The organism is Trinickia fusca (genome assembly GCF_003628145.1).
GTDB classification, from domain to species: Bacteria; Pseudomonadota; Gammaproteobacteria; order Burkholderiales; family Burkholderiaceae; genus Trinickia; species Trinickia fusca.
The window spans coordinates 777558-835228 of sequence record NZ_RBZV01000001.1 but is presented as its reverse complement, the minus strand read 5'-3'; the positions used below and the strand labels follow the sequence as shown (position 1 = coordinate 835228).

40 protein-coding genes and 1 pseudogene (1 of these 41 only partly in view) are annotated in these 57671 nt (G+C 61.6%); 19 read left to right on the top strand and 22 right to left on the bottom strand.

Features of this window, described 5'->3' with window-relative positions:
• The 10 genes from D7S89_RS03430 to D7S89_RS03380 all read left to right on the top strand — a co-directional run.
• Positions 1-300 carry the end of a sugar ABC transporter substrate-binding protein gene (locus D7S89_RS03430; protein ID WP_121275580.1) on the top strand. 663 nt of this gene lie to the left of the window's left edge, so the window shows 300 of its 963 coding nt (coding positions 664-963); its start codon lies off the left edge, out of view; the stop codon is at positions 298-300.
• Between the two features lie 267 nt (positions 301-567).
• Positions 568-2166: a sugar ABC transporter ATP-binding protein gene (locus tag D7S89_RS03425; RefSeq protein WP_121275578.1), complete on the top strand. Its 1599-nt coding sequence runs from the start codon at positions 568-570 to the stop codon at positions 2164-2166.
• The gene (locus D7S89_RS03420) at positions 2163-3173 is read left to right on the top strand and encodes an ABC transporter permease (protein ID WP_121275576.1); all 1011 of its coding nucleotides are present in this window, start codon (positions 2163-2165) and stop codon (positions 3171-3173) included. Before D7S89_RS03425 ends, D7S89_RS03420 begins: the two co-directional genes overlap by 4 nt.
• Before the next feature lie 132 nt (positions 3174-3305).
• On the top strand, positions 3306-4397 hold the full coding sequence (locus D7S89_RS03415; RefSeq protein ID WP_121275575.1) for a LacI family DNA-binding transcriptional regulator: 1092 nt from the start codon (positions 3306-3308) through the stop codon (positions 4395-4397).
• Positions 4369-5328, top strand: coding sequence for a ribokinase (gene rbsK, locus D7S89_RS03410; protein WP_121275573.1), 960 nt, complete (start codon positions 4369-4371; stop codon positions 5326-5328). The genes D7S89_RS03415 and rbsK overlap by 29 nt, the downstream gene beginning before the upstream one ends.
• A gap of 181 nt (positions 5329-5509) precedes the next feature.
• Positions 5510-7333 carry a methyl-accepting chemotaxis protein gene (locus D7S89_RS03405; RefSeq protein WP_121275571.1) on the top strand — a complete coding sequence of 608 codons (1824 nt, stop codon included), beginning with the start codon at positions 5510-5512 and terminating at the stop codon, positions 7331-7333.
• 512 nt (positions 7334-7845) lie between these two features.
• Positions 7846-9768, top strand: a complete 1923-nt coding sequence (locus tag D7S89_RS03395; RefSeq protein WP_121275568.1) for a PrkA family serine protein kinase — start codon at positions 7846-7848, stop codon at positions 9766-9768.
• Between the two features lie 127 nt (positions 9769-9895).
• Positions 9896-11164 (top strand): YeaH/YhbH family protein, encoded by a 1269-nt coding sequence (locus D7S89_RS03390; RefSeq protein WP_121276060.1) that lies wholly within the window; start codon positions 9896-9898, stop codon positions 11162-11164.
• Positions 11161-12849, top strand: a complete 1689-nt coding sequence (locus tag D7S89_RS03385) for a SpoVR family protein (protein WP_121275566.1) — start codon at positions 11161-11163, stop codon at positions 12847-12849. The genes D7S89_RS03390 and D7S89_RS03385 overlap by 4 nt, the downstream gene beginning before the upstream one ends.
• A gap of 231 nt (positions 12850-13080) precedes the next feature.
• Entirely contained in the window at positions 13081-14355 is a 1275-nt protein-coding gene (locus D7S89_RS03380) for a glycosyl hydrolase (RefSeq protein ID WP_121275565.1), read from the top strand.
• Between the two features lie 41 nt (positions 14356-14396).
• On the opposite strand, the gene D7S89_RS03375 is transcribed toward D7S89_RS03380, so the two are convergent.
• From D7S89_RS03375 to D7S89_RS03365, 3 genes are all read right to left on the bottom strand, one after another.
• Positions 14397-15068, bottom strand: a complete 672-nt coding sequence (locus tag D7S89_RS03375) for a phosphoribosyltransferase (RefSeq protein WP_121275564.1) — start codon at positions 15066-15068, stop codon at positions 14397-14399.
• A 47-nt stretch (positions 15069-15115) separates the two neighbouring features.
• The gene (locus D7S89_RS03370) at positions 15116-15841 is read right to left on the bottom strand and encodes a 2OG-Fe(II) oxygenase (RefSeq protein ID WP_121276059.1); all 726 of its coding nucleotides are present in this window, start codon (positions 15839-15841) and stop codon (positions 15116-15118) included.
• 165 nt (positions 15842-16006) lie between these two features.
• The gene (locus D7S89_RS03365) at positions 16007-16495 is read right to left on the bottom strand and encodes an adenosine-specific kinase (RefSeq protein ID WP_121275562.1); all 489 of its coding nucleotides are present in this window, start codon (positions 16493-16495) and stop codon (positions 16007-16009) included.
• Between the two features lie 1376 nt (positions 16496-17871).
• On the opposite strand from D7S89_RS03365, the gene speD reads away from it, so the two are divergent.
• The 6 genes from speD (at position 17872) to D7S89_RS03335 (ending at position 23067) form a co-directional block, all read left to right on the top strand.
• The gene (gene speD / locus D7S89_RS03360; protein ID WP_121275560.1) at positions 17872-18261 is read left to right on the top strand and encodes an adenosylmethionine decarboxylase; all 390 of its coding nucleotides are present in this window, start codon (positions 17872-17874) and stop codon (positions 18259-18261) included.
• Positions 18262-18439: 178 nt separating this feature from the next.
• Positions 18440-19138 (top strand): hypothetical protein, encoded by a 699-nt coding sequence (locus D7S89_RS03355; protein ID WP_245982642.1) that lies wholly within the window; start codon positions 18440-18442, stop codon positions 19136-19138.
• Positions 19139-19150: 12 nt separating this feature from the next.
• Positions 19151-19882 (top strand): iron-containing redox enzyme family protein, encoded by a 732-nt coding sequence (locus tag D7S89_RS03350; protein WP_121275557.1) that lies wholly within the window; start codon positions 19151-19153, stop codon positions 19880-19882.
• 8 nt (positions 19883-19890) lie between these two features.
• Positions 19891-20967 (top strand): DUF3419 family protein, encoded by a 1077-nt coding sequence (locus D7S89_RS03345; RefSeq protein ID WP_121275556.1) that lies wholly within the window; start codon positions 19891-19893, stop codon positions 20965-20967.
• A gap of 19 nt (positions 20968-20986) precedes the next feature.
• Positions 20987-21682, top strand: a complete 696-nt coding sequence (locus D7S89_RS03340; protein WP_121275554.1) for a pyridoxamine 5'-phosphate oxidase family protein — start codon at positions 20987-20989, stop codon at positions 21680-21682.
• A 206-nt stretch (positions 21683-21888) separates the two neighbouring features.
• The gene (locus D7S89_RS03335) at positions 21889-23067 is read left to right on the top strand and encodes a serine hydrolase domain-containing protein (protein WP_121275552.1); all 1179 of its coding nucleotides are present in this window, start codon (positions 21889-21891) and stop codon (positions 23065-23067) included.
• 147 nt (positions 23068-23214) lie between these two features.
• On the opposite strand, the gene D7S89_RS27345 is transcribed toward D7S89_RS03335, so the two are convergent.
• The 3 genes from D7S89_RS27345 to D7S89_RS03325 all read right to left on the bottom strand — a co-directional run bounded on the left by D7S89_RS27345 (position 23215) and on the right by D7S89_RS03325 (position 25907).
• The gene (locus D7S89_RS27345; protein WP_183085085.1) at positions 23215-23376 is read right to left on the bottom strand and encodes a hypothetical protein; all 162 of its coding nucleotides are present in this window, start codon (positions 23374-23376) and stop codon (positions 23215-23217) included.
• Positions 23377-23457: 81 nt separating this feature from the next.
• Complete coding sequence (locus tag D7S89_RS03330) at positions 23458-24663, bottom strand: aKG-HExxH-type peptide beta-hydroxylase (RefSeq protein WP_183085084.1); 1206 nt, start codon at positions 24661-24663, stop codon at positions 23458-23460.
• Complete coding sequence (locus D7S89_RS03325; RefSeq protein ID WP_121275550.1) at positions 24660-25907, bottom strand: radical SAM protein; 1248 nt, start codon at positions 25905-25907, stop codon at positions 24660-24662. The genes D7S89_RS03330 and D7S89_RS03325 overlap by 4 nt, the downstream gene beginning before the upstream one ends.
• Positions 25908-26433: 526 nt before the next feature.
• On the opposite strand from D7S89_RS03325, the gene D7S89_RS27095 reads away from it, so the two are divergent.
• Both D7S89_RS27095 and D7S89_RS03315 read left to right on the top strand, forming a co-directional pair.
• Complete coding sequence (locus D7S89_RS27095; RefSeq protein ID WP_147426586.1) at positions 26434-27534, top strand: hypothetical protein; 1101 nt, start codon at positions 26434-26436, stop codon at positions 27532-27534.
• 392 nt (positions 27535-27926) lie between these two features.
• Positions 27927-28136: pseudogene (locus D7S89_RS03315) on the top strand (helix-turn-helix domain-containing protein); the annotation flags it as partial.
• A 569-nt stretch (positions 28137-28705) separates the two neighbouring features.
• On the opposite strand, the gene D7S89_RS03310 reads toward D7S89_RS03315, so the two are convergent.
• The 10 genes from D7S89_RS03310 to D7S89_RS03265 form a co-directional block, all read right to left on the bottom strand.
• Positions 28706-29968, bottom strand: coding sequence for an ATP-grasp domain-containing protein (locus D7S89_RS03310; RefSeq protein ID WP_121275546.1), 1263 nt, complete (start codon positions 29966-29968; stop codon positions 28706-28708).
• Entirely contained in the window at positions 29961-30908 is a 948-nt protein-coding gene (locus D7S89_RS03305) for a PhzF family phenazine biosynthesis protein (protein ID WP_121275544.1), read from the bottom strand. Before D7S89_RS03305 ends, D7S89_RS03310 begins: the two co-directional genes overlap by 8 nt.
• Positions 30905-32095: an MFS transporter gene (locus D7S89_RS03300; RefSeq protein ID WP_183085083.1), complete on the bottom strand. Its 1191-nt coding sequence runs from the start codon at positions 32093-32095 to the stop codon at positions 30905-30907. The genes D7S89_RS03305 and D7S89_RS03300 overlap by 4 nt, the downstream gene beginning before the upstream one ends.
• A gap of 110 nt (positions 32096-32205) precedes the next feature.
• Positions 32206-33684, bottom strand: coding sequence for an argininosuccinate lyase (locus tag D7S89_RS03295; protein ID WP_121275540.1), 1479 nt, complete (start codon positions 33682-33684; stop codon positions 32206-32208).
• Positions 33677-34900, bottom strand: coding sequence for an ATP-grasp domain-containing protein (locus D7S89_RS03290; RefSeq protein WP_121275538.1), 1224 nt, complete (start codon positions 34898-34900; stop codon positions 33677-33679). The genes D7S89_RS03295 and D7S89_RS03290 overlap by 8 nt, the downstream gene beginning before the upstream one ends.
• Positions 34897-35955 carry a cysteine synthase family protein gene (locus D7S89_RS03285; protein ID WP_121275536.1) on the bottom strand — a complete coding sequence of 353 codons (1059 nt, stop codon included), beginning with the start codon at positions 35953-35955 and terminating at the stop codon, positions 34897-34899. The genes D7S89_RS03290 and D7S89_RS03285 overlap by 4 nt, the downstream gene beginning before the upstream one ends.
• Positions 35952-36953 (bottom strand): GHMP family kinase ATP-binding protein, encoded by a 1002-nt coding sequence (locus tag D7S89_RS03280; RefSeq protein ID WP_121275535.1) that lies wholly within the window; start codon positions 36951-36953, stop codon positions 35952-35954. The genes D7S89_RS03285 and D7S89_RS03280 overlap by 4 nt, the downstream gene beginning before the upstream one ends.
• A 3-nt stretch (positions 36954-36956) precedes the next feature.
• Positions 36957-38066: an iron-containing redox enzyme family protein gene (locus tag D7S89_RS03275; RefSeq protein WP_183085082.1), complete on the bottom strand. Its 1110-nt coding sequence runs from the start codon at positions 38064-38066 to the stop codon at positions 36957-36959.
• A gap of 537 nt (positions 38067-38603) precedes the next feature.
• Positions 38604-39380 (bottom strand): EamA family transporter, encoded by a 777-nt coding sequence (locus D7S89_RS03270; RefSeq protein WP_121275531.1) that lies wholly within the window; start codon positions 39378-39380, stop codon positions 38604-38606.
• Positions 39381-39465: 85 nt separating this feature from the next.
• Entirely contained in the window at positions 39466-40695 is a 1230-nt protein-coding gene (locus D7S89_RS03265; RefSeq protein WP_121275529.1) for a hypothetical protein, read from the bottom strand.
• Between the two features lie 205 nt (positions 40696-40900).
• On the opposite strand from D7S89_RS03265, the gene D7S89_RS03260 reads away from it, so the two are divergent.
• Positions 40901-41410 carry a GNAT family N-acetyltransferase gene (locus tag D7S89_RS03260; RefSeq protein WP_121275527.1) on the top strand — a complete coding sequence of 170 codons (510 nt, stop codon included), beginning with the start codon at positions 40901-40903 and terminating at the stop codon, positions 41408-41410.
• A gap of 424 nt (positions 41411-41834) precedes the next feature.
• Here the strand turns inward: D7S89_RS03260 and D7S89_RS03255 are convergent, their stop codons facing one another.
• The 6 genes from D7S89_RS03255 to D7S89_RS03230 form a co-directional block, all read right to left on the bottom strand.
• Positions 41835-42755, bottom strand: coding sequence for a TylF/MycF/NovP-related O-methyltransferase (locus D7S89_RS03255; RefSeq protein ID WP_220702116.1), 921 nt, complete (start codon positions 42753-42755; stop codon positions 41835-41837).
• 162 nt (positions 42756-42917) lie between these two features.
• Entirely contained in the window at positions 42918-43553 is a 636-nt protein-coding gene (locus tag D7S89_RS03250; RefSeq protein WP_121275525.1) for a 2OG-Fe(II) oxygenase family protein, read from the bottom strand.
• Positions 43554-43559: 6 nt separating this feature from the next.
• On the bottom strand, positions 43560-44033 hold the full coding sequence (locus D7S89_RS03245; protein WP_121275523.1) for a YbhB/YbcL family Raf kinase inhibitor-like protein: 474 nt from the start codon (positions 44031-44033) through the stop codon (positions 43560-43562).
• A gap of 160 nt (positions 44034-44193) precedes the next feature.
• Positions 44194-45453: a diaminobutyrate--2-oxoglutarate transaminase gene (gene ectB / locus D7S89_RS03240; protein ID WP_121275521.1), complete on the bottom strand. Its 1260-nt coding sequence runs from the start codon at positions 45451-45453 to the stop codon at positions 44194-44196.
• Positions 45454-45461: 8 nt separating this feature from the next.
• Positions 45462-45833 carry a hypothetical protein gene (locus D7S89_RS03235; protein ID WP_121275519.1) on the bottom strand — a complete coding sequence of 124 codons (372 nt, stop codon included), beginning with the start codon at positions 45831-45833 and terminating at the stop codon, positions 45462-45464.
• The gene (locus tag D7S89_RS03230) at positions 45833-57646 is read right to left on the bottom strand and encodes a LysM peptidoglycan-binding domain-containing protein (protein WP_121275517.1); all 11814 of its coding nucleotides are present in this window, start codon (positions 57644-57646) and stop codon (positions 45833-45835) included. Before D7S89_RS03230 ends, D7S89_RS03235 begins: the two co-directional genes overlap by 1 nt.
• Between the last annotated feature and the right edge of the window lie 25 nt (positions 57647-57671).

Below are 57671 nucleotides of genomic sequence, written 5' to 3'. Positions count from 1 at the left end.
CTCAACGAGTATCCGAACCTGAAGGCGCTGCTCGCGGGCAACGACAACATGGCGATCGGCGCCGTGTCGGCCGTGCGCGCGGCCGGCAAGCAGGGCAAGGTCTCCGTCGTCGGCTATGACGACATCACCGCGATCAAGCCGATGCTGAAGGATGGCCGCGTGCTCGCGACGGCAGACCAGTACGCGGCCAAGCAGGCCGTGTTCGGCATCGACGTCTCGCTCAAGGCGCTGGCCGATCACAAGAAGCAGTCCGAGCTGTCGGGTGTCGTCGAGACGCCGGTCGACCTCGTGACCAAGTAAGCGGCTGCGCTTGCTACGGCTGCTGCTACGCGGCCGGCATGCGGTCGGTGCGCCTCGCTGGCGCATCACGTACGCCGGCCGCGTAGTCGCGTCTTGGCTTTTTGTGCTCAAGAAACGCCCGGCGCTGCCGTTATATCCCGGATAGGCGTCCAAGCGACCTGCCGACATGAGGTGAGAGGCCGTGCTGAATCACTAACTCCCACCGACAGCTTTGCATGGGATCAGAGTAAGGGCTAAAGCGCTAACTCTGATCGACAAAGGATCTCGATGGACTTGACTGACCACGACGAAACCCACTCACTGCTGAGCGTACACGGCATCGGCAAGACCTATGCCGAGCCCGTGCTGGCCGACGTCACGCTCGCGCTGAACGCCGGGGAAGTGCTTGCGCTGACCGGCGAGAACGGCGCCGGCAAGAGCACGCTGTCGAAAATCATCGGCGGCCTGGTCACGCCGAGCGCCGGCACGATGCGCCTGAACGGTCAGCCGTATGCGCCCGCCAGCCGGCGCGAAGCCGAGGCGCTCGGCGTGCGCATGGTGATGCAGGAGCTGAACCTGCTGCCGACCCTGTCGGTCGCCGAGAACCTTTTTTTCGAGCGTCTGCCGCGACGGGGTCCGCGCGCGCTCGGCTGGATCGATCGCAAACAGCTGCGCGAAGACGCGCGCGCCGCCATGGCGCAAGTCGGGCTCGACGCCATTGACCCCGATACGCCCGTCGGCACACTCGGCATCGGTCACCAGCAGATGGTCGAAATCGCCCGCAATCTGATCGGCGACACGCGCGTGCTGATCTTCGACGAGCCGACGGCCATGCTGACCGCACGCGAAGTCGAACTGCTGTTCGAGCAGATTGCGCGCTTGAAGGCGAGCGGTGTCGCAATCGTCTATATTTCGCACCGGCTCGAGGAGCTTGCACGCATCGCCGAGCGTGTGGCGGTGCTGCGCGACGGCCGGCTCGTCCACGTCGACCGCATGGCCAATGTCACGAGCGATCGGCTCGTGACGCTGATGGTGGGCCGCGAGATCGGCGAGCGCATCGAGTTCGGCGAGCGCACGCTGGGGGCGCCGCTGCTCAGAATCGAGGGGCTCTCGCGCGGCAACGCCGTGCGCGACGTGTCGTTCGAAGTGCGAACCGGCGAGATCTTCGGGGTGAGCGGCCTGATCGGCGCGGGACGCACGGAGCTCATGCGGCTGATCTATGGCGCCGATCGGCTCGATCGCGGCACCGTGTCGGTCGGTCGGCCGCTTCAGCCGGTGTCCATCGCTTCGCCGGCCGATGCGGTGCGCCACGGCATCGCCTTGATCACCGAGGACCGCAAAGGCGAGGGGCTGCTTCTGCCGCACTCGATCGCCGCGAACGTGTCGCTCGGCAATCTGGCCAGCGTGGCGCGTTGGGGCATCGTCGACGGGCAACGCGAAAGCGCGCTCGCGCGTCAGCAGATCGACGCGCTGCGCGTGCGGACGCGCGGCCCCGAGCAGCCGGTCGGCGAGCTCTCGGGCGGCAACCAGCAAAAGGTCGTGATCGGCCGCTGGCTGGCGCGCGACGCCGACGTGCTGCTCTTTGACGAGCCCACGCGCGGCATCGACGTCGGCGCCAAATTCGATATTTACACCCTGATGGGGTCGCTGGCCCGCGAAGGGCGCGCGCTGGTCGTCGTATCCAGCGACCTGCGCGAGCTCATGCTGATCTGCGACCGGATCGGCGTGATGTCGGCGGGCCGCCTCACAGGTATTTTCAACCGGGACGAATGGACGCAGGATGCGCTGCTTGCCGCTGCGTTCGCGGGGCACCTGGGCGACGCGCGCGACGCGTCCGGTGCCACGCCCTCGTCCTCCCACACGCACGACGCACGGAGTCTGCCATGACCGATCAATCCGCGCGCCCCGATGGGCCGCAAGCCATCGTCGCCGATAAGCCGAGCGCCAAGCCCACCGGCACGCGCCTCGGCATTTCGAACTACCTGGGGCTCGCCGGCGCGCTAGCCGCGATGATCGCGTTGTTTTCGCTGCTGAGCTCGCATTTTCTGACCTACGACACGTTCAGCACGATCGCGAACCAGATTCCCGATCTCGTCGTGATGTCGGTCGGCATGACGTTCGTGCTGATCGTCGCGGGGATCGACCTGTCGGTCGGGTCCGTGCTGGCGCTGGCCGCATCGGTCGTCAGCGTGGCGGCGCTCAAGTGGGGATGGGGGCCGCTGCCGTCGGCGCTGCTCGGCATGGGAGCGGCTGCCCTGACGGGCGCGTTCACGGGCAGCGTGACCGTCGGCTGGCGCATTCCGTCGTTCATCGTGTCGCTGGGCGTGCTCGAGGCGGCGCGCGGCCTGGCCTATCAGATGACCAATTCGCGCACCGCTTACATCGGCGACGCGTTCGACTTTCTGTCGAACCCGATCGCGGCCGGTATCTCGCCGGCGTTTCTCCTCGCGCTCGTCGTCATGATCGCCGCGCAGCTCGTGCTCACGCGCACCGTGTTCGGCAGGCATCTGGTCGGCATCGGCACGAATGAAGAGGCCGTGCGGCTCGTGGGCGTCGATCCGCGGCCCTACAAGATCGCCGTGTTCGCGCTGATGGGCGCGCTGTCGGGCCTTGCTGCGTTGTTCCAGATTTCGCGTCTCGAAGCGGCCGATCCGAACGCCGGCGTCGGGGTCGAGCTGCAAGTGATCGCCGCTGTGGTGATCGGCGGCACGAGCCTCATGGGCGGACGCGGGTCGGTCATCAGCACGTTCTTTGGCGTGCTGATCATTTCCGTGCTGGCGGCGGGGCTCGCGCAGATCGGCGCGAACGAGCCGACCAAACGGATCATCACTGGAGCAGTCATCGTCGTCGCAGTCGTGCTCGATACCTACCGGAGCCGGCGCAAGCGCGGCTGAGAACGGGACCGGCTGCAGGTTGCGCGGGGAACGCGCCTGCGGCCGGGGGGTAACGAGTGCGGGCGATGACCAGACGGACGGGCCGGGCGTCATGTCCTGGCCAAGAAAAACAAGCGAGAGAGAAATCGGGTTATGGCGACGATCAAGGATGTAGCGGCCATGGCAGGCGTGTCGTTCACCACGGTGTCACACGTGGTCAACAACACGCGGCCGGTGTCGGCCGACGTACGTGCGAAAGTCGAGCGCGCGATCAGCCAGCTCCACTATGTGCCGTCGGCGGTGGCGCGTTCGCTGAAGGCGCGCGCGACGGCGACGATCGGCCTCGTGCTGCCGAACAGCACGGATCCGTACTTTGCCGAGCTCGCGCGCGGGATCGAGGACGGATGCGCGCGTGGGGGCTACTGCGTATTTTTGTGCAATTCCGACGATGATCCAGCCAAGCAGCGCAACTATCTGCGGGTCCTGCAGGAAAAGCGCATCGACGGGCTGATCGTCGCGTCGGCTGGCGAAGATGCGGTGCTTGCCAATAGCCTGGCTGATGCGCGCGAGCCGCTCGTCATCGTCGACCGCAATATCGAAGGGCTGTCGGCCGATCTGGTGCAGATCGACCACGAGCGCGGTGCCTATCTCGCCACGCGGCACCTGCTCGAGCTCGGACACTTCCGTATCGGTTGCATTACAGGGCCGGTATCGACGGCGGTCAGCGCGATGCGCGTGCACGGTTTCATTCGGGCGATGGCCGAGCGCGGGATCGAAATCGAGCCGCAAGCGATCGTCGAAGGCGATTTTTCAGGGCTCGGCGGACAGCGGGCGGCTGCGCAACTGTTCGATACGGTGCGCCCGAGCGCGATCTTCGCATGCAACGACATGATGGGCATCGGCGCCTTGCGCGTCGCGGCCGAACGCGGCATTCGCGTGCCGCAAGACTGCTCGATCATCGGCTTTGACGACATCGAGCTCACCAACTATACGTACCCGGCGCTGTCGACGGTCGGCCAATCCGTGCGCGCACTGGGCGAAGCCGCCGCGCAGACGCTGATCGAGCGTATCAGCGGCGCGGCGACGGAACCGTCGCGGCGCCGTGTGGTGTCGCCGCGCCTCGTGTTGCGCGAATCAACGGCCGTCTACGCCGAGCCGCCTCATGTGCGGGCGTGCACGTCGCGCATCGCCTGTGCAAACACGGAGAACACGCACTATGACGCAATGCAGCACGCAACACCCTGACACGGCAACCGGCGCGCAAGGGCGCGTCGTCGTGGTGGGGAGCCTGAACATGGACCTCGTCGCGCGCGTGCCGCGCCTGCCTGTCGCCGGCGAAACACTGGCCGGCTACACGTTCACGCAAGTGGCGGGCGGCAAGGGCGGCAACCAGGCGGTCGCCGCGGCGCGCCTGGGCGCAGGCGTGGCGATGATCGGCTGCATCGGCCGCGATGCCAACGGGGCCAGCCTGCGCGCGGGGCTGCTCGCCGAAGGCATCGATTGCGCAGCGCTCGGCGAAAGCGCATCGGCTGCCACAGGCGTCGCGCTGATCGTCGTCGACGAAGCGGGGCGCAATTCGATCGTCATCGTCGCCGGCAGCAACGGCGCGCTCACCCCTGAAGACATCGCGCGCCATGAAGCGCTGCTGGGCTCGGCCGACGTCGTCGTGTGCCAGCTCGAGACCCCGCCCGAGACGGTTGCCGCCGCGCTCGCCGCGGGCCGGCGCCTGAACAAGACCGTCATCCTGAACCCGGCGCCGGCCACCGGCCCTGTGCCACGCGAATGGCTGGCGCTCGTCGATTATCTGATTCCGAACGAAGTCGAGGCGGCCGCGCTGACAGGCTTGCCGATCGGCTCGCCGCAAGAGGCCGCCGCTGCCGCGGCCGCACTGCGCGAACAGGGCGCGCGCAACGTGCTGATCACGCTCGGCGCTGCCGGCATCCTCGCGGCAACCGAGGACGGCACCATGCACCTGCCGGCGCCGAAGGTCACCGCGGTCGACACGACGGCGGCCGGCGACACGTTCATCGGCGCTTTTGCGGCCGAGCTCGCGCGACGCTCGAGCTTCGACACGGCCGTGCGCTTCGCGCAGCATGCGGCGGCCATCTCGGTCACGCGTGCCGGCGCGCAACCCTCCATTCCGACCCGCCACGAAGTCCAGGCCTTCGCCGTCTAAGCTAAGGGCCTTCGCGCCCCCTGGCGTCTTTGTTCTGACACTAAGGACTTCTCAAGTCCTCTACGCTGCGGCCGTAAACGACATGTAGAGCGAGCGCATTCGCCGGCGCCAATAGGGGTGCCGGCGTGGCTCGAGTACTTCGTACCCCGAATATTTCGGCCGCAGTGTGAGAGGAAGAGGAATGTTGAACAAAGGTCTGACGATCAAAGCGCGCGTTGGCGTGGCGATGGCGTTTTTGTCGGCGTTGCTGCTGGCGATCGGCACGCTCGGACTTTCCGGCATGGGCAGTGCGAACCGCGCGACGGGCGATATCTTCACGAACCACATGCCGAGCGCGATGGCGATCGAAAACGCGGAGATCTACGCGGCCCGCGAGCGGCTGGCCCTCGATCGGGCGGCATTCCAAGCCGGCCTGCCCGGGGCGCAAGCCGGGCTCGACCGCTCGCGCGAAATGCGCAAGATGTCGGACATGTGGTGGAAGAAATACCTCGACCTGCCGCGTGAAGCCGACGAAGACCGGCTTGCACAGGACGTCTCCGCCAAACGTGACCATCTGCACCAGGTGCTGGAATCGTTCGCTGCCGTGATCGGTACTACCGACCACGACAAGATCGTCAGTAGCGCCAATGATTTGCAGGTGGCGTTCGCAGATCTGGCCAAGAGCGACGAAGCGCTCAGCACCTTCCAGCTGCAGCAGGCACAAGCGGCTTTCAACGACACTCAATCGAGCTACGCCACATTTCGCAACCTGATGTATGCGGCGCTCGTCGTGGGTCTTACGGCTGCGCTGCTGTCGTTCCTGAGCCTGCGCCGCGCGATTGCGCGGCCGCTCGGCGAAGCGCTGGCGCATTTCGATGCGATCGCGACGGGCGACCTGCGCCGGCCGATCGTCGTGCGGACGCGCGATGAAATGGGCCTGTTGCTCGAAGGTCTTGCGAAGATGCAGCGTAGCCTCGTCGACACGGTTCGCAGTGTGCGTTCGGGCGGCGAATCGATCGCCTCGGCGGCCAAGCAGATTGCAGCGGGCAACCTGGATCTGTCCTCGCGCACCGAAGAGCAGGCGAGTTCGCTCGAGGAGACGGCCGCGAGCATGGAAGAGCTCACGGGGACGGTCAAGCAGAACGCGGACAACGCGCGTCAGGCGAGCTCGCTGGCCGCCAACGCCTCGGAGATCGCCCACAAGGGCAGCACGGTGGTGGGGCAAGTCGTCGGCACGATGGGCGACATCAACGAGAGTTCTGCCAAGATCGGCGACATTATCACGATCATCGAAGGCATTGCGTTCCAGACCAACATCCTCGCATTGAACGCGGCCGTCGAAGCGGCGCGTGCGGGCGAGCAGGGCCGCGGCTTCGCCGTGGTGGCGGGCGAAGTGCGCGGGCTCGCGCAGCGCTCGTCGGCGGCGGCCAAGGAGATCAAGGAGCTGATCGACACGTCCGTCGAGCGCGTGCGCTCGGGCTCGGCACTCGTCGACGAAGCCGGCCGCACGATGGCGGAAATCATGAGCGCGGTGCAACGCGTGACCGACATCATGGGCGAGATCGCGGCTGCGTCGGAAGAGCAGAGCAAGGGTATCGACCAGGTTGCGCGTGCCGTCACGCAAATGGATGAAGTAACTCAGCAAAACGCGGCGCTCGTCGAAGAGGCCTCTGCCGCGGCGCAATCGCTCGAGGACCAAGCCGGCAAGTTGCGCACGACCGTGGGGGTGTTCCAGCTCAGCGACGAGCCGATGCGACCTCAGGCCGCTGTCACGCGCGCGTTGCCGGCGGTAAAACCGTCCGCACCGGTGGCGACGCCTGCCGCCAAGGCGCCGGCTGTCGCGCCGAAGCCAGCAGTGGCAGCCGCCCCGCTCAAGACGCCCCGCGTGACTGCCACACCGGCACGCACACCGGCACGCACGGCGCAGGCCGCACCGGTGCGTAGCACAGCGGCCGCAGCAGCGCCCAAACCGATGGCGGCAGCGCCGAGCGCAACAGCTTCAGATGACGATTGGGAAACGTTCTAACGTAGGGTGCTGAACGCGCAGCGTGCAATGCGCTGCGCGTGCCGTTGAATTAGGGCGGCAACGCGCACCGCACGTAGGGCGCGCAAAAAAGTTGTAACCGACGCGTACAGGCGTCGTCAAAAACCGTCTGTCGCGCGTATACCGGATAAGCGCAGAAGGTCTTGCTTGCGATCAGTCAGCCATGACGCCTGCCGCGTTCACCGCATGCGGTGCAGAAGATGAGCGGGGGCGAGGCAATAGCGGGCAAGCGCACGGCGCGCAACAGAAAGCGCAACCGAATACGTTGCCGGAATGGTGCACGGTGGGCTACGCGAAGCGTAGCAGGGGCGCATCTTCGCGGACGGCGGGAAACTATTCTAGGTGAGCGTGGGCGCATCTCCAAGCTAGGAGTCACGTGCACAACGTAGTCCGTGAAAAAAAATTTAAAAGGGTTTAGGATGAATTCGAGCGAGGTCGTTCCGGTATAACCTTCCGTAGACGACATCGAACGCAGACTTCGGCGAGGAGGTAGCATGGATATCTACAGCAGCTTCGCGAACCGCTTCGAAAAGACGCGAGAAGAAGAGCTCTCGCTGGAAGAATACCTCGCGCTCTGCAAAGACAATCCTGCCGCGTACGCTACGGCCAGTGAGCGCATGTTGACAGCCATCGGCGAACCCGAGCAGATCGACACGCGCAACGACCCTCGTTTATCGAGGATCTTCGCGAACAAGGTCATCAAGGTTTACCCCGCGTTCCGCGAGTTCTACGGAATGGAAGACGTGATCGAGCAAGTGGTCGCGTATTTCCGGCATGCGGCACAAGGGCTCGAAGAGAAAAAGCAAATTCTCTATTTGCTGGGCCCTGTCGGCGGCGGCAAGTCGTCGATCGCCGAACGCTTGAAGCAATTGATGGAGCGCGTGCCGTTCTATGCGATCAAGGGCTCGCCCGTCAACGAATCGCCGCTCGGGCTCTTCGATTACGATGAGGATGGCCCGATCCTCGAAGAGCAGTACGGCATACCACGGCGCTACCTGAAGAACATCCTGAGCCCGTGGGCCGTCAAGCGGCTGCACGAGTACAACGGCGACATCCGCAAATTCCGCGTCGTGCGCCGCTATCCGTCGATCCTGCGGCAGATCGGTATCGCGAAGACCGAGCCTGGCGACGAGAACAACCAGGACATCTCCTCGCTCGTCGGCAAGGTCGACATCCGCAAGCTCGAGCAATACGCGCAAGACGATGCCGATGCCTACAGCTATTCGGGCGGCCTGTGCCTGGCCAACCAGGGCCTGCTCGAGTTCGTGGAAATGTTCAAGGCCCCGATCAAAGTGCTGCACCCGCTGCTGACGGCCACGCAGGAAGGCAACTTCAAGGGCACCGAGGGCTTCGGCGCCATACCGTTCGACGGCATCATCCTCGCGCACTCGAACGAGTCGGAATGGAAGGCCTTCAAGAACAACCGCAACAACGAAGCGCTGCTCGACCGGATCTTCGTCGTGAAGGTGCCGTACTGCCTGCGCGTGTCCGAAGAAATCAAGATCTACGAGAAGCTGATCCGCAACTCGTCGCTTGCCCAGGCCGTTTGCGCGCCGGGCACGCTGAAGATGATGGCGCAGTTCTCGTCACTCACGCGCTTGCAGGAGCCCGAGAATTCGAATCTGTTCTCGAAGATGCAGGTCTATGACGGCGAGAACCTCAAGGACACCGATCCGAAAGCGAAGTCGTATCAGGAGTATCGCGACTTCGCCGGCGTCGATGAGGGCATGACCGGCGTCTCGACGCGCTTTGCGTTCAAGATCCTGTCGCGCGTGTTCAACTTCGACACGACCGAAGTGGCCGCGAACCCGGTGCACCTGATGTACGTGCTCGAGCAGCAAATCGAACGCGAACAGTTCCCGCCGGAAACCGAACAGAAGTACCTGTCGTTCGTGAAGGATCTGCTTGCCTCGCGCTACGCCGAGTTCATCGGCAAGGAGATCCAGACCGCATATCTCGAGTCGTACTCGGAGTATGGTCAAAACATTTTCGATCGGTACGTGACCTACGCCGACTTCTGGATCCAGGATCAGGAGTTCCGCGACCACGACACGGGCGAGAGCTTCGACCGTGCCGCGCTGAACGCCGAACTGGAGAAGATCGAGAAGCCTGCCGGAATCAGCAATCCGAAGGATTTCCGCAACGAGATCGTCAATTTCGTGTTGCGGGCTCGGGCGGCCAACGGTGGCAAGAATCCTGCGTGGATCAGCTACGAGAAGCTGCGCGTCGTGATCGAGAAGAAGATGTTCTCGAACACCGAAGAACTGCTGCCGGTCATTTCGTTCAACGCAAAGGGGTCGGCGGAAGAGCAGCGCAAGCACGAGGACTTCGTGAACAGGATGGTGTCTAAGGGGTACACGCCAAAACAAGTGCGCCTGTTGTGCGACTGGTACTTGCGCGTGCGCAAGTCGTCGTAAAGGAGGGGGCGCGCGCTCGCGCGGCAGCTTGCGTGCGGGCGCTTCGCGACGCGCGGTGTGCGCAGGCATCCCTCCTGCGCGAAGGCGCATCGTGTCGCTTTCGGGAATGACAAGCGGGAGAATGGATGTGCTTCACCAAATCATCGACCGCAGGCTGGCAGGTAAGAACAAGAGCATTGCGAATCGCGAGCGCTTCTTGCGCCGCGTAAAGGGCTACATTCGTCGTGCCGTTTCGGAAGCGGTGCGTGATCGCAGCATCAAGGATATTCAAAGCACGCAGAGCATCACGATTCCGCGCAAGGATATCTTCGAGCCGCAATTTCACCATGGCCCGGGTGGACGGCGTGAGATCGTCCATCCGGGCAATGAAGACTATGTCCGTGGCGACAAGATCCCGCGCCCGACGGGCGGAGGCGGCGGTGGAGGCAGCCAGGCCAGCAACGAGGGCGAGGGGCAGGACGATTTCGTCTTCGAACTGAGCCGCGAAGAGTTCATGCAGTACTTCTTCGACGACCTCGAATTGCCGCGGCTCGTCAAAACGCATCTGCTGGCCGTGCCGACGTGGAAGAGTGTCCGCGCGGGCTGGGCCGCTGAAGGCACCCCGAACAACATCGATGTCGTGCGCTCGCTGCGCAGCGCGCTCGGGCGGCGCATTGCGCTCGGCGCGCCGCTCGTGAACGAGTTGCACGAGCTCGAGATCCAGCTCGAAGCGCTCAAGCGCGACCCGGAAGACCGCTGCGAAGACATCAAGCATCTCGAGGAAGACATTCACCATTTGCGCGGGCGCATCTGGCGCATTCCGTTCATCGATCCGTTCGATCTGCGCTATATCAACCGCATCAAGCAGCCGCAGCCGTCGAGTCAGGCCGTCATGTTCTGCCTGATGGACGTGTCGGGTTCGATGGATGAGCAGCGCAAGGATCTGTCCAAGCGCTTTTTCATCCTGCTGTACCTGTTTCTGAAGCGCAACTACGAGAAGATCGAAGTGGTGTTCATCCGGCACCATACGCGCGCCGAGGAGGTCGACGAGGACACGTTCTTCCATTCGACGGAAAGCGGCGGTACGGTGGTGTCGAGCGCGCTCGAGCTCATGCGCAAGGTCATGGAAGAGCGCTATTCGCCCACTGAATGGAACATTTACGGCGCTCAGGCGTCGGATGGCGACAATTGGACTGACGATTCCCCCAAATGCCGGCGCATCCTGCAGGACGACATCCTGACAAAGACGCGTTATTTTGCCTATATTCAAGTCGCGCCCGAAGAACAAAATCTTTGGGTGGAATACGCACAGCTCGCGATGACGCAACCGCATCTCGCGATGAAGAAGGTTGATGCCGCCGCTGATATTTATCCTGTGTTCAGGGAGTTGTTCGAGAAACAGATAGCGGCATCATGACTACGAAACACCTGCATAATGAGTCGCGCGGGTACCAGCCCGAGCGGCGCCGAAGAGGCGCGCACGGCGGACACGATGCGCCGCGCGAACACGGCAAGCACGCCGACATCGAAACGCGAGGCCACACCGAAGCACCCGTTGAGGGGCAAAGGGATCTCCGTATGACCGTTGCCGACCGCAGGCCTCTGCCGTGGCCGTCCGATTGGACCTTCGAACTCATCGAAGAGTACGACACACACATTTCGCACGTCGCCGAGCAGTACGAACTCGACGTCTACCCGATCCAGCTCGAAGTCATCAGTGCAGAGCAGATGATGGATGCCTACGCGTCGGTCGGCATGCCCGTCAACTATCGACACTGGTCGTTCGGCAAGCATTTCCTGTCGACCGAGAAGAGCTACCGTCGCGGCCAGATGGGGCTGGCTTACGAGATCGTCATCAACTCGAACCCCTGCATCGCGTATCTGATGGAAGAGAACACGATGACGATGCAGGCGCTCGTGATCGCGCATGCGGCGTACGGCCACAACTCGTTCTTCAAGGGCAACTACCTGTTTCGCCTGTGGACCGATGCGCACGCGATCATCGACTACCTCGTCTACGGCAAGAATTACATCGCCGAGTGCGAAGAGCGCTATGGGCTCGATCGCGTCGAGGAGTTGCTGGATTCGTGCCATGCGTTGATGAATTACGGCGTCGATCGCTATAAGCGGCCGCAAAAGCTGTCGCTGGCCAAGGAGATGGTGCTGCGGCGCGAGCGCGAGGCGTATCTGCAATCGCAGGTCAACGAACTGTGGCGCACGCTGCCCTCGCACGAGCATCGCGCGGCGGAAGAGGAGGAGGGCCGTTTTCCGCCCGAGCCGCAGGAGAACCTGCTCTATTTCGCAGAAAAGAACGCACCGCTGCTCGAGCCCTGGGAGCGTGAAGTCATTCGCATCGTGCGCAAGATCGGGCAGTACTTCTACCCGCAGCGGCAGACGCAGGTCATGAACGAGGGCTGGGCCACGTTCTGGCATTACACGCTGCTCAACACCCTGTACAACCAGGGGCTGCTCGAAGACGGCTTCATGATGGAGTTCCTGCATTCGCACAGCAACGTCATCTATCAGCCGCCGGTCACGAAGCCTTACTACAGTGGCATGAATCCGTATGCGCTGGGCTTTTCGATGATGAGCGACCTGCGCCGCATCTGTGAATCACCCACCGATGAAGACCGCAGGTGGTTCCCCGAGATCGCGGGCTCGCCGTGGCTACAGACGATGCACTATGCGATGCGCAACTTCAAGGACGAGAGCTTCATCGCGCAGTACCTGTCGCCGCATCTGATCCGTGACATGCGGCTCTTTTCCGTGCTCGACGACGATACGCGCGACGCGCTCGAAGTGTCGGCGATCCATGACGAAAGCGGCTATCAGCACGTGCGTCAGTCCTTGTCGCGCCAGTACGACATGCACCATCGGGAGCCGAACATCCAGGTGTGGTCGGTCAACACGCGCGGCGACCGTAGCCTTACGCTGCGTCACTTCATGAGCGACAACCGGCACCTCTCGAGCGACAGCGAGGAAGTGCTCAAGCACATGGCTCGGCTTTGGCAGTTCGACGTGTATCTGGAAAGCGTCGACGAAGCGGGGACCGTCAGGAAGCGCTATGAGTGCCCTTACACGGCACCGATGTTGCGGCTCTGAGGTCTTCTCCGGGTCTTCTGCTCTGTAGTGCATGGCCGGCGGAACGCGCCGGCCATCTTTCCGCTTGACTCGGCATCCTCACCGGCCCACGCCTCACTATCAGATCACGTCGTGCAGTGACCACTCCATGTCACGACGAGGCTGCTGTTCGCCGGAGCGGCTATCGATTGAACCCATTTGCATGACTCATTGCTTGCCTGGCATTCCACACCCTCGGATACGGAGTGCATCATGGTTTCAGGCATGTCGGTATGGCGTCTGGTGGGCTCGATGCTGATCGCAGCGCTCGTGGGCGGGTGCGGCGGCAGTAGCAGCGATAGTGGGGGAGTCGCGCTTTCCGCCCAGAATTTTTCCGGTCTCAGCGACAGTGCAATTGCCGGACTCCTCGCGAGCACGCGCGGAGTCAATTACGTCGATGGCTTCGGTATGGATCAGCTCAACTGCTCCAGCTACGACCTCGCGCAAATACTGCCCGACGCGGCCCAGATTGCCGGCTCCCACGCGAAGTGGGTACGCGTGGAAGCGTCGATGACAGCGGTCAGCGGACTCACACAATATTCCAGCTGCCCCAGCAGTGCGCTGCGTGCCGACCCATATTCCGGTATCAGGAATCTCGACACCGTCATCCACAGCGCGGGCGCCCAGACGCTCCTCGTCGTGCTCGGCTATCACTATTCACCGAGTCTGCGCGCCCGGTATCTGCAATGGCTCCACGGTCTTCTTGCAGCGCTGCCCGACACCTATGCCTTCGAAATCGGCAACGAGGAAAATCTGGCCAACTCCACCGAAGGGTGGACCAACGGCGGCGACAGCTTTCCTTACGGCTGGAGCTTCAACGCCAGCGATTTCGCACAGAACGATCCAGTCGGCGTTTGCCCCACCGGCAAGGCGATGACCGAGTTTTCCACGGCCGTGGCGAGCTATGTTTCGTGGCTTGCCGACACCTATCGGGAAATCAAGTCGCTACGGCCTGATTCGGTGGTGATCCTGGGCGGCCTCTCGCAATGGCAGCCGAAGTGTTTCGTTCAGGAACTGGACCGCGACGATGCTGCCCGTTATGTCGACGCCGTCGCCTATCACCCTTATGGCGACAACCCCACCGACGCTGCGGCGTCCCTCGATCTGGTGTTGTCCACCTTCCGAAAATGGGGCAAACCGATCTGGCTGACCGAATTCGGGTTCACCACCGGTTGGGGCATCAACGTCACCGGCGAAGCGCAAAAGGCCCTTTACCTGACACAGACCTACGATCTGCTACGGCAGAAGCTCGCTCCCACTGGCCTTGCCGGCCCCATCATCTACTACACCGCCCGCGACACGCCGATGACCACGGCGCAATGGGCCGCGAACTGCACGCCAGCAGTCTGCCTGCCATCGCACGGCGACGACGACCCCGCGCAAATCCCCGGCACCCACTATGACGTGAGCGGGGCAGGGCTTTATGAGTGGCTGAACGGAGTAGCGATCCACCTGCCTGCGTACGCAGCGTTTGCTGACTTGCCGTAACGTAATAGCTCAACAAGGGCGAGGCCTCGCGCACATTCCGATCAAGCGTCGCCTGATGCCCCGTGCGGCCGTGCCGCCGCGCGCGCGAGCAGCACGCGCACTTCGTCGTCGGAGGTTTGGTCGAAATCGTCATAGTGTTGACCGACGCTGAAAAATAGCGCGGGCTGTGCGACGGCGATAAACGCGTCGGCGACACCATGAAAATCGGCTTCCGCACCGGCCGGTGCGACCGGCAGCGCCACGACGATCCGTGCAGGATGGAGCGCGCGCAAGGAACGGACGGCCGCTTGCATCGACGCGCCTGTGGCCATGCCGTCGTCGACGAGGATGACCGTCCGGCCCGCCACGACAAGCGGCGGTAGTTCGCCGCGATACAGCGTTTCGCGCCGCGCGAGTTCTGCTTGTTCGTAGGCGAGCACGGCGTCGAACTGCGCTTGGGTGACGTGCGCTGCGCGCACCGTGTGCTCGTCGACGTAGCGTGCGCCGCCAGGCGCGATCGCGCCCATCGCCAGTTCGGGCTGGGTCGGCACGCCGAGCTTGCGCACGGGCAGCACGTCGAGCTCGGCATCGAGCGCCATCGCCACTTCGAAGGCGACGGGTACGCCGCCGCGTGGCAGGGCGAGCACGACCGTGTTCGCGCCGGCTTCGCCGCGCAGGCATTCGGCGAGAAGACGCCCCGCCTCGACTCGGTCATGAAACAGTGAGTGAAACATGGTCGTCGCCAATCAATTCGGATCAGGCGGGCCTGGGCGGCGGTTGGCTATAACGCATCGTGAAAGATGATGCCGACGGTATGCCGGTGCCCCGAGCGCACGCGGCTCACGCCATGCCGCAAATTGACGCGGTAAGGGCCGCGCGTGCCTTGCACGGGCCGCTGGCTGACGGCGAATACGACGGCATCGCCTTGCGTGAGCGGCACGACCTCGGCGCGCGACTGCATGCGAGGGCGCTGCTCCGTCAACACGAACTCGCCGCCCGTGAAGTCACGTCCGGGCTGCGACAGCAAGATTGCCACTTGCAGCGGAAACACATGCTCGCCGTACAGGTCCTGATGCAGGCAATTGTAGTCGTCCTGACCGTATTGGAGGATCAGCGGAGTGGGGCGCAATTGGCCCGCCTGGTGGCAGCGGCGCACGAATGCCTCATGCGTAGGCGGATAGCGGGTATCGAGGCCCATCGCGCGATTCCAGCGGATGGCGATCGGCGCGAGATGGGGGTAGATCGTGGAGCGTAATGCGCCGATGAGTCGAGGCAACGGGTAGGAAAAATACTTGTATTCGCCGCGGCCGAAGCCATGCCGGCTCATCACGACGCGGCTGCGGTAACGGTCTTCGTCCGTGTAGCACGCGGCCAATTCGTCGCACTGAGAGGGCGAAAGCAGTCCCGGCAAGACAGCGTAGCCGTATTGATCGAGTGCTTGCTCGGCGTCGAGCCAATCGTATGCGCCGACGCGGGCGACGGCCGTGTCGACCGATGCCAATGCCAGTGCACCATCGGTCGCGGGGGGCGCATCGGCGCGCGCGAGACTACTCACTATGGACTCCTGTTTGTGGGTGGGGATTGTCTTTCGACTGTAATGGAATGCTTGCCGGGGAACACTCCGCGGCTTGCTGTTTCATTCCTCCGCGCTCGGGCGGCGTGTTTCGTCTGATCAGGCTTTGTAGCCGATCTGCTTCAGGAAATCCTTGCGTACCTGAACGTCTTCGTCGGTTTCTATGCCGAGCGGCGGCATGCCGTCGACGACGCCCAATATGCCGCGGCCTTGCCCCGTTTCGCCGATGACGACTTCAAGCGGATTGGCCGTCGCGCAGAAGATCCGACAGACCTCCGGCACGGCTTGGATGGTCTTCAACACGTTGACCGGAAAGAAGCCCTCGGCCAGAAACACGATGAAGCTATGGCCCGCGCCGATCGCGAGCGCGTTCTTGCAGGCTAGCTCGATGAGATCGGTATCGGTGCCGGAGCGGCGGACAAGGCGCTTGCCCGAGGCCTCGCAAAATGCCAGGCCGAATTTGATGCCGGGCACGGCGCTGACCAACGCTTCGTGAATATCGTCGACCGATTTGATGAAGTGCGTCTGGCCGAGGATGAGGTTCAAGTTTGCCGGGTTGTCGATGGGTACGGTAAGCAGTTGCAGCATGGTGGACCTCTCTGTAGGGCGTCGTGCTCGCGCGTGGTGCGAGCGCAGTCGGTTCGCGGTATCGCCGTTTTAGCGTAGTGCGAAGAGGTCCTTCGGGAAAGGTCGAGGAGACGATCAGCTTATTCAACTACTCGAGATTGTGCTTGGCGATGAATTGATCGCCCGATTCAATTTTCTTGATCGATCGTCTTGGGCGGCTTCGGACGATGGCTTGACCGTATAGGTTTGTCTGTGGCTCGAGGTGTCGCCAATGGGACCAAGATGATGGCGCTGCATGAGTTGGTGTCCGATGCCGCACGCTATCTGCCGACGTTAGCCGAGAAGCGTAGTGCATATTCCGTGTCGTCGACTGTTATTTCGATTGCATTGCGGATCGAGGGGGACTGTATAGAGCCAGAAATGGCGGCTGGCACATAAAAGCCAGACCGATCCGTATATATTATCAAACGCATTTAAAAAGTGAGCGCTTGCAGCTTATAAGGCTGCGTGATAAAGTTTCCTCTCTTAAAAAAATAGCAAACAAATTCCGAGGTGGGCCGTGTCGCGCAACCAATTAGCCATTCTGTTTTCCAGATTACGCTGGGAGGCATCATTCATTGCTGGATGGATGCGTGGTGCAATTTTACCAGTTGGGTGGCTCTTAGCTGCTCTCCAGGAGAGGACCGGGTCGAACTATCGCGCTGATTCGACCGGGGTCTCCTTGTCCTTGATGAAATCAGGTGCTACCTCTGTCTTGCGGGTCGGCACGTGTGCCTCTCGGATTTTTTTCATCTTCCGGATTTTTGTTCCCGCAGATAAGCGCCGAGTATTGCACCTAATGGATCTTCTGAATTCGCGCGGGCTCGCGTTTCGCTAGAGATTAGGCCCCCCTGATCCATATCGTTATACACATCTTTTTGCCTATTTTTTGGGTGTGGACTAGGAATCCCTTGCAAAATGGGCCCCCAGACTACGAGGGGTTTCCAGAGCGTTGAACAATACGTGGGCATGTGGGCCAGGCTTACAAGCTCTGGAATTTGATTTTTTCGACTTTTTTAAATTACACAAATCATGTCTCCGATGACGTTGCGTCATAGTGAGACTTGCGAGTCGCCAAGCATTTAAGGCAGCGAAGCTGGCGAGAATAAAATTGCAATGCAGTAATTGGCGCGCCATTTTGATAAAAATTCCCGATCTATCAGGGGAAGGCGAGGCCGGTTGATTCGGAAGTATTTTTCGCACGCGGATTTTTGTCGCGCGACGGGATATGCAAGAGCACTGCAGCGAAAGTCGAAATTTCAGACGGCTTGCCACCTTTTGACGCGCGCTTGGCAAGGCACAACGAAATCGCGGCTACCCATTTCAATCCATCCTCTAAAAACTACTAGAGACTCGTCATGGACGACACCGGATATCACTATCTGATTGATGCCCACGTTAAGCATCCAACTCTTCTGTTGGATGCCTCCAGGCTGAAGAACATATTTGCTGAGGCTTTGGAGGGCTTCAGTGTCCTCAATTTTGTCGATCACAAGTTCGGGGAGGGCGGCGGTGTCACCGGCCTATTTTTGCTGGCCGAGTCCCATTGTTCTTATCACACGTATCCGGAGTCGGCTTATATCGCGATCGACGTCTTCACTTGCGGGAGAGAGCCCTCGGAGATCGTTCCCAAGCTGATCGACTCACTCGATTGCGAACACCACGTCATTCGCTATCAGCGGCGAGGCACGTGCGCCATTCCTCGAGCATTACACGGGGAGCCCCAGGCGCATTGCGTGGAGGTCTGAGCGATGTCCGCCCTGAAGCGTTGGTCCAACGACGGCGGATGCGGATGCACTTGCGTCGATCGGATCGCCAACCAGCCAGGCTGCATCCACAGGCACAACGAGACGATCCGGCACGCCGGGGGTGCCCGCCTCTCGCCGCATTGCGCTGTGCGGAGGCCCCCACGATTGATGGCCGAACATGAACTCGCATTCCTCCAGTACGCACTGTCGAAAAGGGCTGACCATGTGGCAAGTTGAATCAATCGCGGAATTCCTCGAGACTGCGGCCCGCAGCGCAAGCCTGCACTCAATGGTCTTGGAGCCGGGTGCCGCCCAACTGGAGGAAGTGAATGGCCGCCTCGCTGGCTTCTACTCGTCCAGCGGCCGAGGGTACCTGAACTCGGTCGAGCATCATGCGCTCGACGCGCGGCTGGGCGTAAGCCAGCGCAGCAAGATCGTGACTGTGAGAGACCGCACCGGCCAATTGGTGTCGACAGTGCGCCTCACACCGCATCCGTTCGAAAGCGAGGGGCTGGTGCCACCCGAGGCAGATGCCGGCGCTTTCAGTGGGCATTTTGAGTTGAGCCGCTTAGTTTCCTGGTATGGCGGCGAATTTCGCACCCTACCCACGGCGCTTGCGCTTGGCATCGCTTTGTTGCAAGCACGGTCGATGGGCGCGCGCGGCTTGGTGGCGCTCGCCCGCACGCCACAACGACGTGTATTCGCGAAGTTCGGCCTAAAACCCACCCATATGTCGCCACTGAAGGTTCCCATCCGTGAGGACGGCGACTACTGGTTCCTGGAAGCGCCGATTGCGTCGGTTGTGGATGCCGCGCATGCCTACACCGAGCAATTGCAGAGCACCGTCCCCTTGCTTGCCCCTTCTTCTACTTTTTGAGAAGCAAATCACATGATCGACATCGACCAACAGTTCGCGATACTGGAGCAACGCATCAGCGGCACCTGGGCCGAGATTCTCGACAACTCGCCGTTGGCCCGGTCAATCCGGACCGGTGAGTTCTCGAAGGAGCTGTACATGATTTACATGCTCGAGACGTATCACTATACGTCGCACAACGCGCGCAATCAGGCACTGGCCGGCGTTGCCCATCCTGAGAATCCGGTCTACATGAAGTTCTGCTTCGACCACGCGGCAGACGAGGCCGGCCACGAGATGATGGCGCTGCACGACCTGCGCTCGCTTGGCCACGTTGATGACGATCTGACGCTGCCGGCACCGCTCCCGTCGACGGAAACGCTCATCGCCTACCTTTACTGGGCTTCGAAGAACGGCAATCCGTTCCGCCGATTGGGCTACAGCTTCTGGGCAGAGAGTTCCTACCAGTACATCAACCCGCTGGTCGGCAAGGTCAAGGAAAAGCTTGGATTGAAAGACAGCCAGTTGACCTTTTTTGTCGCGCACTCGGCAATCGACGAGGAACATGCCAAGGAGGTTTGCAACGTCATCGAGCGAGTGGCCAAGAGTCAATCGGACTGGGACGCCATCGGTGAAACCGCGGAAGTGAGTCTGCGTCTGACCGGTCGCATGCTCGACGAGGTGCACGCGGAATACCAGAAGCTCGTAGCTGGCTTGCCCAGCCGCTATGCGTCCGTGCGCGACGCGCTCTTTCCGACTCGCTGAGCACGGCCGTGGCAGCGTATTTCAAGCACCTCAACTACACGCTCGGCGACGAAGATGCGCAGACCGAGATGGACATGCTCGCGGAGGCAAGCGAGCATGTCTTCGCGATTGCCGATTGCGGTAGCCGCATTGTCCCGCTGCTGGCCCGCGCGCCGCGCAAGCTGACCTGCGTCGATATCAGCCCCGATCAGTTGGCTGTTACGCGCTTGCGCATCGCGCTCCTGCGGCAGGTCGACCGGGACGTCTACTGCCAGTTCCTGGGATACACCCAGGGGATGACGCCGCAGGCGCGGCGAACGCTGTTCGCCGGCCTGGATCTGGAAAGTCCGCATCGCACCGTGCTCGAGGAAATGTTCCATCGGATCCACTGGGGCCCGCTCGTGTATGAGGGGAAATTCGAGCGCATGCTGATCACGCTGTCGAAGGTCACCCGCGCAGCGTTGGGTAGCGCCTGCGACCGACTGTTCGAGCAAGGCGATGTCCAGGCACAGGCAGCCTATTTCCGGCGCGGCTTCCCGCGTCTTCGTTGGAAGCTTGTGTTGACGCTGCTGGGCAACTCGACGGCGCTCAACTCGCTGCTGTACAAGGGCGATTTCCCCGAGAAGAACATCCCCAAGAGCTACCTGCGTATCTACTCGGAGATATTCGAACGTCTGCTGACACAGTTCCCGGCACGTTCGAGCTTCTTCCTCCAGTTGATCTTCCTCGGTGCCATCCGGTTCGAGCAAGGTTTGCCCGTCGAATGCCGCCCCGATGTCTATGCGCGCGCGCAGGCGGGACTGAAGGAGTGCGACGTACATTTCGTCGAGGGCGACGTGATGGGGGCGTTCGGCGTGACCGGTGGCGATATCGACTACCTGTCGCTGTCCGATGTCCCGTCTTTTCTGCCTGATGAGGCGGCCGTACGTTGCCTGCAACTGGCCCGTCCTTATATGCGCAAGGGCGGGCTGGCCGTCATCCGCGGCCATGTGCGCCTCGTTCAGCCGCTACTGGAAGGGTTCAAGGACGACTCGCTCCGCTTTGCCGACGTCGTGTCCCGCGAAACCACCGGCCTGTGGCACATCGATGCCTTCCAGGCCATCTAACCGTACTGGATTGCCATCAATGAGTGCAGATTCGCAACAGAACTACCCGACCACGGAGCAGCACCGCGTGAAGCGAATTGCCTACCGAGCTTCGTATGCGCCCGAGGTCGTTCACGCGATCCTCGACGCGGGTTACGTCTGCCACATCTCCTTCGTTGACGCCGGCCTGCCACAAATCATTCCGATGACCTATTGGCGCAACGGGGAGCACGTCTACTTCCATTCCGCCGCGCGCGGACGGTTCGCCGATGCCTGTGCATCCGGCCCCGTTGCACTGTCGGTGACGCTGATGGATGGGCTCGTCCTGGGCCACAGCCCGATCAATCACTCGGTAAATTTCAGATCCGTCATCGTCCACGGCCAACCCGAAGTAATCCACGGCCGCGAGGAGAAGCGCGCCGCCATGCGCGAGTTCTTCCGCCGGACGCTTCCCGGCCGCTGGGAAACGCTGCGCAACGTCCGCGAAGACGAGCTCGACTCGATGACCGTGTTTCGGCTGTCGCTAGAGCAGGTGGCAGCGAAGGTGCGAAACGAGTTTCCGGACCAGGAGGATCACATGCCGGAAACCCCGGTATGGACCGGCATCCTGCCATGCTCGACGGTCTTCCGATCGCCGGTAGCCGATGGCCGGTTTCCGGCAGAGCCGCTACCGGATCATCTGAGGGAATTCTCGGGCAAGCCGGAATTCCTGGATCGCGTTGACGGGACGCGATGAAGTCTGCACCGCTTGTCGGGCCGGCTTGCCTCCGGTAACAAACCGATACGTTTTTGTCTGCGGTTGAACCGTCGTGCCTCGTGCGCCTGGGAAAACTACCCCGGCACCCGATGGCCGGCGGCTCTATGCCGTTTCCCGCGGAAATTGACTACTCAGCAACGTGACGGTAGCGACCATAGAAGTGTATAACACGCTCTAGTCAAATCATGCGTAATCGACGCTTATTCCTCTTCATCGGCACTGCGCTTGCTTTTTTGTTTATTTATATTGCGCAGCATCTTTATCAGACTGTATTGCGATTGCCGAACCCAATCGTTCTTCTGGATCTCGAATTTGGCTGGACCCCGACAAGTCAATCGTTTAAATTTTTTGGCGACAAGTTGATTGAAAAATCAAAAAATCCGGTCGACTTTAGCGTGAAGGATGAGAAATTTGACGATTCTGTCATTTGGAATGGCAAAGCCTCAAATTTTGATTATTTTTTGAAGGAAACTAATACCCGAGCATTCCTGATTGTTCAAGATGGCAGGATTGCCTACGAAACATATTCGAATGGATACAATCGGGCATCAAAATTTGCATCTTACTCAGTAGCAAAATCCTTCGTTGCTACGTTGATCGGGGCAGCTCTGTCGGAGGGGAAGATTCGTTCGTTAGACGACCCGATCGGAGACTATCTTGCCCTGAATGATGTGCCGGCACAGTACCGCAATGTAACGGTTGGACAGCTGTTGTCCATGCGATCAGGGATAGACGTCGATGAGCGATACGACTCAGCCTTGTCGCCCGTTGTGCAGATGTATCTGACTACAGACTTGAATTACTTTATATCCAACGTGTCAGGATTTCGATATCCTGCTGGTCAGCGATTTGAGTATCGAAGCATCGACACGCTTATTTTGGCAAAGGTTTTGACCCGTGCTACAGGCGTGTCGCTTGCTGAGTATATCAAACAGAAGATTTGGAATCCGCTTGGAGCGAGTGATGACGCGACATGGAGTGTTGACAGTCGCGAGCATGACGTCGAGAAGGCATTTTGCTGCCTTAATGCAACCGCGCGCGATTTTGCCAAAATCGGGACTCTTTACCTCGCGCAAGGGATGGTAAGTGGCAACCGTATTGTCAGCAAATCATGGACTCTCGTTCCAGCTACACGACCCAATCGATCGGCGACTATAGTATACAGCGATGGCTGGTGGCTCCCGCCGGGCAATGTGCGTGACGGAGATTTTTCAGCAATCGGCATTTACGGACAGTACGTGTACGTAAATCCATTGACTCAAACGATAATCGTCAAACTCAGCGAATACGGTGTCGAACAAGATGAGATTGCTACTTTGCTGACTTTGCGGCACATCGCCCACTCGGTTTCCGGCGTGCGGTAGTTCGCGCGGATAGCTGGATGGTCGTCGTCGATCGCTCGGCCGCTGCAAAACAGCGACAGCAACTGTGCCTTCCCCGGGATGCGGGGAGGGCACAGAGAGGCATGGGGCGGTTTCGTTCTAGCGCCTATGCCTCAAGGCGACGTCGAACTAGATGCAGGAATTGAAACCAAGCTCGTCCGGCAGGTCGTCCGGGCCGGGCGACTGCACCTGGGCACCGATCAGTTTATTCAATCGCTCGAGATTGTGCCTGGCGATGAATTGATCGCTCGATTCAATTTTCTCGATGAGGGATTTCAGGTCTTCCGGCATTTCGAATCTCCATGGTTGGCCAATTACGGCGTTCATTGAATGACGATTGAAGCGATGCAATGTCGGATGACGAGGTCATCTTCATGTTGCCCATGAAACATCGGCCGTCTCGACGGCCCACGCCAACGATGCAAGAAGGCGGTGGCCGGATGCAGTCAAGCCGGAGCTGCCGCTCAAAGCGCGCTTTATCTGGTCGAACCATTCGAGGTACCGCTTGATGCGCGGCATGTCGCTCACCAGATCGGCGCCATGGTGAAATGCTTCGTGATAGTAGAGAAGCATGTTGCCGATCGCATGTACGGCAAACAATGTGCGCTCGGTATTTCGACGCTGCCCTTTGATCGGCGAATAGTATTCGTTCGTGTCTCCCTTGTGAGTCAGTGGGACGAACAGCCCGTAAAGCATCAAATGTTGATGGGCGTTTTCGTGAACGAAGAGTTCGCCCTGCAGGGATGCCGATGTGCCTTCCGACAGATAGATCAACCCGGGGCGCGAGCAAGCGCTGCTCGATCGGGCGGCCTCTCCGGCGACGGGGCGCTGTAGCAGTGCCCCACACGAAACCGGCCGATTCCATGACGCATAGCTTGGCGCGAACTGATCGACGAAGGTCAGGCCGGCTAAATCGTCCTGTTCGGCGCGCGTGCCAGTGCGATTGGACACGCATGCATGCGAACGACTTTCACATAGAGACCAGAGCCGATCGTCTTGAGCCGCTTCGGACGATGGCTTGAGCGCATAGGTTTGTGTGTGGCCCAAGGTGTCGCCAATGGGACCAAAGATGATAGCGCTGGATAGGGCGGTTTCCGATGTCGCGCGCCATCGGCCAGCGTCAAACGAGAAGCGCAGCACGTATTGCGTGTCGTTGATCGTTATTTCGATTGCATCGTGCAACGTGGCGATGTGCGTCCTTCCTGATACTTCGAACACATACCCATCGATAAAGAGGCGGGTGGGCTGCTCGAAGATGGCGTCGAACCGGAGTTGTCTGCCAACCGCGGCCAGCGCGAGCGCCGATTGGGCCGCGGCTCGTACGGTGTGGCCCCGCTTCAATGCCTCGAGCACCAGCCCGCATTCCGGCCGCCAAGCGTTGCCGCGTCGCTGCAGGCCGCTGTCCAGCACTTCGAACCGGCACCCAGGTGTGACATTCGTGCGCTCGAGCGCAGCGCGGACTTGCGCATGGATCGCGTCGAGATAAGCGGACGCAAGAGCGCCCGCGAGCGATGCTCCCACGCTTCCGGCTGGCGTCGCAAAAGCCTCGACGACATCAGCGCTATCGAACGTGCTCACGCGTGTGCTATCCCCAAGCGCTGAAAGATCGCCATGGCCGGAACACCGGAGCGGATCAACGATGCGCCGATCGCGCTGTAGAGCTCCTGTAGGGCGCCGCAGTACAGAGAGGGGTTGCCGAAGCCGTTCTGCGACGCATACCGATTGATCAATCGTCCTCCCTTGCAGCATGCCCACCATTCGCAGCCGCGGCAGCCAGCGGGGATCGTCTGCGACGCGGCTGTCAGCTCGGCCCAGACAGGGGAGGAGAGCACGTCGCCGAGGCCATGCGTACGGACGTTGAGCCCCATCGACGAAAATCGCAGATGCGTGGTGCGCAACGTGTCCTCCGGGCCCAGCTCCCCATTCGACGAAACGGACACGATATGTCGAAGATCCTGATGACGCGCCAAAGCGCGCTGTGCGCGGTCGTCGTCGAGCAAGACCTGCAGGACTTCGGAGAACAGACGCACGCGAATCGTCGCGTCGTCGTCGCGAAGCCATTCGGCGAGGGCACCCATGAGGAAATTCGTGACGCCGGCGATCGCTTCATCGTCGGGGGCTGTGTCGTGGGTGAAATCGGGAGTGAGGAGGCTGATCGATTTCAGCTCGAGGTCATCGACGAAATGTCGGTACACGCGAGCGCCATCGATTTTGCCGTCGGCCACGCAGATGACGCCAGGCTGCCTGAGCCTGCCGGCGTCGGCGGCAGCCTGAAGTGCCTTCAGGCCGCGCACGGTCGCGTCGTAGCTGCTGTTGCCGGCCATATCGAGACGATGCGCGTCGTTGATATCGCGCGGTCCGTCCAGGCTCACGCCCACTTTTACGCCGTACTCGCAAAACAGGGCGACCCACTCGTCGTCGATCAACGTCGCGTTGGTTTGCAAACGGATGTCGAATCGCAAATCGACGTGCTCTTGTGCGCGTAACGCACGGCACATCTCGGCGAACCGCGATTTCTTGATGAGCAGAGGCTCGCCGCCATGAAAAATGATGCTGACATGACGGATACCGTATTGCCGGGAGGCGTCGACCGCAAAGCGTAAAACGTCTTGAAACACCTCGACGCTCGCGGTGGGCGGATGCTGCTTCCATGTCTCGTCGCCAGCATGGAAGAAGTAGCAATAGTCGCAGTTCAGATTGCAACGTTCGCTGAGCTTGAAGACAATTTCTAGCTGCATTTCGAGCGGAGGCGTTTCGTAAGCGCGCGGAAGATCGATTGGTGCGGGCGCAGGATTGGCTGGAAACGCGATGGCAGTATCCATGTTCGCTCTGTCTGCGATGAGATGGGCGAAGGATATTTCGCGCGCCGTTTTAGCACTATGCGTGGATCTCGTAGATAGTGCTCGTGTTCAGGAGAGAGGTGCTACGGAGATAAAGCGAACCTGGCTGACAGTGTTGGTGCGCCGCGTTGTTGATGAGTCCGATTGGTGACGAGGTGCATCGGTCGCGCCGAGGCCTGTCTGGCCGGGTAGACCGCCTATGATCTCTGGCAGACACCCCCGAAGAGTAGTGGGCTTCACGTCGAGCGTGCCCCGGCCGAGCCTAGCCATTGACGATCGATGAGGCGTACAACCGCAAAAGGACGGAGCGCCGTAGGCAGAATGGACAAGCAAGCTGTAGTGCAGCACATTCATGTCGATACTGCGAGCAAGTTAAATCCTGTTCGCATATCGACGCAGGACTTCGTACCCCAAGTTCGGCCGCGTCTTCAAACGCTTCATAGTGAAAATGCCAGGGCGACATGCATGACTCACGCGGAGGCGCCCCATTTTTCAGGAGCAAAAAGAGATGATGAACGGACTGGGTCATGTGACCGACAGGCCAACGGATGCGTCTGAGGGCAATGAGCAGACGACATCGGCAAGTACGACGCATGCGAGTACGTCTTTGGCGCGAGGAGCTTTCACTGAGCTGAATCCGAGTTCCAGCACGTCTCAGGCTTCGTCCGCCGCTGCTCACAACCAGATACGGCGTAATTCCGCTCCGCTGCTTCATGGGACGACCGAGCAGAAAGTCAATACGATATCGAATTGGTACAGAGAGAAGAGTGGAAATGATCTGCACCCGAATTTAAAAAACACTTTGGCATTTCTTTTGGATAGCAACGAAGAAATAACCTGCGACGATTCGGAATCTTTTCTCAAAAAATTGAAGGCAGATGACAACGAGCTACGCCCGCATGTATGGAACGAAGCCGGCAAAGAAATTGCGATCCCCGGAATACTTTCCGGAAGGAAGAAATTGGCCAATTGGGACATACCAAATGCAACTCCGCACCGAGTCCCTGCTGATTTGATCCCCGCAACGCACACGGAATTGGCCCATGTTACAGCCAATTCAAGCGTTATGAATCAAAAAGAGTTGGAAGTGAATCGCAGCCCAGGAGAATTCGGATATGGGTTCTATCTCACGACCGGTCACGAAACAGAGCCGCAAGGTAAAATTAGTAAAAAATGGGGATCACCCGAAAAACCATTTCGAGATGTTCTTCGATTTAGAATACCAAATAATATGCTCGGAAGGGCCGTTGGTGGAAACGAAGATCTAAAGAATTTTATGCTTCATACGATGCAGAACAGCAATGGTTACCCGGCGGGCATGAGCGAGGAGGAGGCCATCGAAAAGATGAATCAAATCAATGTCGGGGGGCATGTACTGATTTTTCCGGACGATAAAGATAAACCGGTAAAAATTGACGAAAAAACCGAGATGTCGTGGCACCAGTATTCTGAACATAACGCGGGGGCCAGCAGTCACTTCCTCGTTATTGGGCCTCAGCGGCCGCCTGAATTGAATGGAGTGCGGCAGATTGCGATGCGCAATTCGGCGGGGGCGCAACTTATTAACCAGCTTCCACGCTCGCTGCAGAGGATGCCGGAGCAACACTGAGTGAACGACTGAATCGCTCGGATACACCTGCTCACGTTCATCGAACATGAGCGGGGAGCGTCCATGCTTTGATTTTCAGGTATCAGCATGAGCAAGATCGGGCCGAGATGGTTGGGGCGCCGCACATGAAGCATGCGAGAGGCTCGCACTGAGATATCGATCGTTCCTGTGCCGGTGGCCCCAGCATCCCTCGCAGCGGCCAACCGGGTGTGATGTTCTCACTGAGTGTGTGCCTGCCGTGGTGGTTGAAAGACATATGATTTGACATAACATGAATTATCAACGGTTTTGATGTTAGAGCTATATGCAAATGTCGTGTTCTGGCTATTTAGAAATGTCGCGTTTTGACCTCGGTATGCTTGGCAGCTCCCTGCGGGACAACGGAGCCGGCCATGCATTCGACTGCACTGGTGACATTGAACATGCGAGAACTCGACCGCTTGAAGGTGATCCAGGCCGTGGCGGACGGCAAGCTCAAGCCGTGGCGCGCGGCTGAGCGCCTCGGGCTGACGACACGGCAGATTCGCCGGCTGGTCGGTCAACTGCGTGAGCACGGGCCACAAGGTCTCGTGTCGCGTCGGCGCTCGAAGCCCAGCAGCAATCTCGCTACGCCGATCGAATCGTCATCAGCCGGCCGCCAAGGCCGGCAACTCTACTATCTGGGACGAAGACGCCGAATCACGGCCCAACAGGACGCCTCAACAACACCGACAAGCACCGCGCAAACGGCAAACGCCAGCAAAAAAGCGATCACCTCAATATCGTCCGTGTTCTCCAACTGGACGGCGCCAATCATCCTCAAAGACCAACGGATGAAGTCATCCAAAAAGTCAGGCATCTCCCCCGGAAGCCGCGCGATAGCTGCTGCTATCTCCCAACCACCTATGAGAGCAACCAGAACCGCCACAAGAATAAAAAGTCCTTTCTTCATTTGACCTCGACGGTGCCGTAAGCCTTATCCAGTGAACGAACAAGCGATGGTCGAAGGACGACTGATGCCGTGGCGGGCGGCTGAGCGGCTTGGGCCGGCTTCATCTACGATCGCAGCTTCGAAGCCCACGACGGCCACATCTGGGAAGTGATGTTCGTCGATATGTCACAGAAGGCCCAGCACTGCCTCGCGGAGTGCCTGGGCCAATGTGGGCGATAACGTCGATCGTTGGACGTCCGACTATGCCTCACCCATTGAAACCTTGATGGTGTCCAGAAACTCCTCAGTACCCCGGGCAAGCAACTGCGGCGAAGGCGCATCGATAATGACCCAGCCCAGGCGCGACCCCTGCCCGGCCATCTCGCCCAGCTGCTCTCCCTTGCGATGCTCGAGCACGATTTCGCGCAAAGTGGGCGGTTGTGCCGCGTCGAACGAGTATTCCCGTGGATGCCGTTTGCTCTCCGGAAAATAGTTGATCTCGACACCCTCATGAGGATGGTCGATACCCTGCAAGATGCCGGGTTCATGCCGTAGCCAGGTCTGCTTCGTATAGCGTAGCGGCAAGGGATAACTGGCCTCCCTTCCCATGACGGAAGCCAGCACGGACTCCTCGATCAACTTCCCGGTAGAAAGCTGATACAGGGCAAAGATCCCGTCACCAGGAGGCCGCGCCGCGATTTCGATCAGGCGTATTTCGCCGCTTTGCGTGATGCGGTATTCCGCATGCGACGTCCCGTACTGAAAGCCCATGCCTTCGTGAACGCGACGGTTGATGTCATACGCTTTTTCGATCAATGCAGGCTCAAAACCGACCGCCGGAATGTTGTATCCCATTTCCATGTGATACCCATTCGAGTACAGATTGTCCTCCTCCGTGAGGCTCTGGAAGACGATCTCCCCGTCGCTCACGATCGTCTCGATCGAAAAGTCGCTACCCACCACGTACTCTTCGAAATTGAGCCGCTCGTCCGGTTCGAAACTCGACAAGGCGACAAGGGCCTCCGCCTCGCTGTTGACCCGAATGACACCGCTTCCGCCATGACGGTTGGTCGCTTTCAGCATCGAAGGATACGGGCATCCCTGCGGGAGGCCTTCACGCTGGGTAATGTACCGATAGGCCGGGCTCCATTGCTCGAAGTACGCGCGCTGCAACGCCTTGTTGCTCGCTATCGTGCAAGCCTTGATTCCCGGCCCCTTCAGCTTCAGATAGTCGATGGCGATCGCGCTGCTGTAAGTGAATTCCTCGATGGTATTCAGCGCACCTTGGAGGAGATAGCTTTCCTCCCAACCCTTGCAAGTGGCAAGAATGGTCGGCAAATCTTCACCGTCGCAGAACACGGCCTCCACCATACCGGGCTCCCAGCCTGCGTCATTGCGAAGAGACTCGCTTCCCGGAAGATCGATCACCAGGACCTTCATGCCCATCTTGATGAGCAAAGGGATGAAATGGTGGTAAAGCGACCGCGTGTACCCGCCGAATAGAATGAATGCCTGGTTACGCATGGCAGGCTCCCTCGTCGTGAGAATTGTGGAAGCGGGCTAGGAGACGGCCATAGATCTTCCCTTCCCCGATGACGACCGCGCTGCCTCCCAGCTCGACGGCTCCTGCGTCCTGCAGGTGGGGGACGACTTTAACGTTGAGCACACTCTTCCTTCCCATGTAAGCTCCTTGATGTATGCGCCACTCGGATATATCTCGAAGATCGTAGGACTGACTGAGGAAGCTTCCCAGCGCCGCGGCAGCGGCTCCGGTCGCCGCATCTTCCGGCTGCCCGAACGCGGGAGCAAACATCCGCACGTGCACCTCGCGTCGATCGTGATCGACGACAAACGGATAGACCTGGGCGGCATCGCGCCCCGCAAGGAGCGCCTGCCATGCCTCCATGTTGAGGGTGCAAGCCGCAAGATAATCCCGGTTCGCCAAGGGGATCATCGTAAAGGGAACGCCACAGGACACTGCGGCCGGCTTCAACACATCTGCTCGCACCGCTTCGACGGGAAGGCACAAAAGTTTCGCGAGCGCAGCGATCGAGGGGACGTCATAGTCCACGGTCGCGGCTCGCGCTTTCAGTGTCGCGAAATATGACTGATCCTCAAGCCGGGTTACCTTCACCGGCACGTTGCCCACCCCTTCCTCAAACACGAGCTCGAGGGGCTGGGTCGCATTGTCATGGCTCCCGAACCCGGCGATGACGACCGCGGTTCCTATCGTCGGGTGCCCGGCAAAGGGAAGCTCCTTCGACGGGGTGAAGATACGCACGGTATGTGTGGCCTTCCCTTCGTTTGGAGAAAACACGAACGACGTCTCGGAAAGATTCAACTCGCGGGCGATGAGCTGCATCTCTTCCGCCGTGAGGCCGTCAGCGCTCGGGAACACGGCCAAGGGATTACCCCCGAACGGTTCCGAGGTGAAGACGTCAGCAAGGATGTATGGATAGTTCATTGCGCATCCCTTCTAAACAGTGGCGCCAACCGGGCAGGCGCAAAGATCATCAGTAGAAGCAGCATGTGAACGAGCGCGATGCCGTACGCGAACACCTCCAGTGCGGCGGAAATACTGGTTTTGTCCGCCACCACCCCCATCATGATGCTGGGGGCCGCAAATCCGAAATAGGCAAAGAGAAAGTAGCCTGAAACGGAGCGCGCCTTTTCGGAACCCGAACGCTCGACGATATGCGTGAGTCCTCCGAGATAGGTGAACCCATAACAGGCCGCGCCCGCTACGGAAGCGCCCACCAATAGCCATGGCACGTTGCCCGCGCTGGCGCCACGAATCATGATCAAGTAGCCGAGCGGGATCAGCAGCGCGCCAATCGCGAGATTGATCCCGGGGCTGAGCTTGCGGGCCATTGGCTGGCACACGATGCCGACGACGTTGACCAGAAAGAGCGCAGGACCTGCCCAACTGGCCAGCTGATGCTTCGCCAGCTGCGCGGGCAGCAATGCGATCACGAGGCCCGAAACGCTCCAGGCCGCGCAAATGCCGAGATACGGCGCCGCACTTCCTGGAAGAAATTTCGGCAGGCGGGTCAGCGCGCTGTCCTTGTTTCTGACCGTTGCCGGTGCGAACGGCATGGCGACCAATACAATCGCCATCGCGATCATGGCAACCACGAAACTCAAAGGCAAAGACGTATCGAGCAGCATGAGGCTGACCGTCGTGAAAAGCGCTCCACCGCCGAAGCCCAGCGATGAAGCCAAGGCGACGTGGGCGGAAACGGTCTTCTCGGCTCCCGGGCGCTGCTCGCTGAGATAGGCCGTCACGGTGCCCATGCCGAGACCGACTCCCATGCCCTGAAGCACTCGCGCAACGAAGAGACACCCCATCGAGGGAAAGACCGACATCAGAATAGTCGCGGCCAGGGAGCCGAGTAACGCCAGCATCACGACCGGCTTGCGGCCGAGGCGATCAGACGCACCAGCAAATAACAGCAGGATCGGAACGAGTCCTCCTACATAGGCGGCGAACGCAAGGGCCGAAATGGTGTGGCTCGCCCCGCTGATTTCAGCGTAGTGCTGGTAAAGAGGCACCTGCAAGTTCACGGCGCCTGTCACCAGCAGCAGGCTGGAAAGGGTCAGCCAGTACATGGGTCGGGCCTGGGTGTCGACAGTGCTCTTCTTGGTGATCATCAAACCTCTCGTCTTCATTCAGGAAGGAATACCGCTCTTGGATTCGATAGATGCAATCTCGCCGTTCGCGTCGCGAGGGGCGACGCGAAACGAAACGAAAGAGTCAATCGCTACGCCGCCTGCAAGTGACCGTGCTTTTCGAGCAACTTCGTGATGCGATCACTCAGGGTGGTTTCCGCGGTGCGCCATGGAGTCATTCTGGCTTCAAGCAATTGCCGTTGAGCCGTGCAGCGATCCCCGATACTGTTCTCCGATGATGGTTCGCGTCCCGGCCCTGCCCCGTATCGAGCAGCGCTCATCGCGAGGCCCGGTGAGGCCATGGTCGATCGCGACTCGGGCTCGAGCGTCAATAGCGACTGTGCGGCATGCACTGCGCCGTTCACGCCGATCTTTTCTGCCTCCAGGATCTTTGCGCCCACCTGGTGGTGTGCATCGCGGAAGCTCATGCCCGCGTCCCTCACGAGCATTTCCGCGACAAAGGTCGCGGCCGTGTTTGCGGCCTTGGCTACTTCCTCCATGCGCGCTGCCCGGGGTTCCATGAGGGCGATATGCTTTTGCAGGATCAGGAGACAGGAGCGGACTTCCTCCATGGCCTCCTCGAACCCGCGTACGGACTCCGTCCCGACGGCGACGGAATTACCGTAGGGAGCGGCATGGGTGGCCATCGCTGCATGTTGCAGGCACGCCAGCGGCGACCCGCTTCTGCCCTTGACGTGCTCGAGCAAGAATGGATTGCGCTTCTGGGGCATCATGGAACTGGAGCCGATCAGTTCATCCGGAAGATGGATGAAACCGAATTCGTAGGTGGACCACAGCATGAGGTCCGAGGCGCACCGGCTGATCGTCAACCCGAGAATGGCCGCGGCGGCCAGCAACCGCAAAACGTGATCGCGGCTCGCGACAGCATCGATCGAATTCGCGGCAACGCTCGTAAAGCCCAACAGAGCGGCCGTTTCCTCGGGCGCGATCGGGAAGCTTGTTCCGCCGCACGCCCCGGCTCCCAGCGGGGAACACTCGAGGGAGCTGGAGGCCTGCAGCAACCCGTCCACATCGCGCAGCAAAGCTTGCGCAATCGAATCCAGATAGTGTCCAAGGGTGACGGGCATGGCAGGCTGGTAATGCGTGTACGCCGGCATGACGACGGATGCGAACTCTCGTGATTTTGCCCCCAGTGTCTCGATCAGCGTGAGCCCACTTTCCACGCAGGCGCGCAACGGCTTTCTCGCCCGGATCCTGGAAATGGTGGCCCCGAGATCGTTGCGTGACCGGCCGGCCTGCAACATGCCGCCTATCCGGTCCCCGGTCTTCTCGATCAGATGGTTTTCATAGAGGAGATAGAGCCCCCTGATCGGCGCTTTCCCCCGCAAGGAGGCAAAGCGTTCGGCGATCAGTCGCGTGATTTCTTTCAACAGGGTGGCCCCGTCCTTCTCCGGGAGTATTCCTCTATCAATCAACATGAGCACGTGCGCCTGATCGACCATCGCGATGTAGCCCAGCTCTTGCGCAAGGGCTTCATCCTCCAACGGCCGGAACACCAGTGCCTGCATGTCGAGGTCGAGGTGCTTCTTGATGCGTCCGGTATCACTCATGAGCAGACACCCATTTGAATCGAGGGCGATTCATCGCCTGGTCGAGCCGCTCCACGATGCGCGCGCGGTCTTCGCCACTGGCGATGACATGGCCGATTCGATCGCGAAAATCGTGGTGAACTTGGCGCTCATCGCCAATCCTGGCGTAGAGCTTGGCCTCCACCAACGCCCCATCCTCTTCGACGTGAATCCAGTTCTCGACGTCCGTCAGGCGTCCGGCACGCTCGACCCTGAAGAAGCGGATACCTGCATGACGGGACAAGGTCTTCCTGGCTTCGATAGGGGTGCCAGCCGCCTTTGCGACCGTGGCGGCAATGAGGTCGACACCCGTGCACAGCTTGACCAGCGTAGGGATGAAACCTCCCGCGAGGCGCGGATTGACTTCGATAATCACGGGCCCGTCGGCCGTATTCCGCAGTTCGACATGGACGGGGCCCCAACCCAGGTTCAAAGCCTTGACGGCAGCCTGTGCGCAAGCCATCAATGCGGTTTCGGTGCTCTCGGTGACCGCAGCCGGCATATCGTGGCCTACTTCAATGAAGAAGGGCATCTCGCTCAGGTGCTTTTCGGTGACGACGACGGCCTCTGAGTCGAACACCTCCACCGAGTATTCGCTTCCGGACAAGTACGACTCGATCAGTACGCCCCCGAAAGGCTGTCCTCGTTCGTTGGTTCCGATCTCGAGCAGCTTGGCAGCCCACTCATGGGCATCGTCCAGGGAATCCGCATAGCGCACCCCAAAGCTGCCCGATCCGGTCTGAGGCTTGATGACCACACGAGGGCCGGCCTTTTCATATGCCGTCGCGATCTGCTGCTTGTCCGTCACCAGAATCGAGGTGGGCATCAGCAGGCCCGCGTCCGACAGTCGGTTGCGCTGGGTCAGTTTTTCCCGGCATTCGCGTATGGCGAGGGAGCTGGGCCCCGGCAAGCCGAGGCGTTCGGCCACCAGCGCCGCCGTGCCCACGAAATAATCCGAGGAGGAATAGACTCCGTTGATCTGGCCGTCGCCGAACCGGCGAATCCAGTCAAGAATCGCGTCCACATCGGCGGTGTCCACCTCATGGAGGGCGACATCTTCCGCAAACCGCCCCTGATAGGTCTTGAGGTTGGAAGTCAGAACGACAGGGCGCAGCCCTTGACGCTTTGCCTCCTCCACGAAATAGACGCCGGTCCCACTGGTGTTGCTTTCGATGAAAACGAAAAGCGGTGTGCTCATGTCGTGAGCTCCCGGCTCGATTCCGCGTCAAGCACCTCCTGAAGCGTGCGGCGATTCCAATGCATCATCGACCATTGCGGCATATCCACGCGTGGCGACTCGACCACCCGGGGCGCTTCCGGACACGCGCGAAGCTCGATGCCCATCTTGCTCAGCCAGGGGTCGTCGAAGACGTTATCGAGGTATCGGTAGCCTTCATCCGGGCAAATGAATACCGTCGTCTTGTCGGGATGGGCGGCTGCCCAGTGCTTGGCCACCTGGTATGCGGCACCGCTGGTTGCGCCGACAAACAGTCCGTGGCGGTTGTGGATCTCACGCGTCGCGTAGAACGTCTCGGCAGCAGTCAGCCAGTGCACCTCGTCGAACACGGTATGGTCGAGAATTTCCGGCATGATGCTGTTCCCGAGGCCCCGCACCAGGCGCTTGCCGTCCGGCTGTCCGAACAGGACGCTTCTGACGGTATCGATCCCGATCACATGCATCGACGGGTTGACTTCCCTGAGATACGAACTCGTACCGCACATCGAGCCGCCCGAGCCGACAGTGCCGATCAGGCAATCGATCTTGCCGATAACGGTGGACAAATACTCCGCCAGCAAAGCGTAGGAGCCGGGATTGCTCCGGTTCGCGTACTGCATGGGCCAGAAGCTGCCCTCGATCTGGTCCAGGTACTGCATCAAGCGTTCGAGCCGCGGCTTTTGGTAACCGCCCACGGCGGCAGGCTGCTCGATGATATCGACAGATGCGCCGAGGCTCTCGATGCGGTTTTTCAGCAGCGGGTCAAGCACGGGGTCGCTCACAAGGATGCATTTGTACCCGTAGTGATTGCACAGGATGGCGAGCGCAAGACCAAAGGTGCCGGAGGTCGTCTCGGCAACCGTGGACCCTGGATGAAGCCGTCCTTCCCGGCGCGCGGCGTCCAGGATGTATTTGGCCGGGAGCAGCTTCATCAGGAAAAAGCTCGCCGCATACAGGTTGTCCTGCAACTGGAACATCTTCGGGTACAGCACGGACTCTTCGTACGTCCGGTAAATGGCCTGGTGATAGTTGTTCATTGCGTTTCCCACGAGGAGTCGAAATACCAGAGTTCATGGATGCCCAGCGCTGCCAAGCCGCGCTTGATGGCGCTGATGTGCTTGGGGATGTTCCTGTCCCTGGGGTCGAGCAGGAAGCCGGCAACGGTCCCGCTATGCGCGACCTGCAAACCGCACGCGCCGTTTGCATCGGCCAGGGCCAGCAGCTCCTCGAAGCGATTCTTTTTGAGGAAGCGCTGATTGATCTTCGCGCTTGCTGTGGCCACATTGCCCATCAGCTGCACGGACTGCGTTCTGACCGCAGCGCGCAATGCGCCGATCAACGGCCGGAAGGCCTCGAGCTCCTTCTGCGTATAGTCCGGGAGCGGGAAGTGCGTGGTGGAGACGCCGCCACCTTCCGGGCAGGTGTTGAATCCGATGACGAACGCCGGCGGAAGCCGTCCTTCGAGGGCTTCGAGCACGACGCCTTCGCGCTGGCAGAACACCACTGCACGGTCCTCGAACATGATGGAGTCCGAAGCGACCTCTGACATGACGGCCAGCTTCGCCACTTCCATCGGGTTCAGGTATTCACCGAACGCATTCGCCACCGCGCGGATGCTCGCTACGACATCGCTGGTCGAGGAACCCATTCCCAACCCTGCACCGGCATCCGACATGACTTCGAGAAACCCGCCGTAATTCTCGATGCCCAGGTGCAGCATGGTGAGGCGCGCCGCCGCGAGCGATTTGCTTTTCCGCTCTGGGTCCGCCATCAATTCGCTATTGCGAAGCGCGAGAAATTTGGCGTGTGACTTGATGGTCGGCCACGGCAAGGTGATCAGGAAGCGGCGAATACCGTTGCCGTCGAGGTCAATCCCACCTTGCAACACTTCGCCGTGGTGACCGATGGCAACGCCAACCCCAACCCCCAGCCCTGCCTTCGGACTCGCTGCCCTCGCCTGGGTACGCTGCGCTTCGCTGCCGCGTTGGTCGTAGCGGCTCCAACTCTCCGACTGCATGAGCGTGACTTGCTCCATGACTCAACCCTCCTCAACAGGTTGCGGATCGTTGGCGTTGATCGCCTGGGCGGGCGTGTTTTTTTCAGTGATTTCCTTGATGTACTGGTACACGTAGTCGTACTGGGCCTTGGCAGCCGCAACCGCCATATGCGCGCCGGCGACGATTTGCCCCAACTCCTTGGGCCTGAGCGCCGGGACTTGCAGCCGCAGGCCGTCGATCAGCTCGCTGGTATGTATCGGATCGATGCTGATGTGGGCCGTAAAGTAGACCTGGATATCCTCGGAGACGAAACCAACCCGATTCATGCCCTCGACAATGTCTCGGAAGTGCGGCTCGACCCAGCCTTCGTTGGTCAGGAACCAGCCGTACTTCATGAATTTCAGACCAGGCCGTGACAGGAGGATGTTGAAGATGTTGGTCGTGATCTTGGTGAACCAGGGACGGCTGGTCGTTCGGTACTGCATGAAGTCTTCCACCGTTCCGAGTCCGTCGAGCAAGCGGCGCAGCCAGTAGGTGTGCAGGTTGCGCAGCGTGCCGTGGCCGAGCTCGTCCCAGAGGTTGGACACCGTGCTGACCTTCATCAGCCCTTGCATGCCGACGCTCAGCATGGCGACTTCGTCGTCGACCACTTCGTTGCGGATGACCTCGTTCCACAGAAAAACTCGCAGCCCCTCGGCGCTGGCATGGTTGTGCAGGTACGGAAACAGCGGATGGGACAGGCTGGGGTTGCTGGCCGCGATTTCACGCAGGCGTCGGACGGCGGTTTCGACGTCCGGGATCTCCTCCGTTTCAGGCAGCTGAAGCCAGTAATCCTTTGCTTCACGCTCAAGAACGATCTTCGCCTTCTGAATATTGATCTCGAAGTCGTCGTCGACGTCCAGAAAAAGCGGGCTGTCCTGGTAGCCGAAGAAGTAGCCGCTGACGATGCCGAGGAATTCATGCAGCAGGAAAGAATGCTCTTTCGGGTCTTTGCGTAGCTGCTTCAGATATTCGCGCTGCTTCTCCGACGACATCGCCATGAAGGCGTCAAAGTCAGCATCAAGCTTTCCCTGTGACGCCACGGCCACAGGAGGCCATTCCCAGGACTGAAGCGGAGGGCTCTGCTTGGCAATATGATCGATATTCAACATATACGCTCGCTTCCGGCTGATTGATTGATGTGCCGCGCCCCTACGCTGCATGTTCTGCACGTATGTGGCGCACTTCAGAATGGGGGTGGGAAGTACGTCCCTACCCGAGCGACGTAACCGACGAAGAATGGCGTTTTATGGCGCCATACCTAACGCTGACGCACAACGCGCCCTGAAAAATCACAGCAAATAGCTTGAATAAATTGCATGCGACCTCGGAATTTTTGACTGCGAATTATGGCGATTGATTCTACATGCATATTTTGAAAAATCAAGGACGCGTAAGCATGAAAATCAGGATTCAATCGCTATTTTAATGAATTTGATATCGAAAAGAATTTCATGCCACTTGGCGGCCCTTGATTTTTATTCGGCCTTACAGATAGACTGACCTAGATGTGATGACAGGTATTGCCCACCAAAAATAGGTGGTTACCTCCAGTGTATTAATCACTGAGAACAAATAGTCTGAACCCCTCAAATCCGGACATTTCCATTTGGCCGGAGAGCGGACATTTGAGTCTGGCTTTGTTCGGTTTAGGATTCGGCCAGCGAACCCAGACTGGCCGCTATCACAAGAGCCGTTCCGGCCAGTTGCGACCACGTCGGCGTCTGGCCCAGCAGCGCGGCTCCGGCCAGGACCGCGATGGCCGGCTCCACGCTCATTAGCATACCGAACGAAGCGGATGGCATCCGGCGCAGCGCGGCCTGCTCCAGCAAATAAGGCAGCGCGGGCATCAACAGCGACAGGCCAGCGACTTGCAGCAGAATCGTCCAATCAGGCCAAGCGCCTCCCTCCAGCCAGGCCCAGGGTGCCGCCGACAACGCGGCCACCAGCAAGGCCAGCGCCACGCCTTCCTCGCCCCGGCAGGCCTCGCCCGCGCGCCGAAGCAGGACGATATAGGCGGCCCAGCACCCAGCCGACACCGCGGCCCAGGCCAAGCCGGCCGCATCGATGACCCAGAGCTCTCCATGCCGGGACAGTGCCAGAATGCCGAGCAGGGCCAGCACCGGCCACTTCCAGCCCCTGCGGTCCTGCCGCCATGCCAACAACAGGGGCCCCAGCAGGCTGATGGCCACGACCAGGCCCTGGGGCAGTGTGCGCAAGGCCGCGTAGAAACCCAGCAGCATGCCTGCCATCGCCATGCCGAGCAGAATCAACGCCGGCTCGCGCCGCAGCGTCGCCAGCGGTGGGCGCCGCCACAACAGCAAAATCAGCGCAGCAAAGGCCAGCCGCAGCGCAGCGCCGCGGAACAGGCCCACGCTCTGCATCGCCGGTACCGACAGTGCCGCGCCGAACTGGACGCAGCACATCGACACCAACGCCAGGCTGGCGCCCGACCACCGCCGGCTCCTGCCCGGCCTCCCCGATCGCCCGATGGCGGCCGCGCCGTCGGGGTCAGTAGGTGACGAACTCACCACGCAGGCGCCTCTTCATCAGCTGGTGCTTTTCCGCGATTTTTGCCGACACGCCGTCACCGCCGCGATGAACCAGCGCCGCGCCGCGCAACTCCGCCTGCGCGCGGCCGATCACATCCTCGACATCGTTGCCGCCTTGTTCGATCAGCTGCAGCAGCACCAGCACATGCCGCATATCGTCGGTCACCAGGCCAATAGCCGCCGCCCGCGCCGCGGCCGGCCCGTTGACGCCAATCGACCAGCATGCGCGGCGTAGCATCAGCGCATCGTTGGCGCCGTCGCCCATCGTCACCAGCCTGTCCAGGCCACCCCCACGGCGCGCCAAGCCCAGCGCCAGCGCCGCCTTGGCACGGTCGCCCACCATGCCGCAGGCCTCGATGACCCGACCCAGCGCAGTGGAAGCTGAACGGCCCGCCCGCTCGCCATGCGAATAGGAAATGCCCAGTTCCTCGCGATAGAAGCGCCGAAAACGCTGCCGCAATAGTTTCCTGCCGGCCTCCGAGAAATGCCGCCTCCACGTCGAACCGTCCAGCCACACCTCAGAGTGCCGGTCTATCAGCGCGTAGGCATCGCGCAAATACGCCCTCACCCCGTCAATCTCGACGTCCCAACGGCCGAGCCGGCGCAGCAGGGCTTCAGCCTCCATCAGGGGAAACGGAGAGCCCAACAACCGGCCTGCTGCTAACCAGCCGCAACGCTCGGCGACCAACCGATACGGCTGCTGGGGCGCGGTGGTGATGCCCACACGCTGCCAGCCCATCTCGTCGAGCCGCCGTGCCATTTCCGCCGCGCCGGGCGTCTCTGGCGAGCGCAGTGCCAGCCGTTCCAGATAGGAATAATCGGCTCCGGCCGCTAGCAGTAGGGGCAAGGCGAAGATGGTGTCGGTGCCCTCCTGCGCCAGCGTGTAGCCACCCTCGGGCGACGTCCTGCCGCATCTCGCCCCTTCCGGCCGCCGCAGCGCATCGGTATCCGCGCTGAAGGCGGCATAACCTTCCCCGTAAAGAATCTGGCCATAGGACGGCACGGCCTCCACCACTCCGCCGGACGGCTTCAAGCAGGCTGACAACGCCTCGGCAATGAAATCTCCGAGGAACAGTGGGCCTTCCACATCGCTGGCCAGCAACCAGCCGCCCGGCTGGATATGAGCCTCGTCCATCCGTTCCCGCAGGCTTCCCCCCGTCGCCGGGCCCACCGTATCGTCTCGCGCCATTTCTCACCCCGAACGCCGCTACGATGTTTTCTCTATATGATAGGACTTATACATATCGGGACAAGCGAATTGCGGTGCAAGAAATCGTCGAGAATCGATATCGGACCAATCTTGAGTGGAGCGTTATTCGTTTAATGGCGAATCAACAAATCGGCATTCGTAGAGTTTTCTTGGCGCACAAGACACCTCGCTTTCCATAATCGACATGTACCTGTTCCACACCCCCCGGCTTCGAATCCGCCGCCTGAGCGCCTATGACCTCGACGCATTGCTTGACGTTTATGGCGACGCAGACGCCATGCGCTGGGTAGGCGACGGGGCTGCCCTGACGGAAGCCGATTGCGCGCGCTGGGTAGAGGTGACCGAGCGCAACTACACGCAACGCGGCTACGGCATGTCCGCCATCGAATTGGCCGCAGACGGCACGGTGATCGGCTTCTGCGGATTGGTCCACCCATCCGGCCAGGCCGAGCCCGAATTGAAATACGCCCTGCGCCGCGAACATTGGGGCCATGGCTATGCCACCGAAGCGGCGGCGAACATGCTGCGCTACGGTGCCGAGGCGCAAAGCTTGCGACAGATCATTGCCACCGCAGCGCCAGAGAATTTGGCCTCGCATAACGTCTTATACAAGGCCGGCATGCAACGCATAACGGACCGAATCGAAGCTGATGGGAGCGCGACAGCCCTGTTCGTTTGGCAGTCTGCCGATTGAGCGCTGTTCATCAAAGTCCTATGAAATGAGGACTTTGAGGCCGTGCCAGAAAGCAGCCAAACAGTGCGATGCGCGCGGCTGTATCGACAATGCCGCATCGTACGCGCCGCGCGCGTCATTGACGTGCGGCAGTTTGGAAATAAGTAGACCGAACATCATCGTATTTCTCCGTGCACCAGGTATGCAAGCAAGCTTGGCGCCCGCCCAATTGGCGCCAATCAGGGATGCACGGAGGATGTTGTTCCGGCGCGCACCGTTTGCCTGTTACCGGCAGAACGGTGGCTGGAAAAGAAAGCACAGACGTCCTGTCAGTCAGGCAGCGAGACCATTGAAGATCGACGACTACAGTAGTCCAAGGCATCAGCCCCTTTGTGAATATTCCTAAAGTGTAGCGCCGCGCTGCATTGCCGACAGTGGCTCATGCTCATGGTTTGCGCCACCACACGGCCTGCCCTCCTACCGCGTTGAGCGGTGCATCGATGCCATGCCAAGCCCGATACTCGTCAATCGCACGCGCGCAGCCGGTCGGTAGCCCATAATCATCCACGATCACGAAGCCGCCTGGCGATACGCGCGGATAAAGCGCCTCGATGGCGTCCCGCGTGGAGTCGTACCAATCACCATCCAGTCGGAGCAGCGCGATCCGTTCAATGGGCGCTGTCGGCAGGGTGTCCTTGAAAAAGCCCGGTAAGAAGTGCACGCGCGCGTCAAGCAGGCCTATGCGAGCGAAAGCTTGTCGCACGCTTTCAAGATCACTTCGCAAGTCGTCGACTGCGTGCATCAGGTGATGACTGATCGCATCTCGCAGGTCGCTCTGCGGGTCAGGGACCGGCAACCCGGCAAAGGAATCCGCCACCCATACGGAGCGCTCGGCGTCGGCAGCGCTGCGCCCGAACGCGCTCAGTACCGCCCGCATCAGGATGGTCACCCCGCCGCGCCATGCTCCGGTTTCAATGAAATCGCCAGGCACTCCCTCGTCGAGCGCCACGCCCATCAGATCCACCACATTGTCGAGCAGCGCGTCGTTGCTCATCGTGAGTTTGCTGGACTGATGATGCATGTGGTTCAGTGCGCGGGCGATCGATTCCGGCGAGGCCCCGATGACCTCGGCTGCCGAGGTGTGCAATGGAGACAGCCAGCGTTGAAATGCGCGATCGGCGTCTGCAAGCAACGCGATGATGTGCTCGGGTGTAATTGCGGGTATCTCGGATCGCGCGCCACCCTGCCCACGGATGTAGCTGCGCACCCTACGCAGGTAGGCGTCGGTGTGCACATCACCGTAGGTCGAATGGGCGATCTCACGCAGGTAGTCCATCGGTGGGACCGGCTGCTTGATTGAGGTCATGGCTGCTGAAGTCGTAAAAATTGAACAGGCTTCAGGTTGCAATCAAGCCTTGCCTCCGGTTTCCTGCGGCGCGAACATTGGTCTACGCCACCGAAGCGGCAACGGGATCGGACATCACCGGATTTCTCCGTGTACCCGTCGTCGACACGCACGAAGGCGACCTCAGTCGTTCCCCCAGAGCGGCGAACTCATGGTCGCCTCGTACTCCGTGAACATGACGTTGAAGCTCAGGCTGATCCGCTCGCGCTCGCTTGCGTTGGGCGATACCGAATGAGTCAGCCAAGCGGGAAACACCAGTAACGTGCCATCGCTGACCGCCACGACGACTTGATCGGTGTTGTAAGCCGTCAGCTCGCTGACAGGCGGCCGGATGACAGCCGTTTGGGGCCGTGGATCGTGGAAATTGATCGTGTCCGCGCCCGCCTGCGTTTGCAGGTAATACACGCCACTCAGGAAATTGTTGGGGTGGCTATGCATCGCGTGTACGCCACCCTGCCCCAAGACGTTCGCCCAGCAGCCCGTGACGCGGAATGGCACATCAGCGATCTTGAGGAAAGCGAGCACGTCGTGCACAGCGCCATCGATGCGCGCGACGAATGCCTCCAGTTCCGGCTCGCGCTGGAGTTGATGCCCCGACTGCCAGGCGGCCCCCGTCTGGGTACCGTGTCCCTCGCGTCGCAGTACCTCGACATAGGCCAGCAGGTCGCGGTCGAAGGGCGCTTCCTGCGTCGGATCGAAACACTTGCGCCACAGGAACGTCGGGAATAGCCGCAGGATTTCCGCGCTCGGGCTATCCATCGCCGTTCACCGTTTGCGGTAGACCCCTATCAACTCGGCCTGAGCGAGCACATGCCCTTGCATTGCCCCCTCGAGCGCCGCCTTGCTGAGCTTGCCAAGATCAGGCAGCACCACGTCGAGCGCGTAGAGCTTATGAAAGTACCGATGACGACCGATCGGCGGACAGGGGCCGCCATAGCCCGTGCGATGCCAGTCGTTGATGCCTTCGAGCGTGCCGTTCGGGAGCGCCGCGGCCGCGACGCCTTCGGCCAGCCCGCTGGCACTGGGCGGAAGGTTGTAGAGAACCCAATGCACCCAGGTCATTTTCGGGGCGGTGGGATCGGGGGCGTCAGGGTCGTCGACGATCAGCGCAAGACTCTTCGCGTCCGCGGGAATGTCGGACCACGCAAGCGGCGGCGAAACGTCCGCGCCTTGACACGTATAACGCTCGGGGATCTCTCCGCCTGGGAGGAAGGCGGAGGAAGTCAAGCTCAAGCTCATGACAAGCTCCTCGGAGATGGCCGTAGCCGGGGCCTGTCTTCGTGCCGATGGCAGGCACTAAGCATTATGGACGGCGTGCGCCGCTTTTGCGATGCCTGCCCCACTCCCCCCTCTCGAGTCGCTTCAGATCCGACGGATGCCGTCACACTGCGCTGACAATTTATGGCGCCGATGCGGTAATGCCGGCGTGCAGGATGGACAGCCCCTGCTCCAATTCGGGCTCGCCGATGTTGATGGGCGGCATGAGCTTGAGCGTGGCGCCATCGGGCCCGCATGTCTCCACGATCAAGCCGTTGTCGAAGCAGTGCTGTTGCACCGTGGAGGCCACGGCTGAACCGGCAAGCCGCACGCCGGCGATCATTCCCATGTGGCTCACGCTCGCGATCGATTGGGGAAACGCTTGCTTCAATGTCTTGAGCAAGCCATCGAGCTGCTTGCCGCGTGCGGCCAGCGTATCCACGAACGATGGATCGGCCCAGAAGTGTCGCAGCGCTTCAGCCGCGGTGACGAACGCGTAGTTGAAACCGCGGAAGGTCCCGTTGTGCTCGCCGGGCGCCCAGACATCGAGTTCGGGGTTGATCAGGAGCAAGCCCATCGGCAGTCCCAAGCCACTAATGGACTTCGACACGCAGACGAGGTCCGGCACGATGTCATGATGCTCGAAGCTGAAGAAGCGACCGGTGCGCCCGCAGCCGGACTGGATTTCGTCGACGATGAAGACCGCCCCCAGCTCCTTGGCAAGGCGCCGGATCTCTTGCACCCAACGCGTCGACGCAATGTTGACGCCGCCCTCGCCTTGCACCAGCTCAACGATGAACGCAGCCGGCGCGTTGATGCCGCTGCCTTGCGAAGTCAGCATGGCACGGACGAAGCTGAGCTCATCGTCCATGCCGGTGAAGCCGTCAAACGGCAGGAATGTGACCCAGTCGGGATTGAGGTACTGCTCCTTACGGCGGCGAAACGAGGCCGACGCCGACATCGCCCCCGTGCTCATGCCATGGAACGAATTGGAGAACGAAATCACGCCCTTACGGCCCGTCGCCTTGCGGGCCAGCTTGATGGCGGCTTCCACGGTATTGGTGCCGGTGGGGCCGCAGAACTGGCAACGGTAGTCGAGTCCTCGCGGTTTCAGCACGATGTCGCCGAGTGCGGCGAGGAAATCGTGCTTGGCCGAGGTGTGAAGGTCAAGCGAGCTGACAACCCCGTCTTGCTCGATGTAGCGCAGCAGCGCCGCCTTGAGCGTTGGGTGGTTGTGTCCGTAATTCAGCGCCCCGGCGCCGCTCAGGAAATCGAGCCACTCGTTGCCCGCTTCGTCGCACAGCACGGCGCCCTGGGCGCGCGAGAAGACTGCCGGAAATACGCGGCTGTAAGAGCGTACGTTCGATTCCTGTGCGGGTTCGTTGTTATATAGAACATCCATGAAGAAGCTTAAATTCCCCGAGGCAGTCCCGTCTCTCCGTTTAGCTTGGTGATCTCCCAACGCCGCAAGTCTTCCCAATCAAATTGGACGTCGTAGTTAAACTCAGCGTCTACTGTGAGGAGGAACACCCCTTGAGTTTTCCCCAAGGTTTCAAGGAGCTTCGCCCCGTGTTCATTCATGCGTTCGTAGAAGTCCCCCCACTTCAGGGCTCCAATGAGCGAAACATTGGAATCGCTTACGTAAGAGGCGTTTGAACCATACCTGGCTCCCTCTGATCGGAACCGATAGTAAGCTTTTGACCACTTCGGTTCCAATTCCCGCATGAGCCCTATGAACTCCTTGGCAAGTTCGATCACGATTGCCGTTGCTACCTCGTTCATCAGTATGCTCTCCGCGTGTAAGTCTGTCCCGACTGATTCCGGAACTTGTCGGCAAAGGTGTCGATTAGATTTCCGTTCGGATCAGTAACTTCAAACCTTACCGAAACCGAGCCTGGGCGGCCAGTGATCGGGTCGAAGTCACCAAGTGTATGCGTGAAATCAACCTGATTCCCTTGCGCAGTATACCGTGCGTAGTCGTTCTCGATGGTCTTGAAGGCAGACATGTTGAAGTTGCCTTCTTGAGGGAACAAGTTCTTTGATCCCTGATCGAGTACAAACCGGTGTCCAATTAGGTGGCCACCCTGATCGCCATCGACACCGGCCGCGGCGGCGTCTGCTTGGGCTTGCACTTCCGCCGCACTTCTAGTTGCCTTTGCGAATGACTCTTGCAGCGAGCCAGTCACGGACAGCGGACTTCCTGATGCATCCATCGTCCAAGTCGCAGTGTTTCGCCCGACGGTAGCAGTTATCGTATTGGGTGCCGCGTCAACGACCGCTCCGGATGTCCCGAACGACGATACGTCTTGCGGCGGCACGATATAGAGCGGGCCAGTGCCGCCCAGTTGCATAGACCGTTGAATGAAGCCATCCAACGTAGGCGCCAGCGACGAAACGCCGGACCGGATCCCCGATCCCACGACACCGCGGACACCGGCCGTTGCGTCCCATCCCGCCGCGCCAGCCTCACCCAGCAACGGCGCCGTCGCCAGGTTGAACAACATGCCGCCGGCCGCACGGCCATCGCCGTACGCCACCTCGTGGAACCCGTGCTGCAAAGCACCTACGCCATTACCGATCGTGCCCAGCGGATCGTTGATCAACGAACTCCCTGTCGATACGACTGCCGAAGGCAGGTTCGTGATTCCCGACCACAAGTGGTCCGGGAGATAGAGCCAGCTCTCCACCGCCCCGGCCAGTACCTTCCCTGGCCGGCCGCCTACTGTCTCGTCGACCCAATCAACAATTTTCTCGCGCGGTGTCGGCTGATAGGCCGTCACGGTCGCTTCCGGAGTCGCCAAGATGCCGGCATGCATCAGCGCTTCCGTCTGACTCTCAATGTGCGGTACGGCAATCCCGAGCGCCGCCAGCGGACTATCCATCATCCCCAGCGGACTGTTCGGCGTACACACACTGGCCGTCCCCGCCGCGGTGGCCTGAACGGCTGCCGCCTTGGCCTGCTCCGCCTGAGCGAGCGCCTTCAAGTGCTCGCCGTAGGCAATGTCCTTGCCGTAGACACCGAGACCCGTCGTGGCCGCCGGCGTGCCGCTATCCGGCAACTGAATCTGCTGGTCTACCCCAATCCGGCGCGGATTGGCGATGCCGTTGATCTCGGCCAGCTGACCCACATAGTTGTTGATCGCATGCGGATCGGCGTCCGGCCCCAGTTGGGCGCGAGCAATCCGCTCCAAGGAGCCACCGTAGTCACCCGCGCGCACGGTCTGCGGCGACGGTTGAGCGTCTGCCGCTGTCGGAGCGGCGGACGGATCGCTAGCCCAATCACGGAAAGCGGTGTAGTCCGGCTGCTGTGCAGGCGCGCCGCCATACGGGCCAAACAGCGTGCTGAAGCTTGCCGGGCCGCTCGGCACCGGATTGGCCGGCGTCGTCGACTGCTGCACCTCCGTCACCTTCTTGGTCAGCGTCTGCTCCTGCTGCCCAGTGTTGCCCATGCGAGCCACCAGGTCTTGCCCCAGCGCGTTGCCAAAGGCGTCGGCCGCAACCTGCTCCATGTTCACGCGACCGCCCTCGACGAGGCTCACCGTCGCTCCGTTGGCGATCCCTTGGAGCGTGCCGCTGACGACAGATCCCGCCCCGCCGAGCGCATTGATGAATGCACTGCCCTGCAATCCGTTCGCGACCTCGCCGCCCGCAGCGGCACCCGCCGCCGAGGCTGCCACGCCCGCCCAATTGAAGCTGTGCTGCAGGCCGGTGGCGACTTCGATGCCCTGGCTCATCACACTGCCGAGAACCGCCTTCTCGGCCAATGCCGGTATCCCGTTGCCCGTGACGCCGAGCGCAGGCGCGACCTCCGAACCGACGCCTGCCGTGATGCCCGCGCTCAACGCGGAAATCCCCACTGCGCCCCAGTTGAAGCCGCTCTGCATGCCCATCGCCATGGACACGCCCTGGCTCGCGATCGAGCCCACCGCCGCGCCGATCGCCGCGTAGCCCATCCCGGCCGCCGCGCTGACGCCGGCAACCGTTCCGCCCAGCATCACACTCGCCCCGGTCGACATGATCGTGCCCAAGGTCGCACCCGCCGGTGCCGCCAGCGCGCCCGCCGTGAACACCGTCGCCACCACGGCCACGACCGCCACGACGATCATGCCGAACACGCCGCACCCACCACCACCGCCATGCGGCGGCGGCGGCGCGAGGTTCGGCGTCGTGTCGCCGACGGCCTTGCTCGGGTCGTACGGCTTGAAGTTCGTGCCGTTGTTGTGGATGCCGCCCGGCGTCGTCGGGATCGTGATCGTCTGACCGACCTTCAGATCCGCGTCTCCGTGCAGGTTGTTCGCTTCCGCGATCAAGTACCAGAGCTGGTTGTCGCCATACGCGCTCTGCGCGATCGATTGCAGCGAGTCGCCCGCATTCACGCGGTAGCTGCCCACGCTCGCCTGCGGATAGTTCGCGTCGATCGACTGATAACCGACGTTGAAATTCTCGACTTCCGCGAAGTTCGGATGGCCGCTCGAGCTCTGGTTCGACTCGTTGATCCCCATGCCCGTCGCACCGACCTGCTGTCCGTTCGCGAAGACGAAGAACTCCTTGTTCCCGCCTTGGTTGCGGAACAGCACGTGGCCCTGCGCGTCGTTCACTAACGTGCGGTTGTTGGCACCCTGCGTCGCATCCGTCACGGCGACGAGGTTGCCGTTCACGTCGTAGCTATCGGTCGTCGTGCCCGGTTGCAGCACCGTGCTCGTGCCGTGCACCGTGCCTTCCTTGTAGCCCTCGTACTTGACGAGCGTCGTCTGGTACGTGTTCGTATAGGACGAGCCGTCCTGATTCGAGAAGCGGTACTGCAGCAGGTTGCCGACGTTGTCGTAGCTGTCGTAGTTCGTCTCGTGATCGGCCGCGCCATTGGCTTTCAGCACGCGCTGATGCAGCAGACGTCCGTTCGCATCGAAGCGGTTGATCGTCGTGCGCACGCCCGGGACGTTCGAATTGCTGCCGAGCAGGTTCGTGTAGGACAGCGACAGCGATCCCGCCGGCCCGCTTTGCACCATGCGGCCCGCGCCGTCGTAGTAGCGCGTGTCGACGAGCGTGCCGTCGCGGAAGATCTGGCTGATGCGTCCCACCGCGTCGTACGTGTACTGCTCGGTCGTCGCCCCCGTGCTCGCGCTGTAGGTGATCGGCGTCGTCGAGTGAATCGGGCTCACGTAGACCGGGCGGCCCGATTCGTCGATGCCGTAATACGTGCGTCCATGGGCATCGGTCGACACGTTCAGGATCGGGCGGCCCGATTCGTCGAGCAGCGTCTGATTCGTGCCGTCGATCGTGTAGCCGGCCACGTAGCTGTTGCCGCCGCCCGTCGTGATGCGCGCGCCGATCGTCGTGTCGCTCGTACGGTTGCCGTTCAGGTCGTAGCCGACCAGGTGACCCTGCCCCTGAGTGATGCCACCCTGCGGATTCGTCCCATCCACCAAGGTCTGTCGATTCATCGAATCGTAGGCGTACCAGAGGTCGCTGTCGCGCGCGCTGTCCTGGTTGTTCAGCACGTGCGTATGCTCGTGCAGACGGTTGCCCACGTTGTCGTAGTCGATCGACAAGTGCACGCGGCTATCGGCCACGTCGCGCAGCCGGCCCAGCGCGTCGTAGGCGAGGCGGCTGTCCTGGTAGACGATGCCGCCTTGTACGGTCTTCTCGCGCACGCGTTGGCCCGCGGCGTTGTACGCGTAGGTCGTGACCTGGCCCAGCGCGTTGTCGATGATCGCCGTCTCCTGGCCCGCGGCGTCGTACTGCATCGTCTGGTTCTGGCCGCGCGAGTTCCACTGCGCGATCAGTTGCCGCGCACCGTCGTACGCATAGCTGTAATTCGCGCCGCCGATGTCGGTATGCGCGAGCAGCAGGCCAAAGTGGTCGTAGCGCCAGGTCGCGACGCTGCCATTGGCGTCGACCTCGGCGACCTTGTGGCCGTCCATGTCGTACGCATCGCGCGTGACCTGGCCCTGCGGCTGCGTCGTCGACGTGAGGTTGCCGCGCAAGTCGTAGCCGTAATGCACGACTTCGCCGTTACCGTTCGACGTCCACAGCTTGCGGCCCGCCTGGTCGTAACCCGTGCTCTCGACGAGGTTGCGCGCGCCCTGCGATTGCAGATTGTTGTTGCCGTCGACGGTGTAGACGCCGACCACCCCACGGATCGTCGACACGAGCCTGCTCAGCTTGTCGTACGAGTAGGTCGTGACGTAGCCCATCGCGTCGGTCATCTGCACTTCGCTGCCGAAGGCGTCATAGGCGTGCCGCACCACGCCGCCGTCCGCGTGCACTTCCACCGAGACGTTGCCCCCCGCGTCGTAGAGCTTGCCGTTCACGTGGCCATTCGCATCGACCACGGCCGCTTGTCTGCCGAGACGGTCGTAGGTGATACGTTGCACCGGCCCTGCACCTTGAACGCCGTCGCCGTTCGGCTGGTCTTGCTCGATGAGCTGATTGTTCGCGTTGTAGCGATACGTCGTGACCCAGGCGCCCGAGCGCGGATCGCTGATCGACAGCACGTTGCCCCAGCGGTCGACCGTGTGATTGACGACCGGCCGCGTATTCTCGGCATAGCTGGCGCTGCCTGCTGCCGACAGACTGTCCCGGCCATTCACGCTGATCGCTTGTGTAGCGCCGGCGTTGACCCCAGCGCCATATTGCTTCGGCACGCCAGGGATCGTGTAGCCAGGGGTATACGGCGGCGTCGTGGTCGCGATCGAGGGCGGCGGCGTCGTGCCCGGCACCCAGACCTGCTCTTGCCGCGTCTCGGTCTGCATGACGGTGTACGGCACGCCGACGATGGCGTTGCCCTGCCACTGGTAATGCTGGCCGAGAATCGGATTGCCGCTTTCGTCCGTGCCCACGACGACGGGCGCGCCATAGATCGGCTTGCTCGGCGCCGTCAGATGATGGTTCGGATCATCGGGGTAGACGGTGACGTTGCCGTACACGGGTACCTGACGCGTCTGGTACTGCGTCACGTACTTCGTCGTGTATTGGATATTGCCGGACTCGTCGCGCGCGTACTGAATGTTGCCCGACTCGTCGCGAAGCGGATTGCCCCGTGCGTCGCGCAGGATGATCGGATCGCCGCGCACCGGCACCTGCACGGGGTAGGTCTCGGTGCGCGTGCCGGTCTGCTGCGTGACCGTATAGGGCACGCCCACCACGGCGTTACCCTGCCATTGGTAATGCTGGCCGAGGATCGGGTTACCACTTTCGTCCGCGCCCACGAAGACGGGCCAGCCGTAGCTCGCGCGCGTATAGCCCGTGATGTAGCTGGACGCATTCGGGGGCGTGATGGTGACGGGCACCTGAACCTGCACATTGCGGGTTTCGTTGTGCCCCGGCGTCGGCGCGTTGACGGTCAGATTGCCGGTCGCCTGAGCGGCCGGTGCACCACCCGCCCCGATGAGCAGCACCTCGTATTGATAGCTGCCCGGCGCGAGATGGCCGATATCGACACGCTGCACACCCGTCGGGTTGCCCGATTCGTCGGTGCCCCCATAGGTGTAGACCGGTAGCGCAGCCCATGCCGACGTGCCGGCCGCGCGATAGAGGAACTGGACCTGCTGGGCCCGGCCGGCCAACGGCCATTGAATGACGTTCGATTGCGTCGCGCCGATGATCTCGCCGGATTCGGTCGTCGCGTAGATCGGTTCGCCCGATTCGTCGTAGCCCGTGATCGTGCCGCCAACTTGGCCCGTGCCCACCGTCACACCCGTGATGTTGGGCAGGTTGACGGGCGGCACATAGCGCGGCGGCACAGCGTCGACGACATTGATCGTGCCGGCCGCATGCGCGTACGGCGTGCTGTCGCCGGCATGCGTCCACAGCAGTTCGAAGTCGTACGTACCGCCCGGCAGCACCGACGTGTCGGCGCCATCCATGCCACGGCCGCGCGAGGCGATGGCCAACGTATTCCAGTTCGAGGTGCCGTGCACGCGATAGTGCAACACCTGATCGACGGCCGCGCCCGGCGATTGCCACGCGAGCACACCCGCGCCCGCCGCGCCGTAGCTGACGGGCGTGTTGATGGGAGCCAGCGTGAGCGCGCCGACATTCAGTGAGCCGGAGAGAATCTGCTTGGTAGCCTGGCCCGGCGACGTGCTCAATACGCGGTATTGATAGCCGCCCGCCGGCAGCCCGTTCGTCATCGCCAGCAGCGAGTCGCCGAAGTTGATCGTCGACAGCGAGAACCAGCCGTTGGTGCCGTTTGCGGCGACTTGCACCTGGATCTGCGTGGTCGGATCGCTCGGCGCCGCGACTTGAATCGCATCGCTCGGCACGCTCGGGCCCTGGTCGAGCACGAGCTGCCAGTTGCCGTCCACATCCTTCTTGTAGACGGTCACGCGCGTGACCTTGCTGACGCCACCGTTCGGCGAGCCCTGCGGATCTTGCCAGGTCAGCGTGACGCCGCCTGCCGCTTGCGCCGCCGCATCCCCCGTGTACAGCGCATCGCGCGAACCCGCGACACCGGCCTGCCACGCGGACGGGTGGCCGCTCTCGTCGACGGCCGTCACAGCGCTCTGCGTGACATATTCGACGTGCACCTTCACGTCGCCTCGGCCCAGCGCGGCGAGCGACGTCCACGAAAGCGCCAGCTGATTCGTGCCCGTCCAGCCCGTTACGTGGCCGCCTTCGTCGATCGCTGCGAAGCCGTCCTCGCTCATCACGGGGGCAGCGCTCGAGGCGATGCCGGCATGGCTCCCCATGCTGAAGATCGACGCGCCACCCAGCGGGTCGGTGCGCTGCGGCCCGATCTGCTGTACGGCGCGTCCGAGTGCGTCGTAGACGACGTCCGTGCGGCGCGCACCGCCCAGTTGGGCGACCTGATCCGGCGAACCGAAATCGTGCAGATTGACGTTGCCCATCCACGCGCCCGAGCTTTCGATCGTCGCCGTGTTGTGCCCTTGCAGGTCGTAAAGCATGACCTTGTCGACGCCGTCGCCGGCATTCGTGCGCCATACGTGACCGGCCGCGTCGTAGTCGGTGTATTCGACCTGAGCGCCGTTGAGGTTCTTCGCGACCACTTCGCCGAACGCGTTGTAGTCCGTGCGCGTATCGATGAGCCCGGCCTGCGCCTGCGAGATCGTCGCGATATTGCCGCCCTGCAAGCTCGCATTGGACGCCGGATCGACCACGTGGGTCTGGTGACCGTCCTTGTCGTACTGGAAGACCTCGAACAGCGTCTGCGTCGTGCCGTCGTTGCCGGTCACGGCCTGCCATTGCTTGACCATCCGGCCCGCCGCGTCGAACGACGCGTAATGCGTGACGCCCGTCGCATCGGTGGCCTGGATGGCGTCCCCATGATGGTCGTAGAGCGTGAAAGTCGTGCGATCCGCGGCGTCATAGCCAGCAAGCGCATACGACGTTTCCGAGGCGTTCGCGGCACCGTGCGCGTAGTCGATCCTGGCGACGACGTTGCCATTGGCATCGCGCCTGAAGACGGTAAGCGGTATCAGCGTCTGTCCGGCCACCCCGCTCGTACGCGCCGGTGCGGCAATGGCGACCGTGCGGCCCAGCGCGTCGTAGTAGGTATAGGTCGACGCACCGTACGCGTCGGTCACGCGCGTTTGATTGCCGAGCGCGTCGTAGCCGTATGCGGTCGTCAGATTGCCGGTCGTGCTGACGCCGTCCACTGTGTCGCTGTACTGGACGTTGACGCGCGTCTCGCTGACCTTGCGGTTCAAGAGGTCGTAGCCGTACTGCGTCGTACGGTCATTCGCGCTTGCGCCAGGGGCCGTGCCTGCATTCGCGTATTCGGTGCGCGAAATCAGGTTGCCCGCGACGTCGTAGCTGCTGGCCGTCAGATAGCCCATCGCGTCGACCGTCGCGGTCTGCATGCCGCGCTGGTCGTAATACTGCGTGCTTGTGGTGCTCCACGCATGGGTGAGCGGGTTCGTCAGCACCGATGTGCGCACGACTTGCCCGAACGCGTTGTATTCGGTTCGCGTGGTCTTGCCCGCCGAGAAGTACTGCTGGCCGGCCGGGGCACTCGAATCGTAGGTGAACGCCGTCGGCTCGACGACTTGCACGACGCGGCCGAGCTGGTCGTAGCTCGTCGTCAACAGACGGTCGGCGCTGTGGTTGACACCCGCGGCGCCGAGCGCAGCGGCGACGGTCGCCGTCGAGGGCGGCGTGACGGCCGAGCTGGCAAGCACAGTCGCGGTCGCGTACCGGACGAGGCCGGTCGTATCGCCGAACGCGTTGCGCGTATAGCCCGTGACGTACCCCATTGCGTCCACGTCGTAGGCCACGTGTCCGGCTTTGTCATAGGTCTTGTAGCTGATATTGCCGGCAACGTCGACGTTCGCGACGGCCTCGCCGAAGACGTCGTAGCGGACACTGCTTTCGATCTGCGTCGCCTTCTCGGTCCGGTTCGCGAGACCGGTCGCGCCGTTGATCGCGAGGTTGTCGGCAGCCGGGTCGTAGACTGCCGTCGTCGGAGAAACCGTGCGCGTCTGCCGCCCCAGCGCGTCATACGAGTAGGTGGTCACGCGCTGTTCAGGCCGGCCCGCCGCCTCGGTGCGCGAGGTGAGATTGCCCAGCGCGTCGTACGCCATGAGCGTGACGATCTGCACGGCGCCGCTGCGTGATTCGTCGACCATCAGCGTGCCGTTGGGCGTGGCAAACGTCGTCGCGACCAGGACCGCCGGTCCGGCTTCCTGGATCAGGCGTCCTGCCGCATCGTAGTCGTAGTTCCAGGTCGCGCCCTTCTTGTTCGTGAACGCAACCTTATCGCCTGCGCCATTGAACACGTAGGATTCCGTCGCGCCCAACGCGTCGGTGCTCCGCACGAGATTGCCCGCGGCGTCGTAGACGAAGCTGTCGGTGCGATCGAGCGCGGCGTTCGGCTTGAGGGCCGCCGCCACGGCCGACGCGCTCGTGCTCGCGGTATTGGACGCGATGGCGGTCGCATATTGCGTGGTCCGGGCGATGCGTCCCGTACCGTCGTAGCGCGTCTCCTTGACGTAGCCGAGCGCATCGGTGGCATATACCTGACGGTTGGCCGCATCGAACGCGAAGGCCTGCGCGCGATCGTTCGGCGCATCGGCTTGCAGCAGCGCTGCTACGTTCGACGGCAGCGCGACGGCTGGCAGCTTGCTCGTGTCGATTGCATGCGCGTAGGCGCGCGTCACGAGCACATTGCCGGCCGCGTCGTACCAGTTCTGTGTGACATGGCCGAGCGCATCGATCGCGAACACTTGCCGGTTGGCGCTATCGAATACGGTGCGTGCGGTGCGATCATTGGCTGCGTCGGGTGCGATGGACGCCTTCAGTGCGGCCAGTGCCGTCGACGTGGCGAGGCCCGTCGCTGCCAGGCGGTTCGCATACGCGATGCGTTCGACGACATTGCCGTTGGCATCGAACACCTGTTGCGTCACGCCGCCCATTGCGTCGACGGCGTAGACCTGGCGGCCGAGCGCATCGTAGGCAAACGTCGCCACACGATCGTCGCCGCCCGCTGCTACCGCCGCCAGATTGGCCGTGCGCAACTGACTCAGGTCGATCGGCGCTGCGTAGGCGATCGTGCGAATCACATTGCCATCGGCGTCGTAGACGTTCTGCTTGACTGCACCCACACCGTTGACCGTGAAGGCAAGGCGATTGGCTTTGTCGAACGTATTGCGCAGATATTGCGTGCTCGCATTGCCGGCGCTCGCCTGCACCTGCGATGCGATGCCCTTCGCCGTGACGGGCTCCGTGATGGCGATACGCGCCGCGTAGCCGATACGCTCGATCACATTGCCGTTGCCATCGTAATGCTGCTCGAGCACGGCGCCGGTACCGTCGATCGTATAGATCGCGCGGCTGAGCGCGTCATAGACCGTCCGCTTGACGAGATCGCGTGCGGGGTCCGCGACCGGTGCGGGTACGCCGCCCGATTGCTTGAGCGCGGCCAGATCGCTGGCCGACAGGCGGTTCGCGTAGGCCGTGCGCTTGGTCACGTTGCCATTGGCGTCGTAGACGTAGCCCACCACGCCGCCCGCCCCGTCGACGGTCCACGTCAGGCGGCCGTCGTGGTCGTAGCGGCGCAGTTGCGTGACGTCGGTCGCTGCGTTTGCGATTACGCGCGCCTGCACGTCGGCGATCGCCGGTGCCAGCGCGAGATTGGCCAGCGAGATCGGCGTCGCATAGGTCGTCATCTGCGCGACATGGCCCGCTGCGTCGTATGTCGTCTGCGTGACGTTGCCGGCAGCGTCGATCGTATAGACCAGGCGATCATCGGCGTCGTACACGTTGCGCGTCACGTTGCCGTTCGGATCGGTGACCGTCACCGCGTTGCCGCTCTTGTCGTAGGCCGTACGCGTGACGAGGTTCAGGCCGCTCGGGTCGACGTGCTGCTCGATGCGACGACCCAGCGTGTCGTAGACGTACTGCGTCACCGTACCGCCCGGGCTCGTCACCGTCAGCGTATTGCCGCGCGCGTCGTAGCTGTACTGCGTGACCAGATTCAAGCCGCCCGCGTCGACCGTCTGACTCAGCTTCTGGCCCTTCGCGTCATAGCGGATCTGCGTGATCACCCCGTTCGGGTCCGTCGCCGAGATCTGCTGGCCCTTCACGTCGTATTGATACGTCGTGGTCAGCTTCAGCCCCGTCGGGTCCACCACGCGCGTGAGCATCCGATTGGCCGCATCGTAGCTGTAGCTCACGACGTTGCCGTTCGCATCCGTCGTCTGGATCAGGCGGTTCGCTGCGTCGTACTGGCTCGTCGTCTGCGTGAGCGGCGTGCTCGTTTGAATCAGATTGCCATTCTTGTCGTACGTGTACTGCGTGACGTTGCCCAAGCCGTCGGTCACGCTCGCGGTCTGGCCGTTGCGCGTGTGCACCATCGTGACGCTCACGCCCTCGGCGCTTTTCACGGTCAGGCTACGGCCCGCCGTCGAGTAGTTGTACGTGACCGTGCCCGACGCATCGGTCTTGGTCAGCACGCGATCGAACGCGTCGTAGGTCGTCACGACGTTCGCGTTCGTCGGATCGAAGGTTTGAACCACGCGACCGAGGCGGTCGTAGCGCTGCGTGCGGACGTTGCCATTCGCATCGACCGAGCGGATCGCGCGGCCGAAGGCGTCGTATTGCGTTGACGTTGCGGCAGCCGTGCCCAGCGGGTCCGACGTCGCGCTCGTCTGCAAGCCGCGATGGTCGTACGTGAACGTGCGTGTCAGCGCATGCGTCGCATCGATCGGCGTCGTGCTCGACTGTATGTCGCCGAACGCGTCGTAGCTGTTCGTGGTCGCATTGCCCAGCGCATCCTTCGACGAAGCGACCAAGCCCGTGGACGTATACGTGACGGTCGTGCGGCTATCGAGCGCCGGATTGCGGATCGCGTTCAACGCATTGGCCAGCGCCGCGCTCTCGAGCCCACCGCTCAAGCCCGGCAGCGCGATGCGCGTGCCGTAGTGCACCGTGCCCACGAGCTGGCCAAGCGCATCGTATTGACGCTCCTCGACTTCGCCCAGTGCGTTGACGGTATGCGTCAGGCGCCCGTCCTGATCGTAGAAGAACAGCGTCTTGTTGCCCGCGGCATCGAGCGCACTCGTGCGGCGGCCCGCGGCGTCATACGTATAGCTCGTGCCGTACTGCGTCCAGATCGCGCCGATCTGAGCGGCCGTCATGCCGTCCGTCAGCAGTGAGGCGCCT

What these genes read in the sequence shown, in the direction of transcription:
- D7S89_RS03425 (WP_121275578.1), top strand. Translation starts at nt 568, where the DNA reads ATGGACTTGACTGACCACGACGAAACCCACTCACTGCTGAGCGTACAC.
- D7S89_RS03420 (WP_121275576.1), top strand. Translation starts at nt 2,163, where the DNA reads ATGACCGATCAATCCGCGCGCCCCGATGGGCCGCAAGCCATCGTCGCC.
- D7S89_RS03415 (WP_121275575.1), top strand. Translation starts at nt 3,306, where the DNA reads ATGGCGACGATCAAGGATGTAGCGGCCATGGCAGGCGTGTCGTTCACC.
- rbsK (WP_121275573.1), top strand. Translation starts at nt 4,369, where the DNA reads ATGACGCAATGCAGCACGCAACACCCTGACACGGCAACCGGCGCGCAA.
- D7S89_RS03405 (WP_121275571.1), top strand. Translation starts at nt 5,510, where the DNA reads ATGTTGAACAAAGGTCTGACGATCAAAGCGCGCGTTGGCGTGGCGATG.
- D7S89_RS03395 (WP_121275568.1), top strand. Translation starts at nt 7,846, where the DNA reads ATGGATATCTACAGCAGCTTCGCGAACCGCTTCGAAAAGACGCGAGAA.
- D7S89_RS03385 (WP_121275566.1), top strand. Translation starts at nt 11,161, where the DNA reads ATGACTACGAAACACCTGCATAATGAGTCGCGCGGGTACCAGCCCGAG.
- D7S89_RS03380 (WP_121275565.1), top strand. Translation starts at nt 13,081, where the DNA reads ATGGTTTCAGGCATGTCGGTATGGCGTCTGGTGGGCTCGATGCTGATC.
- D7S89_RS03375 (WP_121275564.1), bottom strand. Translation starts at nt 15,068, where the DNA reads ATGTTTCACTCACTGTTTCATGACCGAGTCGAGGCGGGGCGTCTTCTC.
- D7S89_RS03365 (WP_121275562.1), bottom strand. Translation starts at nt 16,495, where the DNA reads ATGCTGCAACTGCTTACCGTACCCATCGACAACCCGGCAAACTTGAAC.
- speD (WP_121275560.1), top strand. Translation starts at nt 17,872, where the DNA reads ATGGACGACACCGGATATCACTATCTGATTGATGCCCACGTTAAGCAT.
- D7S89_RS03355 (WP_245982642.1), top strand. Translation starts at nt 18,440, where the DNA reads ATGAACTCGCATTCCTCCAGTACGCACTGTCGAAAAGGGCTGACCATG.
- D7S89_RS03350 (WP_121275557.1), top strand. Translation starts at nt 19,151, where the DNA reads ATGATCGACATCGACCAACAGTTCGCGATACTGGAGCAACGCATCAGC.
- D7S89_RS03340 (WP_121275554.1), top strand. Translation starts at nt 20,987, where the DNA reads ATGAGTGCAGATTCGCAACAGAACTACCCGACCACGGAGCAGCACCGC.
- D7S89_RS03335 (WP_121275552.1), top strand. Translation starts at nt 21,889, where the DNA reads ATGCGTAATCGACGCTTATTCCTCTTCATCGGCACTGCGCTTGCTTTT.
- D7S89_RS27345 (WP_183085085.1), bottom strand. Translation starts at nt 23,376, where the DNA reads ATGCCGGAAGACCTGAAATCCCTCATCGAGAAAATTGAATCGAGCGAT.
- D7S89_RS03325 (WP_121275550.1), bottom strand. Translation starts at nt 25,907, where the DNA reads ATGGATACTGCCATCGCGTTTCCAGCCAATCCTGCGCCCGCACCAATC.
- D7S89_RS27095 (WP_147426586.1), top strand. Translation starts at nt 26,434, where the DNA reads ATGATGAACGGACTGGGTCATGTGACCGACAGGCCAACGGATGCGTCT.
- D7S89_RS03310 (WP_121275546.1), bottom strand. Translation starts at nt 29,968, where the DNA reads ATGCGTAACCAGGCATTCATTCTATTCGGCGGGTACACGCGGTCGCTT.
- D7S89_RS03305 (WP_121275544.1), bottom strand. Translation starts at nt 30,908, where the DNA reads ATGAACTATCCATACATCCTTGCTGACGTCTTCACCTCGGAACCGTTC.
- D7S89_RS03300 (WP_183085083.1), bottom strand. Translation starts at nt 32,095, where the DNA reads ATGATCACCAAGAAGAGCACTGTCGACACCCAGGCCCGACCCATGTAC.
- D7S89_RS03295 (WP_121275540.1), bottom strand. Translation starts at nt 33,684, where the DNA reads ATGAGTGATACCGGACGCATCAAGAAGCACCTCGACCTCGACATGCAG.
- D7S89_RS03290 (WP_121275538.1), bottom strand. Translation starts at nt 34,900, where the DNA reads ATGAGCACACCGCTTTTCGTTTTCATCGAAAGCAACACCAGTGGGACC.
- D7S89_RS03285 (WP_121275536.1), bottom strand. Translation starts at nt 35,955, where the DNA reads ATGAACAACTATCACCAGGCCATTTACCGGACGTACGAAGAGTCCGTG.
- D7S89_RS03280 (WP_121275535.1), bottom strand. Translation starts at nt 36,953, where the DNA reads ATGGAGCAAGTCACGCTCATGCAGTCGGAGAGTTGGAGCCGCTACGAC.
- D7S89_RS03275 (WP_183085082.1), bottom strand. Translation starts at nt 38,066, where the DNA reads ATGTTGAATATCGATCATATTGCCAAGCAGAGCCCTCCGCTTCAGTCC.
- D7S89_RS03270 (WP_121275531.1), bottom strand. Translation starts at nt 39,380, where the DNA reads ATGTGCTGCGTCCAGTTCGGCGCGGCACTGTCGGTACCGGCGATGCAG.
- D7S89_RS03265 (WP_121275529.1), bottom strand. Translation starts at nt 40,695, where the DNA reads ATGGCGCGAGACGATACGGTGGGCCCGGCGACGGGGGGAAGCCTGCGG.
- D7S89_RS03260 (WP_121275527.1), top strand. Translation starts at nt 40,901, where the DNA reads ATGTACCTGTTCCACACCCCCCGGCTTCGAATCCGCCGCCTGAGCGCC.
- D7S89_RS03255 (WP_220702116.1), bottom strand. Translation starts at nt 42,755, where the DNA reads ATGACCTCAATCAAGCAGCCGGTCCCACCGATGGACTACCTGCGTGAG.
- D7S89_RS03250 (WP_121275525.1), bottom strand. Translation starts at nt 43,553, where the DNA reads ATGGATAGCCCGAGCGCGGAAATCCTGCGGCTATTCCCGACGTTCCTG.
- D7S89_RS03245 (WP_121275523.1), bottom strand. Translation starts at nt 44,033, where the DNA reads ATGAGCTTGAGCTTGACTTCCTCCGCCTTCCTCCCAGGCGGAGAGATC.
- ectB (WP_121275521.1), bottom strand. Translation starts at nt 45,453, where the DNA reads ATGGATGTTCTATATAACAACGAACCCGCACAGGAATCGAACGTACGC.
- D7S89_RS03235 (WP_121275519.1), bottom strand. Translation starts at nt 45,833, where the DNA reads ATGAACGAGGTAGCAACGGCAATCGTGATCGAACTTGCCAAGGAGTTC.
- D7S89_RS03230 (WP_121275517.1), bottom strand. Translation starts at nt 57,646, where the DNA reads ATGACGGCCGCTCAGATCGGCGCGATCTGGACGCAGTACGGCACGAGC.